The sequence below is a fragment of the Fodinibius salsisoli genome (genome assembly GCF_026229185.1).
GTDB lineage: Bacteria > Bacteroidota > Rhodothermia > Balneolales > Balneolaceae > Fodinibius > Fodinibius salsisoli.
This window is the reverse complement of record NZ_JAGGJA010000003.1, coordinates 55625-113295: the sequence shown is the minus strand read 5'-3', so window position 1 is coordinate 113295 and position 57671 is coordinate 55625. Positions and strand designations below refer to the sequence as shown.

Annotated in this window: 54 protein-coding genes (2 of these 54 running past the window's edge); 21 read left to right on the top strand and 33 right to left on the bottom strand. The window is 46.8% G+C overall.

Annotation, left to right across the window (positions count from 1 at the left end):
* Positions 1–458: the start of an alpha/beta fold hydrolase gene (locus J6I44_RS05405; RefSeq protein ID WP_265764983.1), read on the bottom strand. It extends 469 nt beyond the left edge of the window; only the first 458 of its 927 coding nucleotides appear in the window; it begins with the start codon at positions 456–458; the stop codon falls past the left edge of the window.
* A gap of 430 nt (positions 459–888) precedes the next feature.
* Here J6I44_RS05405 and J6I44_RS05400 point away from each other — a divergent pair, with 430 nt between their 5' ends.
* From J6I44_RS05400 to J6I44_RS05385, 4 genes are all read left to right on the top strand, one after another.
* Positions 889–1452 carry a recombinase family protein gene (locus J6I44_RS05400; protein WP_265764982.1) on the top strand — a complete coding sequence of 188 codons (564 nt, stop codon included), beginning with the start codon at positions 889–891 and terminating at the stop codon, positions 1450–1452.
* A 21-nt stretch (positions 1453–1473) separates the two neighbouring features.
* Entirely contained in the window at positions 1474–7710 is a 6237-nt protein-coding gene (locus J6I44_RS05395; protein WP_265764981.1) for a hypothetical protein, read from the top strand.
* Positions 7703–8314 carry a hypothetical protein gene (locus tag J6I44_RS05390; RefSeq protein ID WP_265764980.1) on the top strand — a complete coding sequence of 204 codons (612 nt, stop codon included), beginning with the start codon at positions 7703–7705 and terminating at the stop codon, positions 8312–8314. Before J6I44_RS05395 ends, J6I44_RS05390 begins: the two co-directional genes overlap by 8 nt.
* Positions 8315–9185: 871 nt before the next feature.
* Positions 9186–9836: a DUF2442 domain-containing protein gene (locus tag J6I44_RS05385; protein WP_265764979.1), complete on the top strand. Its 651-nt coding sequence runs from the start codon at positions 9186–9188 to the stop codon at positions 9834–9836.
* Positions 9837–9865: 29 nt separating this feature from the next.
* Here J6I44_RS05385 and J6I44_RS05380 read toward each other — a convergent pair whose 3' ends face one another.
* The gene (locus J6I44_RS05380) at positions 9866–10291 is read right to left on the bottom strand and encodes a hypothetical protein (RefSeq protein ID WP_265764978.1); all 426 of its coding nucleotides are present in this window, start codon (positions 10289–10291) and stop codon (positions 9866–9868) included.
* Positions 10292–10789: 498 nt separating this feature from the next.
* Between J6I44_RS05380 and J6I44_RS05375 the strand changes: the two genes are divergently transcribed.
* From J6I44_RS05375 to J6I44_RS05315, 13 genes are all read left to right on the top strand, one after another.
* Positions 10790–12955, top strand: coding sequence for a Mu transposase C-terminal domain-containing protein (locus tag J6I44_RS05375; RefSeq protein WP_265764977.1), 2166 nt, complete (start codon positions 10790–10792; stop codon positions 12953–12955).
* Positions 12956–13034: 79 nt separating this feature from the next.
* Complete coding sequence (locus J6I44_RS05370; RefSeq protein ID WP_265764976.1) at positions 13035–13721, top strand: AAA family ATPase; 687 nt, start codon at positions 13035–13037, stop codon at positions 13719–13721.
* A 1100-nt stretch (positions 13722–14821) separates the two neighbouring features.
* A complete protein-coding gene (locus J6I44_RS05365; RefSeq protein WP_265764975.1) occupies positions 14822–15103 on the top strand; it encodes a hypothetical protein in 282 nt (93 codons plus the stop codon).
* Positions 15104–15222: 119 nt separating this feature from the next.
* Positions 15223–16593 carry a TolC family protein gene (locus J6I44_RS05360; RefSeq protein WP_265764974.1) on the top strand — a complete coding sequence of 457 codons (1371 nt, stop codon included), beginning with the start codon at positions 15223–15225 and terminating at the stop codon, positions 16591–16593.
* A 21-nt stretch (positions 16594–16614) separates the two neighbouring features.
* Entirely contained in the window at positions 16615–17922 is a 1308-nt protein-coding gene (locus J6I44_RS05355; RefSeq protein WP_265764973.1) for an efflux RND transporter periplasmic adaptor subunit, read from the top strand.
* Between the two features lie 65 nt (positions 17923–17987).
* A complete protein-coding gene (locus J6I44_RS05350; protein WP_265764972.1) occupies positions 17988–21092 on the top strand; it encodes an efflux RND transporter permease subunit in 3105 nt (1034 codons plus the stop codon).
* Between the two features lie 53 nt (positions 21093–21145).
* Positions 21146–21463 (top strand): P-II family nitrogen regulator, encoded by a 318-nt coding sequence (locus J6I44_RS05345; RefSeq protein WP_142715505.1) that lies wholly within the window; start codon positions 21146–21148, stop codon positions 21461–21463.
* 194 nt (positions 21464–21657) lie between these two features.
* The gene (locus J6I44_RS05340) at positions 21658–21903 is read left to right on the top strand and encodes a hypothetical protein (protein ID WP_265764971.1); all 246 of its coding nucleotides are present in this window, start codon (positions 21658–21660) and stop codon (positions 21901–21903) included.
* Positions 21904–21947: 44 nt separating this feature from the next.
* Positions 21948–22505: a plastocyanin/azurin family copper-binding protein gene (locus J6I44_RS05335; RefSeq protein ID WP_265764970.1), complete on the top strand. Its 558-nt coding sequence runs from the start codon at positions 21948–21950 to the stop codon at positions 22503–22505.
* A gap of 117 nt (positions 22506–22622) precedes the next feature.
* Positions 22623–23159: a helix-turn-helix domain-containing protein gene (locus J6I44_RS05330; protein WP_265764969.1), complete on the top strand. Its 537-nt coding sequence runs from the start codon at positions 22623–22625 to the stop codon at positions 23157–23159.
* A gap of 244 nt (positions 23160–23403) precedes the next feature.
* Positions 23404–24759, top strand: coding sequence for a Na+/H+ antiporter NhaA (nhaA, locus tag J6I44_RS05325; protein ID WP_265764968.1), 1356 nt, complete (start codon positions 23404–23406; stop codon positions 24757–24759).
* 57 nt (positions 24760–24816) lie between these two features.
* Positions 24817–25251 carry a hypothetical protein gene (locus J6I44_RS05320; RefSeq protein ID WP_265764967.1) on the top strand — a complete coding sequence of 145 codons (435 nt, stop codon included), beginning with the start codon at positions 24817–24819 and terminating at the stop codon, positions 25249–25251.
* Between the two features lie 24 nt (positions 25252–25275).
* Positions 25276–25638, top strand: coding sequence for a hypothetical protein (locus J6I44_RS05315; protein ID WP_265764966.1), 363 nt, complete (start codon positions 25276–25278; stop codon positions 25636–25638).
* A gap of 25 nt (positions 25639–25663) precedes the next feature.
* Here J6I44_RS05315 and J6I44_RS05310 read toward each other — a convergent pair whose 3' ends face one another.
* Positions 25664–26296 (bottom strand): rhomboid family intramembrane serine protease, encoded by a 633-nt coding sequence (locus J6I44_RS05310; RefSeq protein WP_265764965.1) that lies wholly within the window; start codon positions 26294–26296, stop codon positions 25664–25666.
* A 240-nt stretch (positions 26297–26536) separates the two neighbouring features.
* Here J6I44_RS05310 and J6I44_RS05305 point away from each other — a divergent pair, with 240 nt between their 5' ends.
* From J6I44_RS05305 to J6I44_RS05295, 3 genes are all read left to right on the top strand, one after another.
* The gene (locus tag J6I44_RS05305) at positions 26537–26917 is read left to right on the top strand and encodes a SpoIIAA family protein (protein ID WP_265764964.1); all 381 of its coding nucleotides are present in this window, start codon (positions 26537–26539) and stop codon (positions 26915–26917) included.
* Positions 26910–29603: a heavy metal translocating P-type ATPase gene (locus J6I44_RS05300; protein ID WP_265764963.1), complete on the top strand. Its 2694-nt coding sequence runs from the start codon at positions 26910–26912 to the stop codon at positions 29601–29603. The genes J6I44_RS05305 and J6I44_RS05300 overlap by 8 nt, the downstream gene beginning before the upstream one ends.
* 201 nt (positions 29604–29804) lie before the next feature.
* Positions 29805–31700 (top strand): FTR1 family protein, encoded by a 1896-nt coding sequence (locus J6I44_RS05295; protein ID WP_265764962.1) that lies wholly within the window; start codon positions 29805–29807, stop codon positions 31698–31700.
* Positions 31701–32024: 324 nt separating this feature from the next.
* On the opposite strand, the gene J6I44_RS05290 is transcribed toward J6I44_RS05295, so the two are convergent.
* Together J6I44_RS05290 and J6I44_RS05285 are read right to left on the bottom strand one after the other, a co-directional pair.
* Positions 32025–32462 (bottom strand): DUF6789 family protein, encoded by a 438-nt coding sequence (locus J6I44_RS05290; protein WP_265764961.1) that lies wholly within the window; start codon positions 32460–32462, stop codon positions 32025–32027.
* A 94-nt stretch (positions 32463–32556) separates the two neighbouring features.
* Positions 32557–32889, bottom strand: a complete 333-nt coding sequence (locus tag J6I44_RS05285; RefSeq protein WP_265765249.1) for a YnfA family protein — start codon at positions 32887–32889, stop codon at positions 32557–32559.
* 63 nt (positions 32890–32952) lie between these two features.
* On the opposite strand from J6I44_RS05285, the gene J6I44_RS05280 reads away from it, so the two are divergent.
* Positions 32953–33309 (top strand): ArsR/SmtB family transcription factor, encoded by a 357-nt coding sequence (locus J6I44_RS05280; protein ID WP_265764960.1) that lies wholly within the window; start codon positions 32953–32955, stop codon positions 33307–33309.
* Here the strand turns inward: J6I44_RS05280 and J6I44_RS05275 are convergent.
* From J6I44_RS05275 to J6I44_RS05145, 28 genes are all read right to left on the bottom strand, one after another.
* Positions 33306–34655: a dihydrolipoyl dehydrogenase family protein gene (locus J6I44_RS05275; protein ID WP_265764959.1), complete on the bottom strand. Its 1350-nt coding sequence runs from the start codon at positions 34653–34655 to the stop codon at positions 33306–33308. The genes J6I44_RS05280 and J6I44_RS05275 overlap by 4 nt on opposite strands.
* A 1-nt stretch (position 34656) precedes the next feature.
* Positions 34657–34866: a GDCCVxC domain-containing (seleno)protein gene (locus J6I44_RS20610; protein ID WP_286670475.1), complete on the bottom strand. Its 210-nt coding sequence runs from the start codon at positions 34864–34866 to the stop codon at positions 34657–34659.
* 3 nt (positions 34867–34869) lie between these two features.
* Positions 34870–35487, bottom strand: a complete 618-nt coding sequence (merTP, locus tag J6I44_RS05270) for a mercuric transport protein MerTP (protein WP_265764958.1) — start codon at positions 35485–35487, stop codon at positions 34870–34872.
* Entirely contained in the window at positions 35484–35864 is a 381-nt protein-coding gene (locus J6I44_RS05265; protein WP_265764957.1) for an ArsR/SmtB family transcription factor, read from the bottom strand. The genes merTP and J6I44_RS05265 overlap by 4 nt, the downstream gene beginning before the upstream one ends.
* Positions 35865–35979: 115 nt before the next feature.
* Complete coding sequence (locus J6I44_RS05260; RefSeq protein ID WP_265764955.1) at positions 35980–36441, bottom strand: MerR family transcriptional regulator; 462 nt, start codon at positions 36439–36441, stop codon at positions 35980–35982.
* Positions 36442–36468: 27 nt separating this feature from the next.
* Positions 36469–36966, bottom strand: coding sequence for a heavy-metal-associated domain-containing protein (locus J6I44_RS05255; protein WP_265764953.1), 498 nt, complete (start codon positions 36964–36966; stop codon positions 36469–36471).
* Between the two features lie 23 nt (positions 36967–36989).
* A complete protein-coding gene (locus J6I44_RS05250; protein WP_265764952.1) occupies positions 36990–37859 on the bottom strand; it encodes a hypothetical protein in 870 nt (289 codons plus the stop codon).
* Positions 37860–37884: 25 nt separating this feature from the next.
* On the bottom strand, positions 37885–38301 hold the full coding sequence (locus J6I44_RS05245; protein WP_265764950.1) for a hypothetical protein: 417 nt from the start codon (positions 38299–38301) through the stop codon (positions 37885–37887).
* Between the two features lie 70 nt (positions 38302–38371).
* Entirely contained in the window at positions 38372–38941 is a 570-nt protein-coding gene (locus J6I44_RS05240) for a DUF7482 domain-containing protein (protein ID WP_265764949.1), read from the bottom strand.
* 57 nt (positions 38942–38998) lie between these two features.
* On the bottom strand, positions 38999–41419 hold the full coding sequence (locus tag J6I44_RS05235) for a heavy metal translocating P-type ATPase (RefSeq protein WP_265764948.1): 2421 nt from the start codon (positions 41417–41419) through the stop codon (positions 38999–39001).
* 3 nt (positions 41420–41422) lie between these two features.
* A complete protein-coding gene (locus J6I44_RS05230; RefSeq protein WP_265764947.1) occupies positions 41423–41632 on the bottom strand; it encodes a heavy-metal-associated domain-containing protein in 210 nt (69 codons plus the stop codon).
* A gap of 34 nt (positions 41633–41666) precedes the next feature.
* The gene (locus J6I44_RS05225) at positions 41667–41990 is read right to left on the bottom strand and encodes a hypothetical protein (protein WP_265764946.1); all 324 of its coding nucleotides are present in this window, start codon (positions 41988–41990) and stop codon (positions 41667–41669) included.
* Positions 41987–42349 carry a heavy-metal-associated domain-containing protein gene (locus J6I44_RS05220; RefSeq protein ID WP_265764945.1) on the bottom strand — a complete coding sequence of 121 codons (363 nt, stop codon included), beginning with the start codon at positions 42347–42349 and terminating at the stop codon, positions 41987–41989. Before J6I44_RS05220 ends, J6I44_RS05225 begins: the two co-directional genes overlap by 4 nt.
* 410 nt (positions 42350–42759) lie before the next feature.
* Entirely contained in the window at positions 42760–44580 is a 1821-nt protein-coding gene (locus J6I44_RS05215) for an HAD-IIIC family phosphatase (RefSeq protein ID WP_265764944.1), read from the bottom strand.
* A gap of 274 nt (positions 44581–44854) precedes the next feature.
* Positions 44855–45037, bottom strand: coding sequence for a hypothetical protein (locus J6I44_RS05210; protein WP_265764943.1), 183 nt, complete (start codon positions 45035–45037; stop codon positions 44855–44857).
* A 92-nt stretch (positions 45038–45129) separates the two neighbouring features.
* Positions 45130–45921, bottom strand: coding sequence for a DUF7282 domain-containing protein (locus J6I44_RS05205; protein WP_265764942.1), 792 nt, complete (start codon positions 45919–45921; stop codon positions 45130–45132).
* A gap of 74 nt (positions 45922–45995) precedes the next feature.
* Positions 45996–47132 carry a DUF2231 domain-containing protein gene (locus J6I44_RS05200; protein WP_265764941.1) on the bottom strand — a complete coding sequence of 379 codons (1137 nt, stop codon included), beginning with the start codon at positions 47130–47132 and terminating at the stop codon, positions 45996–45998.
* A 163-nt stretch (positions 47133–47295) separates the two neighbouring features.
* The gene (locus J6I44_RS05195) at positions 47296–47691 is read right to left on the bottom strand and encodes a hypothetical protein (protein WP_265764940.1); all 396 of its coding nucleotides are present in this window, start codon (positions 47689–47691) and stop codon (positions 47296–47298) included.
* 73 nt (positions 47692–47764) lie between these two features.
* The gene (locus tag J6I44_RS05190) at positions 47765–48775 is read right to left on the bottom strand and encodes an ion channel (RefSeq protein WP_265764939.1); all 1011 of its coding nucleotides are present in this window, start codon (positions 48773–48775) and stop codon (positions 47765–47767) included.
* A 57-nt stretch (positions 48776–48832) separates the two neighbouring features.
* Positions 48833–49372 carry a DUF305 domain-containing protein gene (locus tag J6I44_RS05185; RefSeq protein ID WP_265764938.1) on the bottom strand — a complete coding sequence of 180 codons (540 nt, stop codon included), beginning with the start codon at positions 49370–49372 and terminating at the stop codon, positions 48833–48835.
* Positions 49373–49441: 69 nt separating this feature from the next.
* Positions 49442–50803: an NADH-quinone oxidoreductase subunit N gene (locus J6I44_RS05180; protein ID WP_265764937.1), complete on the bottom strand. Its 1362-nt coding sequence runs from the start codon at positions 50801–50803 to the stop codon at positions 49442–49444.
* A gap of 3 nt (positions 50804–50806) precedes the next feature.
* On the bottom strand, positions 50807–52285 hold the full coding sequence (locus J6I44_RS05175) for a complex I subunit 4 family protein (protein WP_265764936.1): 1479 nt from the start codon (positions 52283–52285) through the stop codon (positions 50807–50809).
* Positions 52286–52288: 3 nt separating this feature from the next.
* Positions 52289–54175 (bottom strand): NADH-quinone oxidoreductase subunit 5 family protein, encoded by a 1887-nt coding sequence (locus tag J6I44_RS05170; protein WP_265764935.1) that lies wholly within the window; start codon positions 54173–54175, stop codon positions 52289–52291.
* Position 54176: 1 nt separating this feature from the next.
* A complete protein-coding gene (gene nuoK, locus J6I44_RS05165; protein ID WP_265764934.1) occupies positions 54177–54482 on the bottom strand; it encodes an NADH-quinone oxidoreductase subunit NuoK in 306 nt (101 codons plus the stop codon).
* Between the two features lies 1 nt (position 54483).
* On the bottom strand, positions 54484–55008 hold the full coding sequence (locus tag J6I44_RS05160) for an NADH-quinone oxidoreductase subunit J family protein (protein ID WP_265764933.1): 525 nt from the start codon (positions 55006–55008) through the stop codon (positions 54484–54486).
* Complete coding sequence (locus tag J6I44_RS05155; protein WP_265764932.1) at positions 55005–55907, bottom strand: complex I subunit 1/NuoH family protein; 903 nt, start codon at positions 55905–55907, stop codon at positions 55005–55007. Before J6I44_RS05155 ends, J6I44_RS05160 begins: the two co-directional genes overlap by 4 nt.
* Complete coding sequence (locus J6I44_RS05150) at positions 55904–57586, bottom strand: NADH-quinone oxidoreductase subunit D-related protein (RefSeq protein WP_265764931.1); 1683 nt, start codon at positions 57584–57586, stop codon at positions 55904–55906. Before J6I44_RS05150 ends, J6I44_RS05155 begins: the two co-directional genes overlap by 4 nt.
* 3 nt (positions 57587–57589) lie before the next feature.
* Positions 57590–57671: the end of an NADH-quinone oxidoreductase subunit A gene (locus tag J6I44_RS05145; protein ID WP_265764930.1), read on the bottom strand. It continues 281 nt past the right edge of the window; 82 of the gene's 363 nt are visible here — the last part of the coding sequence; its start codon lies off the right edge, out of view; the stop codon is at positions 57590–57592.

Below are 57671 nucleotides of genomic sequence, written 5' to 3'. Positions count from 1 at the left end.
ATGATTTGTTTGCCAACCCGCTCCGGATGGTAAACAGCCATTGCGATAGCCGCGGTGGCGCCCATGGAATAGCCGAGCACATCAGCGGTCTCCACGTCTAACGCCTCCAGCACCCCGGTCGCATCGTCAGCTAGTTTTTTATAGGTAAGCGATCCCGGAGCAGCCCCGGTACGGCCGTGGCCGCGTTGCGTGATGGCAATCACCGGACGGGAGGTGGCGAAACGTTCGGTCAGCGGTGCCATGGCTTCCGCCGACATAAAAGAGCCATGCAGGATCAGCAGCGGTGTCTCCTCCGAATCGAGGTCACCGTGGACTTCATAATAAATTTTGAGTCCGTTCACGGAAGCATAGCCTGTTTTTTTATCGACCTGTGCAAAAGTGGCATTGGGAACTGCCATCAAGATTGCAGCGACGGTGATAAAAACAAGTGACAAGCCCCAAATTTTTTTGACTTCCATAATAACTTCCCTTTTTTATTTATGATTTATTGCTCTAAAGATAGTTTAAAATCTTAACAGCTATGTTGCACGGTGAAAATGCGACATTATCACAGGGCAATTATGACAATGCAATAATTATGAAGTATACATGCTAAGCCTACTCATTTGATACTGATGGCACGCTTCAAATGTAGAATATTTAAGAAGAGCATATCCGGAGGATAGCAGCAAAAACAATTTCATTATTTATATTCAACAGATCTTTCTGATGCAGATAATAGTGTATTTAAATTAGGATATACCCTAAATCGGTACGGTTTTCTCGACCCGAAATAGCTGTCTGTGGATAGCTATTGCAGGTTTGAATACAATACCCTGATTTCGGTACAGCTATGACTAACCAATACCGATCAAATGATGAAAGCTACCTACGTCCGCGTGTCCACATTTGAGCAAAATATTCCCCCAACTCGAGGGCAAAGAAGGGGAGGTGTACTGGGATAAAGTCTCCGGCATGGTCGCCTTTGAAGATCGCGAGGATGCGGCCCGGCTGCTGGCCGATGCCGAGAAAGGAAAAATTGATGAAGTTGAAGTTCATTCCATAGATCGACTTGGACGGGACGCCATTAATGCTCTGCAAACGATTAAGCGGTTTACGGAATTAGGGGTAAATGTGAAATCAAAAAAAGAAGGCCTTAATACCTTACTTGATAATGGAGATCAGAATCCGGTGGCCAAATTATTGGTATCGGTATTAAGTACCTTAGCCGAGATAGATTACAATAACAGGAGGGAGGCACAACGAGAAGGTATTGCCCGCGCTAAAGCAGAAGGTAAATACAGGGGTAGGGCAAATGGGTCAAGGTTATCGGATATTGATTTAATTGAAAAACATTCGGATATAGTAGAAGAATTAAATAGGGGAGAATCGATTCGAAGAACAGGCAGGCTTACTGAGAAAAGTAAAAGTACAGTGCAGCGAGTTAAAAAGGCACTGGAAAGATTAGTTTAAAACAAATCATTAAATATTTAGATGGATCAAAATCTTGTAAGATATTCGAGAGCAGGAGACGTTTTTCACTATCGTTGGGCTGCACGTCGTTGTTTAAAAATGATACACCCTAAGTCACCCATCGAGTGTGTCTATATTGAGGGGTCTGAGGAAAATGATAGAAAAGGAGAATATGTAATCGATGTTGCTGAGTATTATAAAAAAAGTGACCAGGGAAGAGCTGTTGGATACTTTCAGCTGAAACACTCAACAAAGAGAGTAGATAAAGTATTTCAGCTAAGTGAATTGAAGAAAACAGTCGAAGGATTTGCTCAGCGATTTAAATCTCTGAAAAATGATGAAGATATCGAATCTGTCGAGTTTTCAATTATTACTAATCGACCAATTAATGAACGTTTTAAAAAAGCTGTCGAAGATATAATCAACAGAAATTCTCCCCATCAGACTTTTGTGAAGACTCTCAAAAGGTATACTGATTTTGATAATGGGGAACTAAGAGATTTTTGCAAGCACTTACACTTAGTTGATGGTGAGGGAGACTACAATATCCAAAAACATGAGTTAAGCTTTGAAGTTGGAAAATTTATAGTAGGAGTTGTAGATAGCACAATTATTAATAGTATTGAAGCACTTGTCCAAGAGAAAGTTTTACCTGATAACGAGGGAAAAATTGTTAGAGTGGATGTGTTAAAAAGATTTGGGGTTTCTTCAGAGAAAGAACTTTTCCCAGCTCCCAGTATGCTTGATGTACCGGAACATCTAATAGTAAGGGAACAACACGATCAATTAAAGAAATTTATACTTAAAAATTTATCCCCCAAAATAATTCATGCTAGTGGTGGCGTTGGTAAGTCAGTTATATCTGTACAACTTGCGGAATCACTTCCATCAGGTTCTTTAGGTATTATCTACGATTGTTTTGGTGCTGGAAAGTACAGAAATCGGAGTCATTCAAGACATCGTCATCTTGACGGCTTGATTCAGATTGCAAATGAGATAGCAGCTGAGGGATTATGCGAACCACTAATACCACAACCAAATTCTTCGGATGATGTAAGTTTAATTCGGACTTTTTTACGAAGGTTAGATAAAGCATCTACAGAACTCCGTAAAATTAATGATGATGCAATATTGAGTATATTTATTGATGCTGCTGACAATGCAGAAATGGCAGCAAAAGAATTTGCTGAATCATGTTTTGTAAACCAGTTGTTGAGAGAGGATGTGCCAGAGGGTTGTCGCATTATTGCTTTATGTCGTACTGAAAGAAAACACCTATTGAACCCATCTAGCATTGTCGAAGAATGCCAACTTAAACCATTCAATGAAAATGAGACCTCTGTTCATCTTTCACAATATTATCCAGAAGCGACTGCTGATGAGGCTAGAGAATTTCACCGTTTGACTGGTGGAAATCCAAGAGTACAAGCTAATGCTCTTGATTTTGAATTGGATAGTGTAACAGAACTTTTAGAAAGTATTGGTCCTTCTACAAGCACAGTTGAAGACCAAATATCAGCACAACTTGATTCAGCAGTTGAAAGGTTAAGAGATAATTTAACCGGTGATTATCAAGAGCAAATTGATTCAATTTGTATAGGTCTCGCGAATCTTCCTCCATTAATACCTTTAGAGATACTTGCGGCTGCTACAGATGTTCAAGAGTCAGAAGTAAAAAGTTTTGTAGCTGATTTAGGTAGGCCTTTATGGATTTCAGATAACTCTGTTCAATTTAGAGATGAAAATACTGAGACTTGGTTTCGGGAGAAATACTCGGCTACTGCAGATCAAATTGAATCCTTTGTTGAAAACATTAAACCATTGGCAAGAGATTACACCTATGTTGCTGAGGCATTGCCATCCTTATTGTTAAAAGCTGAAAAGTATCAAAAACTTATTGATTTAGCACTTTCAGAAGAGCTTTTGCCTGAAAATAATCCCATAGATGAGCGTAATGTTCGTTTATATAGGCTACAATTTGCTTTCAAAGCAGCATTACAGAAAAACAAAATTGCAGATGCAGCCCAAATAGCATTTCGAGCTGGTGAAGAGGTTGCAAGTGATGATAGACAATTTAATATTCTTCAGGGGAATACAGATCTAATGGCGGCCTTACAATCGAAGCAAAAGGTGCAAGAGGTGGCTTATAAACGAGATTTAAAAGGGCAATGGGATGGTTCAGAGAATTTATATTCTGCAACTCTATTATCGTATTCCGAGGATTTTAAGGGGGAAGCCAGGGCATTTATAAGAGCCGCTCATCGTTGGCTTGAATTATACTTTGAAGAAAGAGAAGAAGCCGAGGAGCATGAAAATGATAAACTAAGTAAGATAGATATACTAGAATTTATCATTTCATATTACAACCTCTTCGGACCCGAAGAGACGGTTAGTTTCATTCACAGCTGGAAGCCTCCTCAGACAATATTCAATATTACCAGTCTCTTTGTAAGGCGGTTAATTGATCATGGTAAGATAGAGACTGTTTTTAAACTAGCTCCTCTAGGTAATCGTTTAGGCAATCGAAGTCCTTATTTTATCATTGCGATTGTGCATGAACTTTTAAAAATAGGGAGATTCCTACAGGCGGAAGTTATTGAAGACTGTTTGACCTGGATGATCCATCGTAGGACTCGACCATCTAGAGATTTTCGGAGTTGGGGGACAGAGCCACTACGGGATGCGATTATATCATTTGCAGAGGCGTGTGCGAATCAGGGACTTGAAGAAAAAAAAATACTTCGAATTTTAAAATATTTTGTCCCTAATAGAGCTTCAAACTCAATTTCTAGTAATCATCAAACTGGAGGACGTAGTTTTTTCTTAAGAGGTCACTCTCTTAAGTGTGTACTCTCAAATAATTTAAATCCAGATTTGGAGCAGTACATGCCCAAGTCATTAATAGATGATGAAAGAAATCGCCACACAAATAGGGATAGAAGAAATTTTGATGAAGTAATTGGGGGATTATTCCCTTGGTATCTGTTACGAGCTAGGAATATAACTGAAAATTTAGAAGATTTTGAAGAAGAATATTCGAAAACAGCCAAAGCCTCTAGTAATGCCACCTCTAATAGATGGAGGCAAAATGATAATCTACCTTATGAAATAACACGAATACAGTTTGAATTACTTAAATTTTACCAAGAATCGGACTCGTTTTTAATCAATTCATTTAAGGAAAAATTATCACAAGAAGAAGCAAGCTATTGGCTTAAGGATAAGTTGAAGGCATTACGAACTGCTTATAGGTTAGAACATTTAAAAGACCTAAGACATCAGCTTGAACAATCTTGCTACCAGGAAATTGAAACCGTTTCTGATGCCGATACTGAAACAGTAGCAGAATGGTATGTTGAATTATCCCGTGCCGTTTTAAATGTAAGTCCAGCTGACTCAGCTGAATATTTTAACCTTGCCATCGAAGCAGTATCTAAATTTGGATATGAAATTATAGATAGATGGGAGGCATTGGTTGCTGTCGCCAATCGGAGAGCTCAGGAGAATGATCAAATTCCAAAAACCGCATATCGATTCATAAGAGTAGCTGAATTGGTCGGTAACAACGTAGCTCGAGAAAAGCACTTTCACCGAAATGGTGCTATTAGGACATGTGCCAAACTAAGTCCTTGTTCTGCTTTATCTGCTCTAAGTAGATGGAGGGACAGGCGCGTTGGGTGGTTTGACCGGCAAGTAAGGCCATTAGCTGATGAGCTGGTACGATCAGATGTTATTAATCCTACCGTTGGTTGGAGTTTGTCAGCTTTTAGTTTTGAATACGGCTATCTAGATTTCGCTGCTTTATGTCTACAAAAAGGAAATGATGAAAGACAGCAACAATATATTTTCGATACTGCTTATAGAGATTTAAGATTGGGTGGTTCCAACTTTGGTGCATACCAAAAGTTAAAAGAAGCAATACAAGATTTACAGATTAAAGAAAGAGATTTGGATCAAGTCTTAGAGTTGACCAAAGAAGAAGACCAGGTTACTGGTTCATCGAATAGGAGTTATAACAAATCAGAAAGCAGTGAAATAGATTGGGATAATGTATTTCGAGGATTAGATATAGTTACCAAATCTGGAATATTGAAGGCCAAAGAACAGTTTGACTCCATATCCCAAAATCAGTTTTTGTCCGTTGAATATTTTTGGGATGAATTAATACAACGTATACCAGATACTAAAGCTAAGAAAGCACTAGAACTGATTGTTAACATCGACGAGTTAAGTATTTATGAAATCAAGGATATACTTAGTCAAATACCCATCAGATGGAGACAAAAAATTAGTGTTAAAAAAGCATGGCCTAATATTATTGAATCGATTGGTCGGCGCTTTTCTCATCAATTAACAACTCAAGGCGGTAGAAATTACTTTTTGAATCAAGTTTCTCTGGATATTGACGATATTTCCTCTTTGTATGAGGGGATAATAAAAGGCTTATCCGGGTCTTCAGCTTTTTTAGGTTCGGATGGTTTTTTTGGATTTGCTGAGATTGCCTCTTCATTTATTTCTACTGAAGAGGCATCCGATATATTGGATTTTTCGCTCTCCAGATTCGAACTACACATTGAAGAGGTTTTCGGAGATGGTTCATGGGCTGATTCGTTAAAGCCTCCAACAGATGTTACCGATGCGTTTACAGGATTTGTATGGGCTGCTCTTGGAGAACCTAGATCCAGTAAGCGTTGGGAAGCAGTACACTGTGTGCGCAGATTGGCAGAGTCGAATTGTAAGAGCGAAATTAATTCCTTATTAAAATGGCTTGAAAAAGGTACTGTAGATTCTTTTGGGTCAGAGAAATTTCCTTTTTATGATCTTCATGCAAAACAGTATTTATTAATTGCTTTATCCCGTATTGCAATTGATAATCCTGAGATATTAAAAGATGAGAGCGATTTATTAGTTAATTTAGCGTTAAATACTCAGCATATATTGATTCAAAAGTATGCTGCAGAGATAGCATTATCTTTAGCAGCTGCTTTTCCAGATATTTATGATGCCGGACTAATTGACCAATTAAAAAAAGTAGGAAAAAGCCAACTTTCTGTTAGGGATCTTGAAGGTCTTGACGATAGGGTCGATAGTCCATGGCATGAAGAGGAGTCGATTGATGAAAGTTTAGAGTTTTATTTTCCTCATGATTTTAAAAGGTCTTGGTTGGATGCTTTAGGTAGGGCGTTTGGTATTAACATGGAACAAGTTGCAGATTTAGCCAAGGAGATAGTTTTTAATGAATGGGATCTTGAAATAGAAGATAAATCCATAAAAGATCCTCGACATAACCTTTGGAATTCTCACCACTCGGGGAGAGAAACTACGCACTTCAAATCATCGTATCCTGAAACAGATAATTACCGTTTCTATATCTCATACCATGCAATGTTAGTTGTTGCATCAAAATTATTAGAAGAAATGCCAACAGCTAATCGTCGGAACTGGGAGGAGGAAACCTGGGAGAACTGGTTAGAAAGACATACTCTAACTCGGAAAGATGGAAAATGGTTGTCTGATCGGCGTGACCCATTTCCAATTAAACGACGGTCATGGGTTAATTGCAAAGAAAAAAGAAATGAGTGGGTTAACGGAATTGGACCCAATGACTTTCTTAATACTCTATTTTTTGATGATATAAAAAAATCTTGGCTAAATGTATATGGAAGTTGGAATGAGTATAATAATTACAAAAATGAAAGAATTCGTATCTCAAGTGCTTTTGTATCTATAGAAGGAGCGGAATCGTTACTTATTGCATTGAATAATTGTGAAAATGCATCTGATTTTAAAATTCCATCGTATGATGAAGCGGGTTTTGAGTTTGATGATTATCCTTTTGAGTTATTTGGTTGGATTTATGATGAACATAAGTCATTAGGAATAGACAAGTTTGATCCTTCTTATAATATTGGCAAATCTTATGTAAATAGATTTAATTTGTCTCATGATTCGGCAAAAAGAGAATGGTTCCAGACTAAATCTAGCAAATCAGCCCTAGACTGTCGTATTTGGAGTTTAAAGAAACAGCATGGTAGAGATGAACTTAATATCGGCGGCTTGAAAATGAGTTGTTCATTTCAATTCATTAAACAGATGTGTGAAGCTTTAAACAAAAAACTTATCATCGAAGTGCAAATAAATAGGAGTCTAAATGAGCCAGGAAGACAATCGGGAACATATACAAGAGAAAGTAAAGTTTATATCCTCTCAGAAGAAGGTGAGCTCAGAGATACAGAAACGAGCTATCAACTTGGGTAAGGAACTTGTTCAAGAATTAGAGTTACAATCCGGGGTTGATACTCTTTCTAAATGGATGGCACATTACATATCTGAACAAATTGTAATCGCCGAAAATGCAACAGGGGAAGAAGAAATCAAAGCGAAAGAAAAATGTTTTGATACTATTCTGAAATTATGGGAAAGGAGGGGGCACTTACCAAACGGTAGTCGCCCATTCGAAGACTTTGAACAAATATTTCATGTATTAAAAAAGATTGATCCCAAAGGAGATCCAAGACCTTTTCATCAACTGAAGGATTTTGACAAAGTTAAAGAAGAGGAATTGGATTCTGAAGTTAAATACTGGATTAACAAGGTTGAATTGATTAATAGTTATACCAGAAAACTACTCAGGTTTTGTTTAGCTAAGGCGTATGAAAAATCAAAGAATGGCAGTGTTAATGTATGGCTTGAAAATAGTATTGATTCGGTACCAGGATATGATATTAAATCACTTGATCGCTTAAAGAACTTTTATGAAGAAGAAGATGATAGTAAGACTATATTAGATGAGTTTGATAAATTTTTAGAAGGTGTAGAAGACATCCGTAACAAAATAAAAATCCAGGATACTGAGTCTTGATAACCTTTAAACCTGAAGGAGATATTAAAAAGATTACCTACCCAAGCAAAATATTCTTAATGTCGCTCCTTAACTCATTTTCTAAATCTCGTAGGTAACATTAGTGCAGGGAGGATCTTTTTAGCTCCAACAAAGCATCAATGCAAAAAATTTATGTTCCTATTAGAATTTCTGCAATAGGAACATAATAAGGAACAAAGGTGATTTAGTTAACTAACTGTATACCAGAAGGTTATACCTATAATTGGATATTTGCCAATAGGAACAAAAATGAAGTAAATAGCACATTAATGACCGAAATGACCGATTAAAATGGATATAAATGCCGTTTAAAGGACATAGGCGATGATTTCTATGGACTCTATTTCCAGAGAGGGAACCCCAGAATTATTTTATTTTGGTTGTCCATTTATTTTAATCTGCCTGTCCATCGATACCATCGATACCATCGATAATAAATTCCGCTTAGAGCATGTTATCACTGGACAAGTAAAATAAAATAATGTGAATTGAGGGTTCTGCCCCATAATATACGTTTAAGCGACGAGAGAGGCATTTTGGATTATTTTGTTTTCGGGAGCTAAAAAGGCCCAAAATTCTAAATTAGTCAAATATGGACAAGCAGATTAAAATAAATTGAACACCTACATTTTAAGCCAGTAGTTGGTAGCTGTGACTGGCAAAATTGAATAAGCTTAAATTGTTTTGCATTTCATCTCTTTTGATATCTATTGACAGCAAGCAGTAAGGGTATTCTTGGACCAACAGGTGTTTTCTGAAAATTATTTTATTATACCAATTTTTTTCATAGTACTATTTCAATACTTTAGTAGCTGAAAATAGCAAGGGGAACAAAAAACTTATTAATAGAATGAAGAAACAAGAGTTGCTCAATATTATTTTCGACCTGCCCAATGCTTTGCGTGAGCAATTAGCAGATGAAATTTACCAGAGTATAGATTCTTCAGAATCAGGCCTAAATGCGGATTGGATTGTTGAGGCTAATCACCTTATGAGAAAGTTTGAAAATATTCCTCCGCCATTACCCGATGACATGTCCCCAGCTGAAGAAACTGAAAATTCACCGGATGATGATGGAGATAGTCGAATGAAAACCCTTTTCGATCTAATAGAGAAAATCCATCTTCATTGTACCCTTCGGGCCAGAACTAAATCATTTAAAGAAGGAGATGGAATACCAGTTAATCAAGTTAAACGGGAAATCAAAGAACGGAGAAAACAACGAGAAAAATTGTTAGGAGGCTTGAAAACCTCTTCAGGTCCGGTCCCAGATGTGTCAGCCGTATCTCCCTTGGATAATTTTAAGCTTGAATTAACTTTCGAGAGTGGAGAGCAACGTATTTTTGACCTAAAGCCACTCCGTAAAGGAATCTTTTCTGAGCTACAAGATCCAGATTACTTCAGTTGGGCAGGGACACATCGGGGTGGCATACGCTGGCCATATGGTGAGACTTTATATTCCAATATTCTCTATACAAATAGCATCCCGAAAGATAAATAAATAGTAATAATAAGGATATTCAGGGTGCATTATCTTTCCTCTAATGGTACTCGAGTGATTTCTTCCTGAAAGTTTTTAAGGTTATCATCAGCTATACGCATGAGAGAAGCAACCATTCTTAGCTTAAATTTGCTGGAAAAAGGTCCTTCTTCAATGTCCTGGACAAGTTTGTCAAGGTATTGTTCAATTTCGCTTAAATTACCTTTTTCAATATCTTTTTGGTTAATCCCGTCCAGTAAATCAACAGGTTTATTTATCTTTTTATCTTTGAAAACATATACTAAATCATAAACGTCCAGATTTTGAACAATTTGTTCGTAAGGTATAGCTTCCCTCGCTTTTCTTCCTCTTAAAGTACTGGCATTCAGACCGAGCTTCTTAGCAACTTCATCAAGATTGTCCGCATTGAGCACTTCAGATAGCCTACTCCAAATATCTGTTGAATTTTTCACCATTTATGATGAGATTGTCTAAAAATTAAACATACAGTATATGTGAGAGTTGGATTGCTCACTAAAAACATGTGTTACACATATGATAAATATAAGAAGAGAAATCTTTAATTCTATTTCCCAATCCAAATTTCTACTGCTGTATAGCAAAATATTCTCGGATACATTAGGGATTCTATCCATCAATATCCTAAAGTTTAAAAAAGGTATTACAAATTTAAATACTAAAAATGATGTTCAAACATGTATTACAATATCGTAATACAATATTGTAATACATGAGGTGACATTTGTCAACTTAATTACACAAATGTATTCGTTTTCTCTAGCAAGAGATAGCCGGAATTCCTTTAATTGATTGAAAGAGGTAAGTTTAGAGACATTGATAGTAGTAGAGTTAATTTAAAGTAACCAACGATCATTTTACCTACTTCATTTTTAAATACCTCGAGGAAGTTAAATAACTAATGGATGGAATACCTGTAAATAACCTTAAGCATTATGTTCAAACTCGATAATCAGCAAGAGGTGCCAAATTATATATCTGTTACTGATTTATCACAAATTATTAGTATAGGGAAGAGGGGCATTCGAAAACTTATCGAACGGGAAAGGATTAGCGATCATTATTTAAAAAAAGAACACTCTACAGGGCGGAATGGTTATCGGCATCTAATTAATCCTGAAGGCCTGCCGGAACCTTATAGGTTGGAATACATCCAACATGTACAAAAGAACAGTCAACTTTCTTTTGAATCCAACCACAAGGGGTTACCAGGGTGGGCGATAGAAAAAGCCAAAGCCCGACTTGATCTCATCCATCTGTTGGAACGTGCCCTAAATCGAGCTAAGGCTCAGGACAAGAATATTACACCGGTTTATCACGAGGTGGCTGAAATCTATAATAGCGGCCATGTCCTTGAAGAAACCTTTAAGACCATAGGGGAGGTGAGTGGATATATGCTCCAACAGCGGTGGTGGCCCAATTACAAAAAAGCTTGCCAACAGGGGGAGGATGTGATTAAAGCGCTTGCCCCCAAATACCAGCGAAATAAAGGCCACTATTCAATACCAACGTGGTATAAAAAGCGACTACTAGCATTATTGCTACAGCCCAGTCAAATTGCTCCTACCACGGCGGCTAAAATTCTGCATGCAAACCTGCGATTGAAGGGCCGAGAGCCTCCTTGCAGCACGAAGACTGCCTGCCGGTGGATAAAGGACTATAAGAACGAACACTTTGATACCTGGACGTTATATCGGGAGGGAGAAAAAGCCCTCAATGATAAGGTACTGCCTTATATTGACCGCGATTGGAATACCTTAACAGTAGGTGAAATCCTGATAGCAGATGGGCACGTACTTAATTTTGATGTAAAGCATCCTTACACGGGCAAAGCTCATCGTCCGACGCTCATCTGTTTCTACGATGGACGCTCCCGAATGCCCGTTGGCCTTTCGATCATGCCCACGGAGAATACCGATAATATTTCCGAAGCGTTAGCCGATGCCGTGAAAACCCTCGGAAAGTTTCCGGAGGCGGTGATTTTAGACAACGGGCGAGCCTTTAAAGCCAAACATTTTACGAAGAGCCCAGAGTTCTATGATACCAGGCTGGCCGGGATCTATCAGCGGTATGGCATTATTACCCACTTCACCAAACCCTATCACCCGCAAAGCAAACCGATAGAGCAGTTTTTCAATCAGCTTAATGAACGGTTTTCGAAGCTATTGCCGACCTATCGGGGAAATTCCATTGACGAGCAAGTCCCCCGGCTTAAACGCAATGAACAGATGCATGCGCGGGCCTACAAAAAACACGTAGGAGATTGGCTGCCGACCATCCCTGAAGTTCTCAAGACCCTGAAACACTGGACCTTCCAGGCCTATGGGAAAGAAGATCATGGCGGCCTGCGAAAAGGGGAAACGCCGTTACAAGTGCTTGAAGATGGTAAAGGGCCAGGCGTACCCTATAAGGATATGATAGACCTGCTTCTTCGCGCTGAAAAAAAACGTCCCCGCCGGGCTCGATTTACGATTGAAGGCATAGAGTATCAAAATCGGGACGTACTCACAGGCTGGAATAAACCGGTGGTCGTCCGGTATACCCGTCGGGTACCGGAGAAAGTGTGGGTCTATGACCACAGTGAGGGACACAGAGTCCCCTTATGTGAGGCCTATGCCTGCAAGGCGAAGCATCCGTTTGAGCAATTGGTCAATGAGGAAGGGGAGATTGATCCAACGATTCGTGAGCAGATGAAGCAACGAAGACGCTTGAGAAAACGCGCAAAACGGGCGAACGAAGCACTTTATAATTTGAATGATGATACGACCATGCCTGCCTGGAAGCTCATTCCTAAAGATGATGAAGAAGAAAAGGAGGATATTACCCCCATATCAGCATATGATCTGGACTCAAAGACGAAGACAGAAGACGGTGGTGCAAATCAAATAGACTACCCGGTAGACATAGATGAGGTAAATGAAGCAGTAGAACGTCCGCTGTTTGAATACCCCTACGAGCGATTTGAACACATAGCCGGAAAGGAAAAAAAAGAAATCACTGATGAAGACATCACTTTCCTTAAAAACTTTATCCAAAGTGAAAGTTATACTGGCCTGTATAAAACAAAATATAGCGGATGGGTTAATGAACTGTTCAAGTAGGAATAAACTAATGCATTTAAACAGCAATAACATTCAGAAGACTGACCCTAACAAAAAGTAAGTAATTGGAGGACTCCAAATGAAAAATCAATTTGTTATTACTAAAAATGTACGACGGTTATATAAATTAGCCGATACGCTACTGACAACAGATAACGGTACCCCCGGCTTGGGGTTGTTCTATGGTTCTCCCGGATTAGGTAAATCAGAGGCAGCTATTCATATGCATGTGCAGAAAGACTATGTGTATCTACGGGCTAAAACCGCGTGGTCGATCCGATGGTTCCTCAATGATCTGTTACATGAACTTAATGAAAAACAAGAGGGACGGATCAAAAATGCCTATAACCGAGCGGTCGAGGTGTTAAGTATAAATCCGAAACTGGTTATCATTGATGAAGTTGATCATATGCTTCATGATAGCAAAATTCTAGAAACTATGAGGGATATTCACGATGAGAGTGGTAATTGTTTTCTCCTGATTGGTATGCATAATGCAGAACGAAAACTGAAAGGTTTTCCGCACTTATACAGTCGTTTTGCCGATGTTATCCGTGCTCGGCCTATTGATCAGGACGAGATATTGGAGATTAGCGAGAAACTTGCAGAGGTTCCAATGCATGAAGAAACGGCCGAACGATTATATGAGATTACAAACGGAGAGTTTCGAAAAATTATGACATGGTTGCACTACTTGGAGGAAAAAGCAAAAACAAATTCAATGGAATCTATTTCCCCGGAATTAATCGATAAAACCCCTCAGTAACTTATGTCTATCGGCAAAGCCCTTATCGTAAAACCACGTCCCTGTCCATTTTGTGGAGGAGTACCTCTGGAATTACGGTGTATAACATTTAGACATTGGAATATTAATTGTCTGAATACGGACTGTCTCTGTAAAGGTCCAGATGGTAAGAACCCGGATCAAGCGGTTGTTAAATGGAATTCATTAACCGAAGGGTGTATTAAACAGCGGCAGTATGAGAAACAACTAGCCAAAGACTTTCAAGATCCAGCGATCCCTAAAAAAATATGGAAGGCGGCCCGCTCATTAAAAACCTTTACTATGAAAGAAATTACGCGTATTTCAAAATGTCATCAAGAAACAGTAAATAAGTACTTATCTTTATTGGACAAGAACGAATTTCTAAGAATTGAATCACAGAATAGCTCTAATTCTAAACAGAAATCGACATACCGTTGTATTAAGCCGCGAACAGTCAAAGCACCTTCATGGATCGGGCTACAACTCAGCACTCGAGAATACCAAGAATATAGGGAAGAGAAGAAATCAATGAAGTGGACCAAGATACAAGCTGTTACTAAGTGAACAATATGACTACTTCATTTTATCATAATCGGGATCTACTACAAACTCTTCAGCGGTATGTTAGACTGATGTTTCTTTTAAAGAAAGAGTGATTTTACGCGGTGAAATTTACTCACTTGTCGTATAAGCCTCGGTTATGTAAAGTGGTTATACATGGGCCGCAATAATAATATTACACGAGTCACATAAAAGATCATTGGCTGACCGAACGACTCGGCTGAACGTGGAAATGTTGATCACGGCCCAACACATGAAGCAAACGGCAAAGATGAACCTCGTTCAAATAACACTCTTTTAATTTCGTGATTTATTCTCTATAATAGGGTCTAATAAAATCGATTGTACCTATCAAAACCATTAGATCTACATATCGAACCGGTACGAAGGGCATAGCTGCAGCGCTTATTTTCTTATTTAGTCTGCATTTCCTGAGTATCCACGGCATCGCAGATGCTCTGGTTCTGTGTTTTGAGGAAAATGGCGATGTCAATATCGAGTCGGTCGCCGGTTCTTTTCTTTCGATCCCCTCAGAGGATATGATGCATACCGGGACCCATCACGATAGCAGCTCCTCTACCTACCATACCGGTCAAAGCCATCACAGCGATATTGCTTTTTCAGCGACCTGTTCCAAAGAACAACGAACGACGCGGTTCGATCAGGAGCGCACGCTCAAGGTTCTTGACGGTATTCTGTATAGCAAGGTTGAAGACCTCCCGCAATCACGAGTATTTCACCTTGTTTCCTACGACCCTCCCTTAATCGAGGATGCAATAACAGCCTCGCTAACAACCGTTGTTCGCATTCTCTACAACTAAGTAGTTCCAGCCCTTTTTATATCACTTCTTCATTGCAAGTAAGGTAATCCGGTAAGGAATAACTATATCCTGCCGGTACTGCTTGCCCCTTTATAACAGCAAAAAATTGGTTGGAATATATGAAACTATTTTTAAAAACTGTGTTGGTCCTCGGCATGCTTGTACTTGCTGCCGGATGCGCCAGCGAACAGACCCTTATTGAACCACCCTCGGAAAGTACCTTGGGAGACAAAAACTACGGACAATCTCCCGCCCTGAACAAAAACGTGGAGCCGCAGGATACGGCAGCAACCATACAGATATCAGATACGCTGACCTTTCCGGATGCGCTCTCCAAAGCCGTGCTCGAAAATCCCCGGCTGCAAAGCTACGGTTGGCAGGTGCGCGCGAGGGAAGCCGAGCGCTTGCAGGCGTCACTGCTACCCAATCCCCGTTTGGAAGCGGAAATGGAGAACTTTGGTGGCTCCGGACAGTTTGAAGGATTGGATAACCGCGAAATCACCATTCGGCTGGGCCAAAAGATCTTGCTGGGCGCCGATCGGCTTAAACGAAAACGCCTGGCGGGCTACAACCAACAATTGGCGGGCTGGGATTATGAGACTCAGCGCCTGGACGTGCTCACCGGCGTTACCCAAGCGTATATTTCGGCGTTAGAAGCCCAGCAACAGTGGCATCAGCAACAGGAATTAGTAGAGGTAGCTCAAAAGCTATTTGATTCTATTTCATCTCAGGTCGAAGTCGGCAAGGTTTCACCCATTGCAAAGACAAGAGCAGAAGTGGAACTCTCGCGGGCCCGCATTGACCTTGAAAATGCATTAAACCGTTTTAAGGCCGCCCGCAGTAACCTATCCTCCTTTTGGGGGAGCAAGCAGCCTGTATTCAAGGAACTGGCCGGTACGCTGGCCCAAACCGATTCTTTACCGGCCTACCCCTCGCTGGTGCAGTACATACAGCGCAACCCGGACGTTGCGCGCTGGGCTACCGAGATGCAGCAACGCGAGTCGAAGCTTTCCCTGGAACGGGCCCAAGGCATTCCCGATCCTACCATTAGCGGCGGTTATAAGCATTTTGAAGATGTAGGCGCCGAAGCTGCAGTGGTGGGAATTTCCATACCGCTTCCCCTTTTCGATCGCAACCAAGGCGATATTAAAGCGGCCAAATATCAAATCAATCGCGGCCGATCACAGCGGCAGGCGGCGGTTACGGAAGTAACCAGGGCCTTACAAGAGGCTTATAACCGGCTGCAAGCTTCTTACCACGAAGTGAAACAATTACAGAACCAAGTATTACCGGGCGCACAATCCGCTTTTGAGGGCATACAGGCCGGTTATAAGCAAGGGAAATTTGATTATCTGGAGGTGCTGGATGCCCAGCGCACGCTTTTTACCAGCCGTACTCGATATATTCAAGCATTGGCTGAATATAATCGGGCTATAGCCGAGGTCGAGCGCCTGATCGGTACCCCTCTTTCTGACATACCATCCAATTAATGATTTAACGCATTACCCATCATGAAGAAATCAGTTATATATATAGCCATTGCAGGAATTTTTATAGCCGGAGGAATCATAACCGGTTGTGGTTTAAATAGTAATGAAAATGGAAATTCTAATACGCAATCCGCCCAGCAGCAAAAACAACATAGTAGTGAAGAAGGCGGGCAACATGCCGGGGAATCCGGCGACCATTCTACAGAGCAGCAGCATAGCCCTGAATCCGGTGATCAGTACCAGGAGGGAGGAGGTTATACCGGCGAAGTGCACTTAACCGAGCAGCAACGCCAAAACCTCGGGATCAATGTAGAAACCCTGGACTCCGGAAGCGCGGCCTCGACTATTGCACGCCCCGCCAATATTAGCTACGATCTGGATAACATAGCCAAAGTAGGTCCTCGTCTTGAGGCCAAGGTTGTCAAGGTGCTTAAAGATCTGGGTGAGCAGGTAACCCGCGAGGAACCGGTTGCATTAATGAGCAGCGTAGAGCTCGGCAAGACCAAGGCCGAATATCTCCGCCTGAAAGCACGGCTTAAGTCCGAGCAGGCCCGTTATGAGCGCGAACAATCCCTGTATGAGCAGCAGATTTCCAGCCAGGCGGAACTGCTGGAAGCAGAAGCGTCGTTTCAGGAAGCACAGGCGGAATTAAATGCCACGGCCGAAGCACTTCGACTGTACGGACTCACTGCGACCGATATCCAACAGATTGAAGCCGGAAGTGACCAACCGCTCTCTCAATTTTATATCACCAGCCCTATCGATGGCGTCATCCAGGAGCGTAACCTTTCGCCGGGCCAGACGGTGAGCTCCAGTGAAACGCCGGTTCATGTTGCGAACCTGTCCCAAATGTGGGTCATGATTGATGCCTATGAACAAGACATCCGGTATATCGAGCCCGGACAAACCGTGAACATTGCTGTTCGGAGCATCCCCAATGAAATATTTGAGGGAACGGTAGACTGGATTTCCTACGCCCTCGAAGAAGACACCCGGACCATGCCCGTTCGGGCCAACTTAAAAAATACGGACCGGCAACTTCGGGCCGGTATGTTCGGAACGGCTCGCATCCAGACCGGCCGGGAGCGCAGCCTTGCCATGATACCGGTGGACGCCGTACAAACCATTGAGGGCGAATCCAGGGTGTTTGTGCCCGGCAGAGAAGCGGGCAGTTTCCGGCCGGTAGCGGTACGACTGGGAGCAGAAAATGAGGGCCTGGTGGAAATTATTGCCGGGCTCCAACCGGGAGATAAGGCCGTAACGGCCGGGGCTTTTGACTTAAAATCAGCGCTTACTGCCCAAACCCGCAGCGCCTCGCACGGGCATTAGAAGCAATGCCTGATTACCAGCTGCTTACGTTGCAATTGTTAATGAATTTTAAAAGTTGTTGAATTATGCTTGAACAGATTATCGATCGTGTACTAAAAAACAGGTTAACCATCTTTTTGATGGTTGCTGCCGTAGGGGTCTATGGCTATTTTTCCTTTCAGGATGTCCCCATTGATTCTTTCCCGGATGTATCGCCTCCTTTAGTCCAGGTATATACCTCCAGCCCCGGACTTTCCCCCGTGGATGTGGAGACCCAAATTAGCTATCCCATTGAGATTTCGATGTATGGGCTTCCGAAACTGGATCGCGTGCAAAGTACGTCCATTTTTGGGCTCTCGCGCGTCAACGTTTATTTCGAGGAGGACACCGATATCTACTTCGCCCGCCGCCTGGTCATGGAGCGGCTTGCCAAGGCCCGAAATGAGATCCCGAAAGGCCTTGGCAACCCTCAGCTTGGCCCTATCACCACCGGGCTCGGCACAGTGATGATGTATGAAATGAAAAATAAAAAAGGTGCCGAAAACTCCCTGATGGAACGTCGGACGGCCCAAGACTGGATCGTAAAGCCGCAACTACGGACCGTGCCCGGGGTCACCGGCGTGCTTTCGCTGGGCGGTGATGTCCGGCAGTTCCAGGTCAATGCCGATATGAATGCCTTGGTCTCTCGCGGTCTGACGCTCAAAGATCTGGAGCAAGCTATCAATACCAACAACCGGAATGTTGGGGCTTCCTTTATAGAACGAGGCGGAGAAGAATATTTGGTACGCGGCTATGGCTGGATTAACCAACATGAGCAAGGCATCGAGGATATTCGCAATATTGTGGTCGCCAACCAAGAGGGTACTCCCGTGTACGTGAAAGATCTGGCTGATGTTGCTTTCGGATCGGAAATTAAACGAGGGTCGCTGATCGCCAATGGCGAAGAATCAGTCGGGGCCTTCGTATTAAAACTGATTGGAACGAATACCCAAGATCTATTGGGCCAGGTGGATCAAAAGATCGATGCCATTAATAAGGCCCTGCCGGAAGGCATGATCATGAAGCCTTTTTACTCGCAGGGAGAACTGGTGGACAAAGCCGTGGGAACGGTCACCAATGCACTGTATATCGGGGCTATCTTAGTATTGGTGGTGCTGTTCTTTTTTATGGGCGATGTGCGATCCACGCTCATTATCATCTCAACCGTGCCCATTGCCTTTCTCATTGCCTTTATTGGAATGAATCTGATGGGAATTTCGGCGAACTTAATGAGTCTGGGAGGCCTTGCCATCAGCATTGGTATGATCGGGGATAGTGCCACGGTGATCGTGGAAAACACCTACCGGCTGCTGGAAGAGCGCAAAGGGGAGAATGTTTCCCTAATGCGTATCGTAGGGGAGGCGGCCCGTGAGGTCATTCGACCGGTTGTATTTGCCACCAGTATTATCATCATCGTGTTCCTGCCGCTCTTTTCCCTGGAGGGCGTGGAAGGCAAAATGTTTAAGCCCCTGGCCTATACCATCACCTTTGCATTGGCCGGAGCGATCTTTCTGGCCCTGACCTATATTCCTATTATCTCCAGCTATATTTTGCCGGAGAAAGGGATGGACAAAGAGCCATGGCTGGTGCGCAAGGTGAAGGGAGCAAGCCGTCCGCTGATTGAAAAAAGCACCAAATATCCTAAAATGGTGTTTGGGGCGGCGCTGGTGTTGTTTGCCGCAAGCATGGCTATGTTTCCGTTTTTGGGCACCGAATTTCAGCCGACCTTGCGGGAAGGGACCTTTGCGGTGCGGTCGGTGCTGCCGCCGGGTGCCAACCTGCCGACGACCCAAGAGTATGCCAAACGCCTGCAGGAATCCATGCAGACCTTTCCGGAAGTGGAAGGCGTCTACTCGCGGGTTGGTCGCGCGGAAGTCGGGGGGGATCCCGAACCGGTGAACGTGATCTTTAATGTGGTCGATCTTAAGCCGCTGGATCAGTGGGACGCAGGCCGCGACTACGAAGAATTGCAGTCGGCTATGGCCCAAAAGTTAACTGAGGATCTGCCGGGGGTGGCTTCCAACTTTTCCCAGCCCATTCAGCTCCGCACCGATGAGCTTCTCAGCGGCGTTCGGGCCCAGGTGGTGGCCAGCCTGTACGGGGACGATCTGGATACGCTGGCCCGGAAAGCACAGGAAATTGCGGCTGTCGCCGAAAACGTGGAAGGGGCGGTAGACGTTCGCGCCCAACAGCAGGGCGGGAAGCCCCAAATTTTGGTTCGCCCCGACCGCGAGCAGCTGGCACGGCTGGGCATCAGCATCGATGAATTCTTAAACACTGTTGAGACAGGTATCGGGGGTTCGGTAGCCGGGCAGGTGTTCGAAGGCATTCGCCGCTTTGACATCTTTGTGCGCCTGCACGAGGGCCAGCGCAGCCAGATCAATCAGCTTCGCGAGCTTCCCATACGGACAGCCGAAGGCGCACTGGTCCCGCTTTCCCAAATTGCTGATGTCGAAGTCTTTACGGGCCCCAAGCAGATCTCCCGGAACAAAGCCAGCCGCCGAACCTACGTGCAGCTAAACGTCCGGGGCCGCGACATGGGCAGCGTGGTTAGTGAGATCCGCCGGAAAGTAGAAGCGCAGGTGGACCTGCCGGCGGGCTATTTCACCGAATACGGCGGGCAGTTTGAAAACCAGCAGCGGGCCATGAGCCGGCTGATGGTCGTCGTGCCTATTACCCTGGGCCTTATTTTCTTCATGCTGTTCTCGACCTTTGGCAGCTGGCGCTATGCGGTGCTTATTTTCCTGAATATTCCCTTTGCGACCATCGGGGGGATCTTTGCCCTTTGGGTTTCCGGGCTATATCTCTCTGTCCCCGCGGCTGTAGGATTTATTGCCATTTTCGGGATTGCCGTGCTCAATGGACTGGTGCTCGTCAGCTACATTAATCAACTCCGAGAGGAGGGCATGGAGATGGGGAAATCGGTGGTGCAGGCGTCCCTGCTCAGGCTGCGCCCGGTACTTATGACCGCCCTAACCACCGGGCTCGGCCTGCTCCCGTTGCTGCTGGCTAACGATATTGGCTCTAATGTGCAACGCCCGTTGGCCGCAGTTGTGGTCGGTGGATTATTTACGTCCACGCTGCTTACGCTGGTAGTGCTGCCAACCATCTACAAGTGGTTTGCCGAGCCGGTCACCCACGCAGAACTGTAATCCTAAATTCCCTCGGGCTGCCAAACGGTCTGAGGGATTAACCATATATTATTATGAAAGAAATTAAAGCGTTTATCCGAACCAACATGATTGACTATGTTATCGATGCGATTGAAAACCTTCCGGATGCACCCGGTATAACCCTAAGCGACGTACGCGGCTGGGGACACCCTAAAGAAGGCCCGGCCCAGCTGGTCCAGCGCATTAAGCTGGAGACCGTAGTACCTGCCCGCCGCGTGGATGAAATAATCACCGTTATTACTGAAAAGGGACGAACCGGAAACCATGGTGATGGAAAAATCTTTGTCTCAAATGTCGAACAAGGCGTCCGCATTCGAACAGGGGAAACGGATGAGGAGATCATCCGTTAGGTAGTCCAGCCAACCCCGGGTTGTCGCCACCTGACGGTGGCGGCAGTCTTTTTTTACTCAAACCCAGGATCGGTGATGATGCTGCAACTATTCCTGCGTAACCTCCATCACTATCCTGCGGGCTGCCCCTGCCTGACCACAGCGGTAGCTTTATCAGTACGCTATGAAATAATATCAGATTAGAAGAAACTGCTATGGCTTCCAAAAACAAACTTAAATATGTAGTTGTCGTTGTAATGCTGATTCTGGCGGGGGTTGCCATGGCCGATGCGCTGGGCGCCTTTAACCCCAAGCCTTACACCAAAGTATCCAAAGGATCGCATGCCCATTATGTGCCGGCGGATCGGGATCCGGATGTTTCGATTACCCGATTTCCTAAGCGCCCGCCGGGGCCCGGGGAAACCATTACCCCGCAAGGACAGATAGTACGAAAGAACTAACACATTACCTTAATCTTCAATACTAACCTCAAATCATCGTCATTATGCATTTATTGACCTACATGCTGCCCCTACTAGCTTTTCTGGCTGGGTGCGGCGGCGGAGAGCAACAACCTCAATCACAGGAGACACAAGCACAAACCCAGGAGATAAGAACCATTGATATTATTGGTGTGGACCAGATGAAATATGTGGTGAAGGAAGAAGGGAAGCTGCTGGGAACGGCTGAAACCATCAAAACCTCCGGCGGCGATTCCTATCTGCTGCTTCAGACTATTGAGGCCACGCCCGGGGAGAAGCTGCGTATTCGCCTCACGACCGTGAGCGACCTTCCCGCCACGGCCATGGGTCATAACTGGGTGCTGCTGAAGCTGGGGATTGATCCGGCCAGCTTCACAAAAGAAGCAATGAAAGCAAAAAGTAATGAGTACATTCCCGAAGGCCGAACCGATGATGTCATTGCCCATACCGGGCTTGCCGGCGGGGGAGAGACGGTTGAGGTCACGGTTACCGTCCCGGAGAAAACCGGCGACTATAATTACCTGTGTACGTTTCCCGGCCACTTTGCAGCAGGTATGAAAGGGAAACTCGTTGTTCAGTAATCCGGTAGTACAGCATCATAACCCGACCATTTTGAGGTGGCTCTGGACAACGCCTGCCTCATTATACTATATCCTAAGCTGACAATGATGAATGATAGCTATTTTCACATAAAAAATATGGTGTGCAAACATTGCGGGGAAGTGCTCGAGGCGAAGTTGGTGGACGCTGGGTTTCCAATCAAACATATTGAACTGGGGCGGATAGAATTCGCCCGGCCGATTGATGAGGAGGAGCTCACTGAATTATGGGAGGTTGTCCACCAAAATGGCTTTGAAATTGTGAGCGATCGAAGCAGCCAGCTAGTCGAACAAATCAAACATCTAATTATAGGCCTCATACACCATGGTAAGCGATTGGATACCACGTTATCACAGTATCTATCTGATCGACTTCATAAAGAGTACCAGCACCTCAGCCGGTTGTTTTCCGATGTAGAGGGAAAATCTATTGAACGATTTTACATCCTTCAAAAGATTGAACGGGCCAAGGAGCTCATTGTCTATGGGGAGCAAACCATGGCAGAAATTGCTTATCGGTTAGACTACAGCAGCCAGCAGCATTTTTCCCGGCAGTTTAAAAAAGAAACCGGGCTAACCCCATCGCATTTCAGAGACATCAAAGAAAATAAGCGTATCTCCATCGACCGGATATAACAAAATAATGCACAAGAAGATCATAAAAATGCAAGAGTTACCATCACATAATCAACAACTTACCAGCAGAGGCTATCGCACCATAGCCTTATACCCAATACGCTTTGATGAAATGGTGCACTCATACGATTACTCCCAAACATTTCATCATAATCCCTAAGCGTACACCCTGGTGAGCACCGCTGTATGACCGCGGCGGTGCTTTTTAATGATTCAAAATGGCCATTAATAATAATTAGGAACCGTGCAAAGTTCAAAACGTTATACCTCTGTTCTTCATTTTTTTAAAAAAGATTCCGCGGCCGGCCTGATGCTCCTGCTGGCCACGGTAGCAGCCCTTGTCATTGCCAATAGCCCACTTAATAAATGGTATGAGCACCTGTTGGAGTTAGAGTTTACCATCGGCTTTTCTTCGCTGGTGATTGAACACTCCATCCATGAATGGATTAATGACGGGTTAATGGCCATCTTTTTCCTGCTGGTTGGGCTGGAAATTAAACGGGAGCTCAAATATGGAGAGCTCTCGACCTTTCAATCGGCCTTGCTACCGGTTGTAGCGGCTTTTAGCGGGGCAGCACTACCGGCTCTTATTTTTTGGGGATTCAACGGCGGAACGGACCTTATGAACGGCTGGGCTATTCCCATGGCTACCGATATTGCCTTTGTTATCGGCGTATTGGCAGTGCTGGGATCCCGGGTGCCGGTGTGGGCTAAAGTGTTTGTCACGGCAGTTGCGGTTGTGGATGACCTGATTGCCGTGCTGGTGATCGCCTTCTTTTACACCGAACAGATAAGCATGGCGGCGCTGGTCGTTGCCAGTCTATGCCTGCTGGTTTTATTGCTATTTAACTATAAAAGCGTCAATAACCTGGCGCCCTATCTTTTGGTAGGGGGGATCATGTGGGTTGCGGTGCTTAAATCCGGGGTCCACTCCACGGTAGCCGGGGTCCTGCTGGGATTCGCCCTACCGGCCACTCGGGGCTGGAGCCTGGACCAGTTAAAAGAATATGCCCAAGAAGGCTTTGATCTTTTTAAACAAGCAGCCGATGAGGACCTGCCGGCGACCAGGGAACAGGCCCTGCACCATATGGATGAGACCGTACAGCATGCGCAATCGCCGTTGCACCGGCTGGAGCATAAACTGCATACCGCCGTCTATTTTGTGATTATGCCGCTGTTTGCTTTTGCCAATGCCGGGGTGATTTTTGACCCTAACGTAATGAGCCAGGCCTTAATATCACCTCTCACCTGGGGCATAGCGATTGGATTATTCATTGGAAAACAGGTTGGTATTTTCGGAGCTACTTGGCTGCTTACCACGCTGGGCTTCTCCGGATTGCCTGCTAACAAGGAAACCTGGAAGGTAGTGTACGGGGTGGCCCTGCTGGCCGGAATCGGATTTACCATGGCGCTGTTTATTGCCGGCTTGTCTTTTACTGATCCTATCTTACTGGAGTTTGCAAAAATCGGCATTCTTATCGGTTCACTGGTCAGCGGCCTGTTGGGTTACCTTGTACTCAGCCGTCGCCCAGATTTCGAAGCCGAAGGACAGGAACCGTTTGATTTATCGGAGCAGAAGCAGGTGCAAACGGAAGCATAACCTGGGTAACAGTTCATTTTTAAACTGGCTTCAAACATTGTAAAACCATCAAATTATATGAATACATTAGTGCTTGACATCAGCGATGTACTGCATCAGGTGGCCAATGCCGAGGATCAGTGCATTGATCGTTTAAAGGGCAGTCTCGAAAAAAGAAATGGAATTAAGCAGGTGCGACTGGATACAGAAGAACCGGGTCCAGAACTTTGTATTTACTTTGATGAAGACATCATTTCGGCAAGCCAAATAAAACATATCGCAACCCAGACGGCTGGTAAACTGGATGATACCTTTGGCCATCTGTGGATTAAAATGCGGGCAGTGCGAGACCGGAACCACCGGCAGGCCGTAACGACTCTTCTCAATAATTTTAAGGGCGTTATGAATGTGTTCGTGATTCCCACCGGATGGATCTTTTTAGAGTTTAATAAATATATTACGCAAGAAGCGACCTTAATAGAGCTGATTGACCAGATGGATTTTGTTATCTAAATATTTTTAATATCCCATAGTTCTATGAAACCATGCATGCTATCTGCGGAAGAAATCAAAGCCATATACAACCGGTGGGCTGCGGTATATGACGCTTCGCTCTGGGGGTTTTCCCTGTTGGGATTTCGGGTGAGGGCCTATCGGAAAGCAGCGATGGAAAATCTTAACCTGACGCCGGGGAAACGTATGTCCATTTTTGAATTGAAAAAGCCCGGGCAGTGGCCAGAGTGGCTGGTGCGTGGAATGATTGCCCTTTTAAAACCCTATGGCGTCAGGCCTGACCATACCAAGCGATCGCCCTGGTGTTCTGTTGAAAACCATTTTCCTCGATCCGAAATGAAGGAATACTATTTTGGTGCAACCTATGTGGCGACGGGGATAGCCTGAGAAACCCGAAATGTCTTCAGTTTTCTCAGATTGAATGATGATTCTCTCCCTTCAGTCCCCATATCTTAATTAAGATATAACCAAACACCATCCCGCCGAGGTGGGCAAAGTTGGCCACGTTCGAATAAGTGCGCGTAAGGCCGCTTACCAGTTCAATTACCCCGAAAATAGCGACAAAGTATTTCGCTTTAATCGGAATGGGTAGAATGAGCAGTATAATATAGCGGTCTGGGAACATCATGCCAAAGGCCAGCAGGATCCCATAAACCGCCCCCGAAGCGCCCACCGTGGGGGTGCCGGAAGAGACGACCAAGAGCTGAATAAGGGCCGCTCCGATGCCCGTTGCAAAATAATAAATAGTAAACCGGTTGGTCCCCCAATAGTTTTCGATGGCCTGGCCAAACATCCACAGCGCAAACAGGTTAAAAAAGATATGACCTAACCCAGCGTGCAGAAACATGTAGCTAACGGGTTGCCAGATCTCAAACTGTCCGGAGCCAACGGGCCATAATGCTCCGTAGGCAAACAGCAGCTCGCCGATAACCGGCGTGTTCAGGGCTAAAAAGAAGACCCCGTTTATAATCAGAAGATGCTTGACGGCCGGCGGGAAAACAGCAAATTGCGTGCCGGGACTATATCGATTATTTGAATCGGTCAAAAGTTAAAAAATTAGGTTTAATGGACATCCTTTTCACACAAAAAAACAGCTCATAGGGGATCAGCCTGAGCCAGTTTGGATTACGTAAGGTACGGATTACGAGTAACACATGGGTGCAAACCAGGGGTTTATCCCCATTTCCTCATAATTCTGCACGATTTTTACATAACCCTGCAAGTCTTCTGGTTCTCAAAGGTATATACTAATAGTGAAGTAATTGTAATGAATGGTATAATACCTATGCTTATAGTTAATAATGAGTTGCAAAACGGTGTTTTGGCATTGCGGGTAACCGATAAACTAACGGAAGGCGATTTGAATGATCTTGTGCCTGTGTTAAAAAACCAAGTTGATAGGACGGAGGATCCCCATTTAATTATGATCATGGAGGACTTTAAGGGCTGGGATGATGCGGCCACCTTCTGGAAAGATCTTCGGCTGGATGCCGAATATATCGGTTCGTTTGACCGGATTGCCATCGTAGGGGAGGAAAAGTGGCAACAATGGAGCACGCAGCTGTTGAATCCCTTGTTCAACGAAGAATTACAATTCTTTTCCCTCGATCATGCGGGAAGCGCATGGAATTGGATTCGTAAATCACATGAGGGAACGGATGAATAAATTAACGATTAACCTGCCCGTGCTACTACCGGAGATTCCAGATGTGGAAGACAAGTGTGTCTCCCGTCTCATCACAACACTTGAGGGCCGGGAAGGAATACACCGGGTACATATAAAAAGGGAGGAAGAAGATTCACTGGTATGCATCCACTTTAATCCCGAGATAATTTCTCTTCGGCATATAAAAAATATAGCCCGCCAGGCGGGCGCTCAGCTTCAGGATACTTTTGGGCACCTGCTGCTGGAAGTCCGGGGTATCCGTCATCCCCGTCATGCCCGCGCGATCACACGGCGGCTGCAAAAGTTAGAGGGGACCGTCAGTGCCTATGCCGGGGCTACCGGCTGGATACGATTGGAATACAATAGGCAGATGGTAAATGACCATAGCCTGTTGGAATCGATCGAAGGAATGGGGTTGACAATCAAACAGCTTTCCAACAGCTCCTCAGATGGGCATCCGTATCCCCCGGGCCCCCAAAATGAGCTTGATTCGACCATCGATGATGAATCAGCCGGCCTGAAAATAGCCCCGGACCAGCGCCATACCGATAACCAATCCCTGCTTGAAGAACAAAAACAAGAACATCCTGAAAGTCCTGATGTCCCTCAACACACCGATGCCCAACAGCATGAAAAAGATAAATCCGGCGATACGGATGAAGGCGATCACGAGCATAGTCACGAAGATGATGGCCACGGCAATGATCACGCTCATGACGATGAGGAAGAACACGCCCATGCCCACGACCACGGCGGTATCATCGGGGACAAAACGGAGCTGATCTTTTCGCTGATCTGCGGGGGGCTGCTCGCGGTCGGCTTTGGGCTCTCCTTTGCCGGCGGGGTCCCCGGCTGGGTATCTTTGGTCCTGTATGTAGGGTCCTACTTTTTTGGCAGTTACTACCTGGTCCAAGAGGCCTACACCGAAGTGAAGGCCGGGAATTTTGAGATTGACTTCCTGATGCTGATAGCGGCCATCGGAGCAGCCATCCTCGGCGAATGGACGGAAGGGGCCCTGCTGCTTTTCTTATTCAGCCTCGGCCACTCCCTGGAACACTATGCCATGGGGCGGGCCCGCGAGGCCATCAAGGGACTGGCGGAATTAGCACCGAAAACCGCCCTTCGAAAAACAGACGGAACCACCGAAGAAGTACCGGTAGAAGACCTGCAGGTCGGAGAGGTGATTGTGATTAAACCGAACAGCAAAATTTCGGCCGATGGGGTGGTCATTAACGGCCAAAGCAGCGTGAACCAAGCGCCCATCACCGGAGAAAGTGTGCCCGTAGATAAGATGGAGTATGAGGATCCCGAGGCGGTGGACCAAGACGCTGACTCTATTGATGATAAATACCGCGTGTTTGCCGGCACTATTAACGGCAACGGCAGCTTGGAGGTGAAGGTGACCAAACTGTCCAAAGACTCTACGCTCTCGCGGCTCATCAAGCTGGTGAACGAAGCCGAAGCCCAGAAGTCACCCACCCAGCAGTTTACCGATAAATTTGAAACCTATTTTGTCCCGGCCGTACTCATGCTGGTGGTCGTATTGAACTTTGCCTTTCTGGTAGTCAATGAACCGTTCTCGGCCAGTTTTTACCGCGCGATGGCGGTGCTGGTTGCAGCCAGTCCCTGTGCGCTGGCGATTTCTACTCCCAGCGCGGTACTCAGTGGCGTAGGTCGTGCGGCACGCAGCGGAGTACTCATCAAGGGGGGGCGACCGCTGGAGAACCTCGGCATCCTTAAGGCGCTGGCCTTTGACAAGACGGGAACGCTCACCGAGGGCGAACCAAGACTTACCGATGTGATCACTTTTGATGGCATTGACGAAAATGAACTGGTAAAAACTGCCGTGGCTGTCGAAAATCTCAGCGATCACCCGCTGGCCGGGGCGGTGGTCCGTGACGGTAAAGAGAAACTACATGGCGCTGGGCTGCCGGAGGCCGAGGATCTGGAATCCATTACCGGCCGGGGCGTCAAGGCCAAAATGAACGGCTCGCTGGTCCACATTGGCAATTTGGAATTATTTGAAGAAGCCGAGGGCATAAAATTGTCTGATAACCTCAAACAACAGGTAGAAGAGCTGGAGGGGGCAGGCAAAACCACCATGGTGGTGCGAACCGGTGACCGCTACCTGGGTATTTTGGGGCTGATGGATACCCCGAGGGAGGATGCTAAGGAGGTCATTCAAAAACTGCGCAGTATGGGGCTGACTCACCTGATTATGCTTACCGGCGACAACCAGCGGGTAGCCGATGCTGTAGCCAAGGAAATCGGTATCGACGATCCCAAGGGTAATCTGCTGCCGGAAGACAAAGTGGAGGCGGTCAAACAACTGCGGGAAGGAGAAGGCCATGTGGCGATGGTCGGGGACGGGGTCAACGACGCTCCGGCGATGGCCAACAGTACGGTAGGTATTGCCATGGGGGCCGCGGGCTCTGATGTGGCATTGGAAACGGCCGATGTGGCCCTGATGGCCGACAAGATTTCTGTGCTGCCGTTCGCTATCGGACTGAGCCGCAAAACCAAATCGATCATCAAACAGAACCTATGGATCAGTCTGGGTATGGTGGCGCTGCTTGTACCAGCTACGATTCTCGGGCTAAGCATGGGATGGGCGGTTATTGGCCATGAAGGATCAACGGTGGTAGTGGTCTTCAATGCGCTGCGACTGCTGGGGTACAAAGGATAGAATTGGGTAATTCTATGTTGTTGATGAAGAAGGAAAAGATAAAGTACAGGAAATTATTTGCCCGGCCCTGCAGGGTATGACCATAGGCTTCTATTTTTGCTGTCAATTACCTATGTTTAGACTCATTATAAATAACAGTGTATGCCCCCCATGAAGACGTCACTATCTCTGCTGTGCATTTTGTTTGTTTTACGTGTAACAGTGAGTTTTTCCCATCCGAATGCAGATGTGCCCAAACAGAAAGTTCGCACCTTTATTAATCTGCTCGATTATATCGGGAAAGATTACCCGCGTGCGGTGCAGGACGGGGAGATCATCAGTGAGTTTGAATATAATGAGATGGTGAATTTCAGCAGGCAAGTGGCCGATCTCCACACCGATCTCGGGAAAGAAATTGACCAACCGTCGTTTACTACTCTGGGTAATAATATTGCTAAGCTGCAGAAAGTAATTACCGAAAAAGCCCCTGCGGAGAAAGTTAGGCACTTAACAAGCGGCATTCGCGAGGCCATACTCAAACTCGGGTTGGTGAAGGTCACCCCCAAACAGTGGCCCGATTGGGGGAACGGCAAACAAATTTTTGAAAAACGCTGTCAAAGCTGCCATGGTGCCGCAGGGTTGGGCGACGGGCCGCTGGCGGCCGGGTTAAATCCTCCGCCAACCAATTTTCAGGAGTCAGCCAACGCCGATAATATGTCCCCGTTGCAGGCGTATAACACGATTCGACTGGGGCTGGACGGAACAGCCATGCGGGCATTCTCGGAGCTCAGCGACCAGCAGGTATGGGATGTCGCCTTTTATATCAACGCATTGAACTATAAAAGAGAGGTGCCCGATTCGATTCAAACCACCATCATGCAAACTCTGGCCGACACCGCCACCCTACGCTCGGTTTCTCTCTATACGAACCAGCAGTGGAAAGAACTGTTCAGATCAAAAAATATTGATGCCGAACAAGGCATGCCAGTGGTCCGAGGCTTGACAGGAGATCCATCATCATCCAGCAGTACCTTGGCCAAAGCCCTGGCTCTGCTGGAAAATTCGCAGCAAGCGTATCTGAACAGGAACTATTCACAAGCCCGCCGGTACGCGCTTGACGCTTATTTGGATGGGGTGGAACCGGAGGAAAGCCAGATTCACGCGGCCAATCCGGAGCTGGTGAAACAAGTAGAAACTAAAATGCTGGCGGTGCGCTCCGCCATTCAGAATCGTGTGGACGAGCAGGAGGTGGCAACGAAAATCCAGTCGGCCACCCTGGCCATCCAAGAGGCTCAGAACCTGTTGGATAATCAAGAATATTCGTTCTGGGTGAACTTTTTGCTGGCCGCGTCCATTCTGTTGCGCGAGGGGCTGGAAGCCTTTCTGATTATCATGGTGATACTGGGCGTGTTGCGGTCCGTCGGGGCTGGTCGAACGGCCAAATACGTGCACGGCGGGTGGATTGTTGCCCTTTTAGTTGGAATGGGCGGCTGGTTCGTTGTCCAGTCGCTTATTGGATTCAGTTCCCTCCAGCGGGAGCTGATGGAAGCGATCGGTGCGGGGGTAGCCGTGGCGATGCTGATTTATATTGGTTTCTGGATGCATAGCAAAACCCACGCGACACAGTGGACGCGCTTTATCAAAGAGCGGGTGCAGGGCCTGGCAAGCAGAGAGAGCATGTGGGGGCTGGCGCTACTTTCGTTTATTGTGGTCTTCCGAGAAGCGTTTGAATCAATTATTTTCTTGTCTTCGATCAGTCTTAAATCAGCCGGGGGCAATGCAGGTATATATCTGGCACTCATTGCGGTAGCGATGCTTATCACCGGCATCGGGTATGTCTTTAACCGGGTGACCCGAAATATCCCCGTCCGCCAGCTGTTCCGATATTCATCGCTCATGCTGGCCGTACTGGCGGTTATCCTGATTGGCAAGGGCGTGCGAAGTCTGCAGGAGGCCGGATACATCGAAATTGGGAGCCTGCCGGTTAACTGGAATATTCCCGCGCTGGGGCTGTATACCACCTGGCCGACGATACTGGCACAGGTTGCGGTACTAACTATTATCGGGGGACTGTGGTACTACAGCAATCATCTGGCACGACAGCTACAAAGTGCATAACGGATGGGACAAAATCTTGTCGTAAGATATAATGTATCCTATCTGTTCTCTTGAATGAGGGGGCAGGGGACGGTGCCTTTGGAGCATTAAAACCCCTTGGCAAACAGGCTCGATTGGTCACATAGGGAGCGGTTATATAAAGTTGATCTATACCATGGGTTGTGCTAAGGGGGGGGGCGTAATAGCAACATCATGCGAGTCACAAAAGAGGTGATTTATTCCCCCGCGGCTGGGATCAACGAGAGGAGCACGGCTCAACGCGTAAAACCATTAGAACGAATTACAGATTCTTGGACTTCCTTTTTAGCATATAAACAGACGAATTTATTTCTGTAATCCCCATCCAAGGGTACCCCCGTAGATCAGATGCAGCACCAGGGTGGCTACCGCTATTTTTGAGGTGATGGCCGAGCCAAAGGCGCCCCAACCAAGCAGCGGTAATACAACCAGTTCCATGATGAGCCAAAGCATCACGCCCCATCCGATACCGTACCACATATTTCCCTGGGTCTTCATCCAGTTGAACAGAACCGCTCCCCAGAATGCTCCGTATCCAAAGTGGGTAATGATAGCAAAACCCATAATCACAGGTTGAGGCACGTTGCCCAGCAGTCCCTTGGCGATGGCCGCGGGAATGGGCTCGGGAATCGGGCTTATGCCGGACCCCATTCCAATGAGCATGATGATCGACATAAAAAGCGTTCCGAGCAGGCCATACCATAATCCTTTCTTGGTATATGTGTTCGTAAGCAAAGAAGACATAGCAGAATTAATTGTTTATATATTTTAAAACAATTAAACATATAGATTATCTGTTGTCTATTCAACTCTTTTCCTAACGTCAAAAGGAACACGGCTAACCGCTTCGCGGCCAGTACATCATAACAGCTACCCCGATCAAAGCAAGCATGGCGCCAATGAGATCATATTTGTCTGGTTGGATCCCGTCCACTTTCCAGCCCCACAACAGGGACAGCACAATAAAAACGCCCCCATAAGCGGCATATACCCGGCCAAAATGGGCCGGTTGCAGCGTAGGAATAAAACCGTATAAGGCCAGCACGACCATACCGGAAAGCCCGTACACCCAGCTTTTGCTGTCTCTGAGCCAGATCCAAACCAGATAGCCACCCCCAATTTCAAGCAACCCTGCGAGAATAAAGTAGAAGATAGATTTCAGATAGACCATGTCAGATTGGTTAAGTAATTTAAAACTGTTAAACTCTTGGGGAAGGTTAATGAATTTACTGCTATGAGCCAATCTCTCGATGTAACGTTTAAAGCGTTAGGACATCCCAAACGACTTGCGATTCTCAAGCGGCTAATTCGCCGCGTTCATACGTGCTGTACGGTAAATGCGGAGGAAGAATGCTGCCTGGAAGAGCCGACCTGTGATTTTGGCGAACTAAAAGAAGATCTCGGTATCTCCAAATCCTCACTCTCTCTTCATCTAAAAGAACTGCGACATGCCGGATTGGTAGAAAAGATTAAAACCGGACGGAAAGTTGCGCTGCAGGTGAACCCGGATCGTTTGGAAGAGCTCAAAGATTTTTTTGAGATTTCTATTGACCGGCAGACCCGGCAGTGGATGGTCGATAACGTAGGTTAAACCATATACGGGATGTCGGAGGCATGGGACGGATACCCATAGACCATCTTTTTCAATGCTGTTGCTCTCAGGTTCTGGTTTATGGCCATGGCAAACAGGTTGATGATTTCCTCGGATTTGCTGCCCAGCACGTGCGCCCCTAACATTTGGCCGTTTTCGTTGTTGATGATGGTTTTAAAAGCAGCGGGCGATTCATTCGTTCGCTGGTAGGAATACCATTCGTCTGTTTTCTTGAAGGTAACCTCTATGTCATATCCCTCATCCCTGGCTTGACGTTCAGTCAACCCAACCATTGCCAGGGACGGGACGGTAAAGACCACCGTGGGCTGGGCCGGATATTCTGCTTTTTTGTTATTTCCTTCCAGCAGATTGGAAGCCACAATATGAGATTCAAAACCGGCCACAGGAGTTAGGGGCAGCCCATCAGTGTCGGCGGCATCTCCGGCCGCATACACGTTGGGATTGCTGGGACTTTGCAGGTACTCGTTAACTGTGATTCCCCGCTTGCCTCGTTCCACATTTCCTTTCTCCAGATCCATATCGTCAATATCGGGTACGCGTCCCGCACCATGGATCACGAGATCCCCGGAAATGGACCGGGTCTTCCCATTTTGGGAAGCTTTAACGGTAAAATCCTGTCCATCCTTTTGTACAGATTGTACTTCGGCTCCGAGATGCGCCGAAATACCCAGTTTTTCTGTTTTTTCTAACAAAATATCCACCAAGTCGCCGTCAAAGCCCTCCAGCGGACGCTCTCCGCGATGCACAATATGGACCTTGCTTCCGGCTCGCGTTGCAATATGGGCAAATTCAAACGAGATGAACCCACCACCAACGAATACGATGGTCCCCGGAAGCTCCTCCAGCTCCAGAAACTCGGTGCTGGTCGTAAGATGTTCAAACCCGTCAATAGGCAGCGGCGCAGGTTTAGCCCCGGCAGCAATTAAAAAGTTATTGGCTTTCAGTATTTCGCCATTTACTTCGATGGTTCCTTCGTCAACAAATGATGCCCGTCCGTGGATAGGAGTAATACCAACCTTATGCATGCCCTTTTCCCGGTGTTCGGGTACCGGCTGGGTAAAAGACTCTTTGAACTGCATTAACTGCTGCCAATCTATGTGAGTATCCGTGGGGACGCCGGTACGGTTCATGCGTCGGTTCCAGTCAATTAGTTCGGCGGCCCCGACCAGCACTTTCTTGGGGTCGCAGCCGCGCAGGGCACAGGTGCCGCCAAAGGGCCGGGAGTCAATCTGTGCCACCTCCCAGCCTGCTTTAGCGCATTTTCCGGCAGCCGTCGATCCGCCTGATCCGGTTCCGATGACGATAAGATCAAATTGTTTAGCCATATCAGCAACAGGAGTTATTTTCTTGAATAGGTGGACATGGGGTATCTCCGTATGAACAGAACACACAGCAGTCACCTTTTTGAGCTTTTAAAACTTCTCCACAGGACGGACACTCCCAAAAAAACTGGCAGGAATCGGTTGGCATTTCCTCTTCCGACCGATGTCCGCACTTGGGACACGTGATCGTAGATGGTTTAGAAATTGTCGACATACCTTAATTGGTTGGTTCTACATGATTAATGACGGTAAATCCGGTTTTATTGATAGCAGCTGTAATGGCTTCCCGGGTGGTCTTGCTCTGGTCAAACTTGATGGTTGCCTTACCGGTATCATAGGACGCATCCGCTTCAAGGACGCCATGTACACCACGCGCTGCATTTTTAACAGTAGCTTCACATCCCGCGCAGGTCATCCCTTTAATATCCCAGGTGATGGTTTGCACTTGGCTTTCCTGCACGTACACGACCTGTTTCTGCTGCTTCGGGAAAAAGGCATCCGAGTAGTAAGGGAAGGACAGTAGCAGGGCGGCCAGCACGGTTACGATGCCCAGAAACCCCTTAGTATTCCAGAACGAGGGGTCTTCCTCACAGGCGCACTCCGGATCCCATTGCGGCTTGAGTTTTTGGTGCCAGGCAAAACCCAGCAGCAGCGCCGTTAGCCCCACCAGGTAGGGGCGGAAGGGCTCTATCCAGGAGAAGGTGGAAGCCACGCCACCGATACCTGCCACAAATGCAATAACCGGGGTAATACAGCACAGGGAGGCGGTAAAAGCAGCGATCATACCGGCCCCCATCCATTTGGTGTCAGCGTTGTTATGTTGCTGCTTGTTCATGCGGCCAGCACCTCCAGGAGATTGTTGTCGTTAATGTGATCAAAATTTGGTGAGAGAATCTCATTAAATAGCGGATTGAGGGAATAAAAGATCGTTTGGCCGTCCCTTTCTGTTTCCACGAGTCCTCCGTCTTTGAGTTTGCGCAGGTGTTGGGAGACAGCCGGTACACTCATATCCAGAATATCACTCAGATCGCAGGGGCAAAGCTCATCCTCCTTGCTGAGCAGGTAAAGGATGTTCAGGCGGACGTCATTGGCCGCCAGCTTCAAAATATCTACCAGTCGGTCAACAGACCCTTCTACTTCGTTCAAGGACTCAATACATCGGTTGATCTGATTGAGATCGGCAACCTCACGAATACATTCTTTTTTGCGCATATCACTTAGGTTCTTTGTTATCTAATGTGTGGGTACAACGAAAATATAATAATTATATTATTTAATTAAATGCTTAAATTTAAACGACTCTACCTCTATCCACGCCTAACGTTGGTTACCTTAATTCTTTCCCGGCTTCTGTATCGCCTTCCAGGGCACCGAGAATAGGACAGTCTCCCTTGGAACCTTCTCCAGCACAGGAATCGATCAGATCAAGGAGCGTATCCCTGATTCGTTGCAAGTCCTTAATCTTTCCTACGACATCCTGGTATTTTCTCCGGGCTTCGCTTTTTACTTCCGAGCAAGTCGTGTCCTTCCCCAAACGCAACTCCAGCAGTTCCTGGATTTCACTAAGGGTAAAACCAAGCTCCTGGGCCCGTTTGATGAACTTAATTTGATCAATATGCCGCTGGGTGAAGATTCGGTAGCCGGAACGGCGGCGGTCTGGGGCGGGGATGAGGCCCCGCTTTTCGTAGTAGCGCACGGTCTCTTTGTTAACCCGGGCCCGAGTGGCTACCTGGCCAATCTTAAACGTGACGATACCTTCATATTTTTTGTCCATATCTTCTCTCATCATACCAAAATCTGTTGGGATGAAAGAGAATTAAGCTTTTGGGTTATTAATGCTCGCTACCCACAGCTTAGTCCCGGCCCCGTCACTTGTTTCCGCTTTACCGGTGATGGTCAGAGAGCCTTTGGTATTTGAAATATCCTCAAGTTTGCGTTCATTTTCAGCTTCCAATATGAACCGTTCTCCTGCTCCTGTTTCCAAAACAAGGCTGCCTGATTCATTCTTAGTCACCGTTCCGGTTACCGTGATGTTCGCTTCCTTGGCTTTAAACCCACTTTCTTCCACGGCTTTGCGAATACGCTGGAGCGTTAGCTGATTCTCTTTGCTCAGGGTTGCCGTCAACAGCCCTTCATTAAGGCTTACGGATGCCGATTGAACACCGGCAATCTGGTTGATGCGTTTTTCCAGCCCATAAGCACAGGGGGCACAGTCCATGCCAAAGACCGTTTGGTTGACTTCCAGCAGTTGGGCCTGACCCTGCAGCGGAATCAAGAAAAGACCGATTAAAAATAATACGATGTAATTCTTCATAATAAAACCTCACGTTTTTATAGTTAAAACCAATATGACAGTACAAAGTTCAGTCGATACGATTCGGAGTCTTGCCCAGATTGAAAACTTGAATAGACCGGGAATAACATGCCTCCGGACAGTCCCCACTTCCCGTATAATCCCAATACGCTGGGACCGAGCAACGATTTTGTGCCACCTGTATTAGCCTGTTCAGCACCATTCCGTGTGCTATTTCCTACCCATTCGGTGACGCTTTCCACAAAGATGCGCCAGTCGGGCTTGGGGTAATCGTGTTGAAATAGGGGCGGCCGGTAACCAATCACGCCGGTGACATACGCAATATCGCCCAGCCGGTCGTTGTGCTGCTCGGTGTAATACTGAAAACCGCCCCCGGCCCATCCGTAGAAGGTCCGCGAAGCGTAGCCGGTTACGAGTCCGCCGTGCAGACTTGGGCCTACATGAAGACCGCCTCGCTTGTCTTCGGTTGGAACTGATCCACTCAGCAACAGGGTCGATTCAAACCGTTGTCCGACTCCCGGATAGGTTTTAAATAAGCGAAACAGCCCAGAGACCTCCAGGTCCCCGTAGCTTCCCATCATGGTTCCAAGTCGGCCCTGGGGAGGATTGGCAATTCTCTGCAGAGGGGTGGGGACCGACACGTTGAGTTGTATATCTTCGGTCAGCCCGTAATGCCAGTTCTGGCGAAGCATCCATGCCGAGTTGCCTTGACGGGTGGACATCGCCATCACATCAAAACTGAGTTCACCCTGTCCGAGGGTGGGGGTAGCCAGCGTAAATACCGGACCGTGCCCCCCTTGGGCATAGGAATTACTGACAACTACTTGTGATAGTCCGACACTAATGATAAGTAATAGTAATCTGATAGCGATCTTTGGATAACGAGTACTCATAGTGTTTGGCTGACTAAATAGATGGTTATATTCCCAGCAACCTCATAATTGGAACCAGTGCGTAAGCAAAAAAAGCTCCGGTGCTATAAATGATGACCGAAGACCAAAACATAACTTTGGTAAATCGGCCAGCCACCTCGCATCCTTTACCTCCGGTGATGCTGCAGGCCACTTTACCTTTTGGGCGGTACACCAGAATGCCACTTATAAGCAGCATAATCCCGGATCCCAGAAAAATCCATCCTTTATTCGCCGATAACGGAACCATCCACGGGAAGGTGGAAATCATGGAGGTCACGGCGGCACCTCCGGCAAAAGCAGCAACGGCCGCGGGCAGGGCACAGCATATTAATGTGCCGGTAGAGGTAAACAGGGCAAAGAAGCTCGAGGCTTTCTGCTTCCAGCTTTGATTGTTGGGTTTAGTGGTTTCTGTGGATTCCATATTGAATTACTGTTTTCTGTTCTTTCAGGTAATATAAGGCCTGTACCATACCCCAGAGTCAAGCGGTAATTTACCGGTGTCCGCCGGGCCAGACCAGTACCGGCATATTCACGACAATACCGGCTTCCTCAATGGCCAGTTTCCCATCACTTTCGGCCTGTTTTACGATAGCAACCGTTTTAAGTTCGTGCGGGTCGGCCTCCTCGTTCCACCTAACCAGATGGATCGAGCGCAGCGGGCTGTAGCCTGGATCTCCAGGTACAGAGCCAAAGATATCGGGCTGATAGCCGAACGGCCCGTGGCCCTCGATGCCGTTTTTAAAAACATAGATATCAGCCAGCAGGGAGTCAGGGATCTTTGCCAGTTTGGGCATATAGACGACCTTTGGTCCCATCATCTCGGTCAGCATATTGGCTACCGAAGAGTCGGATGCCTCTGTATGGATAAAATAGAGATCGCCCCCGTTATAGTAGCCTTTCACCAGGGGCGCCAGGCTCATATTTTGGAGGGAATCGGGTACTACGCCCATGGCCGCGGTCATATCCTGCGGCTGGCCGTCCCAGTCCTTGACAAATTCCTGCTCGCAAGCTGTAAAAGCTGACAATAAAATTATCGAAAATATTACTGAGAAAAATTTCATGCTATTGTAGTGATTTTTTCCTTTATCAAGACCTGACAGATCTTAAACGAATAATTGCTATTTTTCCGGTTTAAAACCGATTTCCACCAGCGCCTCGCGCAGGCTGGAATCATTTACGTTGCCATTGGTAAATGCAACGGTCACCTCATGCTGTTCCAAATCTGTTTGTATCTTAATATTCTCAAAACGCTGGGTGAGTGTTTTGTTAATGGTCTCCACGCAATGCTCGCAGTGCATATTGGGGACGCGGTAGGTAATCGTTTGTTGCTGCTCTTTTTGCTCTTCTCTGTATTTCGATGCTTTGGAAATCAAGCGCCCCCAGAATGAGTTAGCCAGCACCGCCGTTACGCTGGCCACCATGGCAATCATGGCCCAGACCGGATAGAGCAATCCGGTCGTAGCCAGAGGCACCCCGATGCCGTTGAAGCTGAAGGCCAGGAGCAGATTCTGTTTGGTTTTCCGGAAAGAGTTTCCCCCGATTTCAAAGGCTTCGACCAGGGCGTACAACCTTTCTCCCATCAGGATCACATCTGCTGATTCGATAGCAATGTCGGTGCCCGTGCCAATAGCCATACCTACATCGGCCTGGGTGAGCGCCGGGGCGTCGTTGATGCCGTCGCCGACCATCGCCACGCGCTTGTCCTGCTCTTGAATATCGCGGATGCGTTCGGCTTTTTGGTCGGGTTGTACTCTGGCTTCGATCTGCTCGATTCCCACCTGCTCGGCAATGGCGCGGGCGGTGCGTTCATTGTCGCCGGTGAGCAAAACAAGGTTCCTGTCCTGATCTTTCAGGCGGCCGACGGTCTCGTTGGCATCCGCTTTAAGCGTATCGGCCAGGGCAAAGAGGCCGGACAGGCGGCCACCGGTAGCCATGGCGATGACCGTGTGCCCCTGATCCTCATGATCAGAGATCCACGAGGTATCAGCTGGAATCTCCACACTCTGCTGTTCCAAATATTCCAGGCTTCCCAAAATCACGGTTTGTCCTTCAATATCGGCCCGTATTCCTTTACCGGTTGTTGAGTCAAACTCCTCGGCTTCAGGTAATGATTCACCTTCATTCTTGGCATAGTTCACTACGGCCTGGGCCAGCGGGTGTTCGGAATGCTGCTCGGCAGCTCCGGCTAGCCTGAGAAAGTCATTTTGACGGGTCTGTTCGGTAGTAAGTACGTCTACGACCTTGGGTTCCCCAATGGTAAGGGTACCCGTTTTGTCCAGCACTACCGTGTCGATGTCTTTCATGATTTGGAAGGCTTCCCCCGAGCGCATCAGGATGCCCCGGTCGGCGGCCATGCCTCCGCCGCGAATCATCGCCAGCGGCGTAGCCATGCCGAGGGCACAGGGATAGCCCAGCACAAAGACATCCAGCATGGCAAAGATGCCGCGGGGCAGGTTGGTTTGGCCAGTTATCAGCCAGAGGCCCAGCGTCCACATAAGTATGGAAACAATCGCAAAACCGACAACCCCCGGCACGTAGTACTTGAGCACGCGGTCCACCAGCTGGATGATGCCCGGTTTCATGGCGCGGGCCTCTTCAATATGACGAGCAATCTGGTTAAGAAAAGAATCATCACCCAGAGCCGTCACTTGTACCAGTAAGGTCCCGGTCTGGTTGATGGATCCGCCTACAATGGTATCGCCTCCGCCTTTTTCCATCGGAATCGATTCGCCCGTTACGATGCTTTCGTCCACCCCGGAGCGGCCTTCAAGAATCTCCCCATCGACAGGAATATTTTCGCCGGGGCGGATACGTACTTGGTCGCCGATGTCTAACTGATCGATCTCCACCTCCCGCTCATTGCCGTCTTCATCGACCCGGCGGGCCGTATCCGGCTGCAAGTCCAGCAGTTTGCGTACCGACTCCGAAGCACGGGCACGGACTTTATTGGCCGACCAACCGGACAGGATATGATAGGTAGTGATAAACACCGATACGCCGAAAAACTCGGTAGCCGGAAAGGCGGGGTTATACAGACCGGCAATGCCGCCGATCAGACCGGAAAAAGCCCCGAATTCCAACAGGTTGTGCTGGTTGAGGATCCCCCGGCGCAGCGACTGCCAGGCCTTCTTCTTAATATACCAGCCCGGACCGAACATGGTAGCCAAGGCCAAAACAAATGTTGCCCAAGGGTGCCACCAGGCCATAACCCCCGACCACATCATGATCATGATAACAAGTGCGGCCAGGGTGAGCCCGAAGGCGACAAGCAGGCGGTTCCGGTGGGTTTTCAGCTCCTGCTGTTGTTCCTGGAAGGCTTTGACCTTGTCCGGGTCGCGGATGGTGTAGCCTAAGTCAAGCAGGATCTGCTTCAGGTTCGGTTCTTTGATATCGCCCGAATCATACTCAATCAGTACTTGCTCGTGAGCCAGGCTTACATTCACTTTTTTAACACCTTCCCGCTGCCCGATGGCTTTGTCGATACTCTGGGCACAAAACGAACAAGCCATGCCGCCAATATGGAGTTGAAGTGTTTGCATAGGTTATTTTTCGGCTGTGTAATTTGCTTTCTCCAGGGCCTGTTTCATCTCATCGAAGGAAGTTTTATCTGAATCAAACTCTACCTTGGCAGATTTATCTTCAAACGTTACCTTTGCTTCTTGAACGCCATCCAATCGCTCCAAAATATTGGTAGAACGTTCAGCGCACCCTTCGCAGTGCAGGTCAGGTATGGTAAATGTCAGTTTTTCCATGATCGTATTGTTAGTTTTGAATTACATGGTTGATTTATAAAAAGATAAATTGTGCCGCTAAATAAGTCAGTGCCACCAACAGCGGCAGTTGAAGCACCGGAGTCAAGGCCACATCCCCCAGGCTTTTTGGGAAGTGAGGCACCTTTCGATTAAAATGCCACCAGCCGAGCCGCTGGGCTACGAGTTCAGTCAGGTAGGCTCCGAGGAAACTTACCAGCAAGACAAATCCATAGTGCCGTATTCCTGCCTTGCTCAGCCACAGGTAATCCGAAAGCCACCAGCCAATGAAGTAGTATAGTCCCAGGGTATACAGCAGGAGGCTAACCACTACGACAAAGATGATCAGCTGAATAGTCATGGTCCGTCTTCATCAGAATGATTGGCATCTTTACGCACCACTTTTTTCAGCTTGTAGCCTGCATTTTCTACAGCCTCTTTGAGCTTCTTATCGCTGACGGGTTTTGTGCCGGTGTGGATCAGTCGCGCGATGCCTTCCGAGGCTGAAATGGACTCAACGTCCACGCCGTCCAGCTTCTCAAGAGATTTTTTACAGTTTTGTTCGCACATGCTGCAAGCCATACCTTCAATTTCCAGCGCTAGTTGCTGCCCGGCGGCCTCCGTTTTTTCTTGTTTCGGGGTATCCTGGGCGGAAGACAATGTTGCAAGCCCCATGGCGAGGATTCCCCACGTTATAATAGATATGAATGATTTCATCATAGCTGTAACAGTTAGTTATCATTGATAACACAATTCTGTTACCTAATATAAGCCCTGTACCATGGTCCAGAGTCAAGAAAAAATCAATTATTTCTGTTTTCGTGCTACAGATGTTCTGCCTCGCTCTTTTTTATTTGGAATGATGATTATGCAGAGGATTCACTGTCAGTCCGAGTTTATTTCTTCACTGCAAAGATAGGGTTATAGTATAGTGGTTAATTTTATATAAGGGCCCCTATGTGACAAATCGGATCTTCTGGACAAGCCCCTCTCCTAAGGGAAAGAGGCCAACGGCTATTAGAATTGATGTGCTCTCCTTATCCTCGGAATAGTTGTCGATTATTTTCATACTTATGTATTATTCTATTTGGGATATAAAAATTTACTGAACCTATAAAATAGGTCCGTATTTAAGACCTATTACTCCTTTTTCGCTTAGCTTTCTTTAGTCTGTTCCTCATACTGTTTTTTAAGCGCCGCCAAAAATAATACACGTTATTGGTTACCTGTTCCTCGGTATCACAGACCTCATTAACCTGGCGGGTGAGTTCTTCTGATATTTTTTTGTACACCGGCCGGGTGTAGTGGAGTTCACTATCTCTCAAATCCTTCTGGCCCGATAGAAATTCATTAACATCTATCAACCTGGTTTTATGGCTCTCATTGACAAATTCACGCAATACAGTATTCATTTTTTTATGATGCAAAAATCTATTCTTCGGGGTGTTACCCTCAAATTCCACTTCACTGCCATTAAGAAAAATGAGATAGGTTTCTGGATGTAGCTTGCCTCTCAACCATCGTAAGTTTTCATAAAATTCATTCTCAGAAAGACATCCAAGAAAATCAAAATGTTGGGTAAAATAATTTCGAAATTCTTTGGCTTCAACCCGGTCATTATATTTAAAGCCGATATTGCCAGAAGTAATCGGTCCCTCAAAGTCACCATAGGTGACCTTAAGGTCCTTATTTTCTTTATGCACATATACCCCCTGCGTATAATCCATCAGCACGCTATAAATAACGATATCAAGGTTGCTAGAGAACATTTCGGTATCAAATACTTTTCCATCATAAAAGGGGAGCTTATCAATTAAATACGCTTTCTCTTCCCGGCTAAGGTTATCTATCGACTTCAGTATTTCTGTATGCTCATTGTGAATGATACCCCCTTGTTCCGACGGATAGTTGAATTCGGTCCTGACATCAATATTGTTATAGGTTAAATAATGAACAATCTGCTTTAAATCACATCCGCCTTTTAGTAAAATGTTGGCTTTATCTACGCCTTCATTTTGTGCTTCTTGTGGGCTGTTATTTTCCCAATGTGATTTGTTTTTGATCTCAATCCAGTCGGGAGTCTCAAACAAGGTTAACTCCTCCGACACGCTTGGCTTCACATTCACTTCGGGTTCATCCAACCACTTATAAACCGCCTGTACTACGCCCAAATTTAAAATCCGGCAGGAAAATACAAAATGTTCTAATTTATTCTTTCTGAGGGCATAAAACCCTACGATTCCATAATGCCCAAATTTATCCTCCACACGAATGCAGCCGCAGTTGTAACGACCGTCGTGAATAATCTCTTGAAGCCGGCTTTTAGTGATTCTCTTTTTGGTATAATTGAGCTGATTGGTTCGTTGTATTAATTCGTGGATTCGATCTGCATGCGGATTGCAACTCGAAATGATAGTCGCCTGTATATCACATTCTTTTAAAAAATCCAGGTTGTCCGAATACTCGCTTCTCGACTGGTGTTTGTCTTCCAGTATCTTATAATGATTTAACCTGGAATGATCAGGGTCGTCTTTCCCCTGCAACTTTGGGTGGCTGAGGATCTCGTCAATAAACGAGGGTTTTTTAATATTTAATTCCTTGTTATAAAATTTGGCTTCCTCCAGGTTCAAATGGTTATCATCAATAAAAAGTACATTTTGTGGCCTGAATTGACACAGGTTTATAATTTCCCTGATCATTTTCCCTTTGGGCTGCCAGCTGATCCGGGGAAAGATAAAATAGTTCCAGATACCCTTATTTTGTAAATATGCTTTGGTTTCATTGAAATCATTCTTTGAGCAGATGGAGTTCATGATCCCCCTGTCTGCCAAAGTCGTTATTATTTGTTTCTTTTCAGGTCTGAATGAAACGGAGTCTTCGCTTAGTACGCCCTCCCATAATGTTTCATCCAGATCCCATATTACCAGCTTTATTTTTTCCTGAATCATCATATGTATACTCTTATACCTAACTTAACTTAAACTGAAGCCCTTGTATTTTGGGAAGCTATTGTTTCCCTGCTCAAGGGAAAACTATAAATTGTTACGTACTGATAAGCCTGCTGCTCCACCTTCCAATACCTTAGCAATCACATAGTGAAGGAAACTAAAGGCCGAATGCGGGTGCATATCTTTCATCATTTATGCTTATTTGGTCCAAAGAGCATGCTGTTAACATCCTTCTTTTCCCTTCGATTCTGCTATGTAATCCAATGACCTTTGACAGCTAACTTTTCTTCAATTGTTCTATAAGCGTAGGGAGGGATGGAGATCCTGGGGCTTCCATTCTGTCCAATCGCTTTTTTAGTTTTAGCCAGTCTTCCTCGCGGTAGCTGACATCTGCTGCTGTTATAGTATCGGGTTGTAGGTTGTCGTTATGTTGTTGTCGTTGGCTTTTTTTCGCAGTCATATGTCTTGTCTGTTCATTAAATATTACCGCATCCTTACCACTCCTGTAAGCTATAAGGGCGCATAACTTGCCTGGACTCCAAGTCAATTAGATTAATTAGCCTCAATCGTAAAGGGTTTAACCACCACGTTTCCATCAAATACCACGGGCAAATCCAGCCCATTTTGCCCGTCAAACTCGTATTCCCCTTTGGTTCCGGTATCGTAATGTAGCATCGCAAATAACGTTTCACCGGTGCTAACGGATTCTCCCTCGTTCAGAGCAATAGATACGTCGCTGTTTGTGCCGGCACTAACCATTGCACTTCCAACAACCCGCCCGGGACCGTTGCCGGAACTGTTAGCTTGGTGCAGTACCAGCCAGCCATCTTCAGCGGCATTCACGTCCACTTCAAAGGCACCGTCATTGGGTTGGTCAGGAACGCTCGTCAGTTCGGGATTGGTCTGCGTAATCGTAAAGGACTTAGCAGCTATTTCGCCTTCTACGGTGAAGGGTTGGTCAGGGGTGTTTGAACCGTTAAATTCATATTCGCCCGCTACACCGGTATCCTTGTGCAGCATTGCAAAAAGCTGCTCGTCATTAGCTACACTCTCCTCAAGTTGGATTCGTACGTCGGTACTGGTTCCCGTTTCGATTTTCGTCTTTCCAATAATAGGGGGTACCATCGGTCCGGTTCCGGCGGCATTAGAGCGGTGAATAACCACCCATCCGGATTGAGTGATGGCTAGTTCAGGGATCACTACTTGATTTCCTTCGAAGGTTCCCTGCGATTCAACAGTCAATGAAGGTTGATTGCCGGCCGGGCCCGTTGCATCATCATTGCACGCTGCCAATGGCAATATAAGCATCAGTAAAAGCGATAATTTAGGAGATAAGGAAGTCATAACGATTTAATTGAGTTAGAATTCAGTTTTTGTTTATTTCATGTAAATAATGTAAAGTACAAAGGAAGTGAGGGTCATAGTTGTGTGACACTCATTTTCTGTAGCAACAAAGTCCCACTACCATTCATTTTTAGACCTATGCGGCCGGGCTTGGGCGCATCGCCGTGGCCGTGCACCACCATTTCTTCATTGATGTAGCCCCGAAAGTGGGTTCCGTTGCCCACCACCCGCACGAAGAGCAGCTGGGACACATCCACACTCCCTTCTTCAAATATTTGTGGTTCACCATTGATCATGCGACCCTGTTTTACCGTGCCACCGGAAGCAATGGAGACAAAGTCGTAGTTGTTTTGATCCTGCACATGGCTGACGAACCAGGCAGTGCCGTCAAACGAAGCCATATCTACATAATAATCGATCTGCTCGGTTTCATAGGATTGATCACCGGAAAAAAATGCGCTGAGATTATCTCCCGAGAACGAGAGTGCATGACTGTCTTCTACTTCCACCGCTTCGGCGTTTACGGATTCGGCACTACCGGAAAGCCACTCGAAGTTTTGCTGCAGAGCGGTAACCGCATTTTGCTCAATATTCCAGATCCAGTTGCCGTTTTCATTTGTGCTAAATGAGGTTGCCCCGGAAGTGTCTGTCTCCTCACCAGGGCTTTGGCCTTCCTCACTTTCTGAATGGTCATCTTTACTTTCACCGTGTTCGGAGTGATCATGCTGCACGGGGTTTTCCACGTCAACGGCCTGCACACCTACGCCGTGCTTAAACACCATTTGGGCCCCGTGATCACCGGTCTGGTACAAAAAGTACATGCCCATCAAGGACAACAGAAAAAAGCCGACATGAAGTTTCAGGCGGTGGATGGGGCTGGCCCACCAGGTAGCGACAATCCGCAATACCGCATAGACCCCATAAAACCAGAGGGTCAACCAGGCCCAATCGGCGTGTTCGGTGAGTACCGGTTGGGCTTCGGCCGGCAGCGTTACGCTGTCCGCGGCGAGCGTTCCGGTGTAATAAACAATAATAGCTGCAACAGCTCCTACACCGTACAGAAAAGCGGTCGCTTCTTCGGTCCACCATTTTTTCTTTCTTGGAAGAAAAAACGAAACGAAGTCAAAAAATATCGCAATAGTTAAAATGGCAATGGGGAAATGCACCACCATCGGGTGAAGATTGGGTGCCCATTCGGGTATGAGTTCCATAACATATCTCTTTCTTTTAATTTAAATTGTAATAGAATAACTGGATCCATACAGTGTCATTAGCTATAACGTAATAACACCCAAAAGACAGCTTGTCTTAAGAAATTAAACTGTAAACAGTAGGATATAGTTAACCCGCGAGGAACGGGCAGAAAGAGAACGGCTAATTCAAGAAAACGCTATTTAAAAGATGGATTGGCGGACCAATCTTATTGAAAAATATCAATCGAAACAAGCTATTTCCCGGTCGCCCGGCCGAGCCGCTTATCAATGGCTTGCTAAAAGGTGGGATATACGACCTGACAGGCAGGTTGTGGCTCGCAACAAGCTTATCGGCGGTAACTAATTCTTTGAATTTGTGGGAACCACATTCTTCTTTATTAGATGCATCATCTGTATTCTTGCTGTGATCGTGCGAATGGCTATGGGCCGCTTTTTTAGCGGGATGCTCATGGCCAACAAGCGTTGACCAATCCTGATGGCAGCATATCTGCAACGTCATGTTGGTCGCAAATATGGCCACCAATACAAGGAGCGTTGATGTTGAATTCTTACCCATAATATCGATCCATATTCTACTTAAATGTAATCAAATATTATTTAAAATCAATAGATGCTCTGACCTGGGAATTTTATTGGACATCTTCCCTCGCGTAAATATGTTCCCAGCTCCAGCCCGTACTTTGGAACAGTCCGGTCAGCTGCGACCGGCGCTTTTTGATGGGTAATTCGTCTGATAATTCTACGTTCAGGGGAATACCCTTTTCCTGAAGATAACTGATATCAAGGGCATAGGTTTCCTCAATTTTGAAGCTCCGGATGAAATGATGCTCCATGGTATCTAAAAATTTATCAATCGCGTCGCGCAGAGGAATCAAATCCTGAATCGGTGCCTTTCCTTTTTCGATTCGGTGCTCCAAGATAGTGAGAGCCTCGTCCAGATTTGCAAGATTAAGGGAAAGCGATTCAGCCCGCGTAACACTGTAAAAGTAGTGTACGCCCGGATGGGCATAGTGATTTTGGCTGTGTTCATTGATCATTTGTTGTAAGTCGGGGGTCACCCTGGTTAATCGTTCAAATCCATCACCGGTATAACTGTTAACAAGAATCTCTTCGGGAGTTTCACCCAAATTAGAAATGAAAAGGCTCAGCTTGCGCTTGTGAATGACTGCCGACGTCAGGTTCATCAGGTAGGTCATTGCGGTGGTGATAAAAATAAAGCCGGCAAAGGAGAAGGCCGCTACAGTAACTTGCCATCCGCCGCCGTTGGGAATATACTGCCCGTTGCCAAGTGTGGATAATACATACCCACTGAAATAGAACTTATTGATGGCGCTGGCAGTTGTCCCGGTCGGAGCGTGAAGAACAGAATCAGGACTCCCCATAAATATCAAGAAAAGTCCGAACCACAATAGGCTAATCCATAATGCAACCTGCGCGAGGATGTGTATCATCCCAGAGAATTTTAACATGTACCGACTGCTGGTTTTTTTGTTCGTCCATAGAAATAGTGTGGCAATTCCATTTGATACTGATCGGGCTAAGACACCGGCTCCGTTAAAAGATACCGTCGTGTAAAAAAAGTCGCAGGCTGTGACAAAAACGATGAAGATGCCGGCGATAAGATATAGTTCATGTATCATAATATGATAATCGAATATCTGGGTATAGAAACCGTATGTTTCGCCTGTCAACTTTAGTTACTCTGGTGTTGGGGCGAATTTCGGTACCGCTCGTGCTTTGGCCTCCTCTTCCGTTTCTGCAATTCCGTTTTCCCTGATATCATTAATCAGCCATTCCATCTCTTTAATTTCTTTACGTTGCGCATCCATAATAGCCTTTGCCAGTTTCTTTACGCGAGGGTCTTCAATACCGGCACGCTCGCTGGTCAGAATTGCTATCGAATGGTGTGGAATCATGCCCTCCATATAGTCAACGTCATCGATCGTTGCCTGACTGCGTGACAGCCAGATCGAGCCTATCAGCAATAAAGCACCGCCAATGAAAATAGCAATATTCATCCTGCTGCTTTTATACATTTGAAGCATAAACGCCAGCATGATAATCATCATGGAACCACCCATGACCAAAGTCATAAACAACCGCTCTTCGCTGAACCATGCGTGATCTAAAATTTGATAGGAATTAGTGTACATGAGAAAGAACATCGCAACCATCGCGGTAACTATCATTGCGAAGAATTTTAAGTAGTTTGCTGAGCTATTGCTGTTATTTTCCATAATAAATGACCATTAATTGATTAGGATGAAAGTAAAGAGACTGCATGATCAGATTAAAGTTTAAATGAACTATACGAGGAACCACTGAAGTCCGAGCCCGACCGCAATCGTCAACACAAAAGTACTAATCCACACCAGACGTATACCGGGCTTGGTTGATTGTATGGGTTCCGGTTTCGGTTCATTAAAGTAGGTCGGTACAATGATGCGCAGGTATACCGCCAGTGAAATTACGCTGTTGATAATAGCCGCCACTGCCAGCCAGGTGTATCCTCCGTCGAGCGCTGCCCCGAACAGTAGAAATTTTCCGGCAAATCCGGCCAGCGGCGGAACTCCCACCAACGACAAAAGGAAAATCGTCATGCCAACTGCCTGCCAGGGCTTCTGTTTGGCCCACCCGTTAAAGTCTTTTAATTGGGTACCACAGCTCTGTACGATGGCAAAGGCCCCAACATTCATTACCGCATAGGCAATCCCGAATACAACCAGGGCGTTGACAGCCAGTTGATTCTGTTGAATGGCTACCACACCCAGTAAAAAATAGCCGGCCTGCGCAATAGTGGAATATGCCAGCAAGCGCACTATATTATCCTGCCAGAGAGCGACTACGTTCCCAAAGGTCATCGAGAGCACGGCGATCACTCCCAAAAGCAGCGGCCAATTGAGCATCTCCACCGGCAACTCCCTTGCCACCTGTGCAAGCGCAAAGATGGCCCCGACCTTGGGCACCACCGACAGATAAGCCGCAATAGAAACGGGTGAAGCCTCAAAGGCATCGGGGGTCCAAAAATGAAACGGTACCAGCGATCCCGCGTAGCCAATGCCAATCAGTAGAGTTATGAAGCCAAAAATAACGGCCAGCGAACTCAACTCCGGATTATTCAGTGCCGAAAGATAGGTGCTTCCGATAATGCCCACCCAAAAGGTCAGTCCAAAGAGCATGACTGCCCCCGTCACCGAACCGTAAATATAGTATTTGAAAGCACCCTCTGTGGCGGGGTCGGTTTTGTTGTAGGCGATTAAGGCTGTGCCCGCAAGGGTACTGATGAGAATGCCTAACACCACAAACATGATGTCGCCAGCCCCGGTCATGATTAATGCACCGAGCAACGAAAAGACCAGCAGGCTATAAACGGTACCTTCCCGGTACGTATTTTTCAGCTCACTGCGGGCCAGTACGGCAATGAATATGTTTGTGATACTAAGAATAATAACAGCCCACAAGCTCAGGTAATCAACCCGAAAGGTATTCGAAAAAGCGGTGGTTATAGTTCCAATTTTTGAGATAGCTACCCCAGTAGCGGCAAGCATGCCAATAATAAGCGTCCACAGACTTCCACGGGGCTTGCCCATCATTTCGGCTATGAGCGAGCCTATAGCCGTAAGCAATACTGCAATTTGAGGCATTATGAGCAGCAGGTCTTTAGTCATAGGTCAAAACCCTATCAATTCGGTCGTTGCGTGAATAATTGAAAGCAGTAAGTCGGGGTAGATACCGATGATAAAAATGGCCGCAATCAGTGGTACCGTAGCCCACAGCTCACGGGCGTCAAGGTCACCTTTACTGTCAATTTCTTTCTCCGGATTACCCATGAATACGCTCTGAATGGCCCGGAGGTACAGCCCGGTGGTAATAAGGAGACCCAGGATAATAAATCCCGTGGCAACCGGATATGCACTAAAACCACCCAGAAAAATCTGAAATTCGGCGGGAAAGTGGGCCAGCCCGGGTAGACCCAGCGAGGCAAAAGCTGCTACAATGAACAGCCCGCTTAATACCGGGTATGTTTTCAAAAGACCACTTATCTCTGTCATTTCCCGTGTCTGCGTGCGATCTTGCAGTGCACCTACCAGCAGGAACAGGAGCCCGGTTACCACTCCGTGACTGATCATCTGCAGCGTGGCACCGTCCAGCGCAGAGGTTTCAGCACCTTTTCCCAGGGCAGCCGCGGCGGCAACGCCAAATACCATATAGCCCATATGGTTGACACTGGTGTAGGCGACCATCCGCTTGATATCGGTCTGTGCCAGTGCTACGAGTGCCCCGTAGAGGGCGGTAATGACGGAGATTACTATTACATATGGAGCAAACTGTTGGAAGGCGTCCGGGGTCATCTGAAGCGAAAAACGAATGAATCCGTATGCTCCCAGTTTTAACAGAACACCCGCCAGGATAGCACTGCCAGCGGCCGGTGCCTCGGTATGAGCGGCGGGCAGCCAGGTATGGACCGGCACGAGCGGGGTTTTAATAGCAAAGGCTACAAACAATCCCCAGAACGTCAGTGCAGCGGCCAACCCCGTCAGCGGCGGGTTGGCGATGAGCGCTCGCATGTCAAAGGTAAGCGGATCCGAATGAAGGTAGAGCGACAGAAATGCCAACAGCAGAAACAGGCTGCCCAGCAGCGTATAAAGGAAAAAAGTCAGGGCGGCTTGCTTGCTATTTTCATGTCCCCACTCGGCGATAATGAAATACATGCCGACCAGGGTTACTTCAAAAAAAACATAGAATAAAAACAGGTCCAGTGCCATAAAGACTCCCAGGCATGCTGTTTCGAGCAACAGAAACAGCATTACATAACTGTTGGCTCTTTTTTCAATCTTTGCTGAATAGATTAACGCTGTCAGGAAGAGCACTGTTGTGAGCAAAACAAGAGGAAAGCTAATACCATCAATGCCCATCCGGTAGGCGATACCAAGTGATGGGATCCATTCAAGCTGCTCAATCTGGTTAAAACTGCTGCCCACGCCCCGCAGCCAAATACCGAGGGAAGTAACTACGGCCAGGGTCGATGCCCCGATGCCAATACGGTAAGTGGTACGCGGCTTATCGGGTTTTACCAGTAATATGACCAGCGTGCCTAATAACGGCAGAAAAGTGGTAATCGATAATAGTGGCAAGGTGATACTCTCCATAACTTACATTAGCGTTAATATCATTAGCATTAAAAAGGCTACCATTCCCCAGACCGACCACATGAGTTCACGGTGTACCAACCCGGACTGTGTTTGTTGTCCCTGTCGCCCCATTTTTTTGACGCTCTCCACAATCTTGAAAATTAAGCCGTTGATGCCTTGCTCATCAGACCGCTCCGACCAATCTCCCAAAGTTAAACCTATACGTCCAACCCCATGCACGCTCTCATGAACACGCTCATCGGTCGTGTCAACAACCGATGATAGTTTCAGGACACTTTGTCCAATTTTGAGCACGAATTGATGAAGGCGTTCATCCAACCTTCGGCAAAGGGCTGCCAGCTTGATAACAGGTGTGACGACCAGCGCATGATAGCCGCCTCCGATGGGGTAGTTGTTTCGCAGGTAAGCAGTGATGGGGTGTCCAATCTTTTGAAAAGAGGCCAGCCATCCCACAGTGAGACCCGCCAGGGCTGCGACTAGTCCGCTGATTTGTGCAATTTTAGCTTTTGGCAGATGAAAACCGGCGGTCTCAATCATGCTGTGTAAAAATAATCCGCCGCCGACTACTAAAAGAACCATTAGAATCAACCCGGATTGCATCCATCGCAGACCTCTGGGTTTTTCGATACCATCTGTTACATCACCTTTCCAGAGAATCCCTAACGTTCGGCTCATATATATAGCTGTTAGTAAAGATCCCAGCAAGGCAACAACGAAATACCATTCAGGCAGAGAAGATTCCAGTCCGGCCGCCAGAATCCCGTCTTTTGAAAAATAGCCTATGAAGGGAGGAATACCTGCCAAAGCTACCGCTGAAATAGCAAAACCGGTGAAGGTGATTTTTAGTTTTCTGCCTGCTCCTGCCAGTTTCTCAAAACGGGTTGATCCGGCCCCGTGCTGCCAGATTCCCGCACCCAGGAACAAGCTGCTTTTCATGAAGGCATGTGCCAGAAGGTGCGCCAATGCGGCCCCGGTCGAACCAGCTCCGATGGCCAGTATCATGAACCCAAGCTGGCTTGAGGTTGAGGCAGCCAGCATCTTTTTGATGTCATTGGAGAAAATAGCCGTCAGCCCTGTCATCAGAACGGTAATGCCGCCGATCGCACCGACCCAGAACGGCATATCAGGGGAAAACAGTGGAAAGGCTTTGATGAGTAGTACAATACCGGCGGCGACCATCGTTGCTGAGTGGAGCAGTGCCGACACCGGGGTAGGGCCTTTCATTGCTGCGGTGAGCCAGCTTTGGAACGGTACCTGGGCCGACTTGCCCATGACTCCAAACAGGAGGCTTAGTGCCCCGAACTGAGAAATCGTTGCAGGAGCCGATTCTACAATGGCGCTGGAACCGCTGGAAAGAATAATTACAAACACGCCGATGTAGAGACCAAGGTCGGCAAACCTGTTAAGGATAAACGCCTTGTTGGCGGCTTCCCCGGCTTCGGTTTGCCAGTACTTGGTGCTGATCAGCAGGTACGAGCAGAAGCCCAATATTTCCCAGGCGATGACAAAAAGAATCCAGTCACCGGCAAACAACAGTAGCTGCATGGAGGCCAGGAAGAGGGATATACTGCTCCAGAATCGCGCCTTGCCTTTTTCTTCTGCCATATAGCCGACCGCGTACAACAATATCAATCCACCGACTATCGCCACTACCAGTGAAAGTGAAGTGTTTAGATAAGTGATATCAAGCCGAAAGGGAAGCCCCGGAAGTCCGCTAAATTCCCATGCAGCTGAATAACCGTTGGAGACTTTGAAAAACAGGAGGGAGGAGGCCAGCAGGGAAAGCGTGCCTCCGAATAAAGAAACGTATCCCGCTTTTTTGGAACTATACAGTGCCCAGAGGCTTGCGACGGCCGGCGATAATAATATAAGAAGCAGGTATACCATATTATCCTTTTAAGTCAGCGGCTTCTTCAGATTCGACCGAACCTTTGGAGCGGAAGCGTTGAGTGCCGATGGCAAACCCCACAGCGGCTTCGAGCGCCATCACTGTCATTACAACCAACACAAACATCTGTATAGAATAAACTTCCGGATGCAAGTAGCGCCAGAAGGCGACGAGATTCAACATCGATGCACCCAGCATGAGTTCAACACCCATCATGATCATTACCAGGTTGGTCTGGCTAAGGGCACCATAGAGCCCGATGCCAAACAGGATCGTACCTATAATTAATGCTACCGTTAATACCATGCTAGTTCTTTTCTATTTGATTATTGTGGATGATAAGAGCGGTAGCCAGGGCAGCTACCATGGCCGTTAAAATTGAGAAGCCGGCGGATTCAAAAATCATCATTGAGCGTTTCATCACTTCAATCCCCAGATCATGATTTTGTTGGGCGGGCGTCGGAGCCTCTGCAATAATATCGCCCCATTTTGTAAGCAGGATGACGGCCAGCGAGATACCTCCAAAAATGACTGCAACTATTATAGAAGGCTTCTCCTGGTGGGTCATATCCATTTCGCCCAAGCCACCGGGATCCATCATATACATCATCATGAAGATAGCCATGATGCTCATTTCGGTGCCCATCATCATGATCTGAAGCACACCCAGGAATTCGGCTTCCATCACTAAGAACATTGCACCTACTGCCACCATTGATGCCAGCAGAGAAAAGGCCGAACGCACCATCGAATCAGTACGAAACACACGCCAACCAAACCAGATGGCTATAAGCCCGATGACAATTAATAATATGATTCGCAGTTCCATCATAACAGTAATACTATCCCAACTTGCAGGATGTTAAAAAGCGCGGCCGGTACAGCATACTTCCAGCCCCACTCCAGCAGGTGATCGTGGCGGATGCGGGGAAAATATCGCCCGACCCAGAAGAAAGAGGCGGCGACCAGTGTAGTTTTAATGAACGTCCATACAAAACCGGGCAGCCAGGGGCCGAGCCAGCCCCCCAGAAAGAAAATTGTAACCGCCAGGGAAAGTGTGAGTATAAGCAGCAGTCGGCCTAAGCGAAACAGGGTTTTGCGGGCACCGGTAAATTCTGCCCAGGCTCCGCCCGCCAGCTCTCCTTCGGCGGTGGGCAGATCAAAAGGGGGAAGAAATGCTATTGCCATTACGGCTCCGTAAAAGAGCAAAAAACCTACCGGCTGATAAAAAATATTCCAAAGCGAAGCCTGTGATTGTATAATGGGGGTCATTGCCATCGACTCGGCGCGCATTACAGCTGCCGTTATGGCCATCACTACCGCCATGGAGTAGGCGATAAGCTGAGCCATAGCTCTCCAACCGCCGATCATTCCGTACACGCCGTTGGCCGACCAACCTGCCATGATGAGACTAACCATGATATAAACCAGCGCAGCATTGATGAAGAGCGCGGCGGTGCCCAGATCGAGAATAACTGTTTCCCGGGCAAAAGGCAGAATGGCAACGGCCAGCAGTACCACAGCGATGAAGATCACCGGTGTAGCCTCGTAAAACACAGTATCGTAGCGGCGGGTACGAATTTCTTCCTGGCCGAAAGATCGAAGAAAGGCGTTAAACGGAGCCGCCCAGTCAAAATATCCTTGCAATGACCATTGTTCCAGCAGTGCTACAAAATAGACGCCGGCAGCAAATAATAGTCCAATTGCAATCCAGGTCAATATGGTACTCATTCTCCCCCCGCTCCTTTAAGTTCAATTTCCCAAGGCGAAATATCCAGCGAGGCTATCTGTACCAGCGCGTCTGACAGTTCCTCTTCTTCCGTTAGTGTAGGGACCAAGGCGGCCAGCGGCTTCGAGGGGGTTTCTATTTGTACTCGGGTCACCTTTCCATTCTCTACAGTTATATGAAGGCTCAAGGTGCCCCGCGGGCTTTCCAGCTTCGCCGTCCGTTCACCTGAGCCTGAGAAACTTAAGTCATTTGTTTTAGATTCCTGCCTTCTGGCCTTGTTAATCAATTCAAGACTCTGCTCTATCTCCTCCAGACGCATCAGCAACCGTCCCCACGCATTATTTTCGGTATTGGTGATCGGTGCCCAATCCAAGGACAGATACTGCTCGTTACTTGATCTTGCATCCTCCAGTTTTCCAGTCGCTTTGGCTGCTGGGCCCGACAGATGATGCAGCAGCTTATCAGGAATGAGCCCTCCAACGCTCAGTTTCGTTTTTAAATACGGCATAGTCCGAATTTGCTCCAGAAACGCAAGCAGTTTTTCAGGTGCCATATCTTCGCTGCGGTGCGCCGCATGCCATCGGGCGGACTCTTGATGCAGCCACTCGTTGCCAAGGGTTTTAGCAAAGGTTGCCAGCCAGTTCAAATGACTGCCGATGCGTTCACTTTCCAACTGAATGAGTTCAGCAGAAGAAAAGGTAGTCGTTGATTTGTCGTCTGAGGCATTTAGAAGTGCTTTTCGTGCCAGGAGCCGGTACGACTCCGGCATCAGCGGGTTGAATCGAGCCAGAGTGTCGGGTAACTGTTTGGCCTCCAGCAGCATCAGGTCATCAAGCGATCGGGCAGTTAAGTCATTTTCAATATTTGCCTCAATGACGGTATCGCCGTCCAGCTCCATAAATACCGACAGTCCACCGGGCAGACCGGGGTGAAAGGGTCCAAAGTGTACATCGCTGCGATTCATTGGCAGCCCGTCTTTGGGCCGCGGGAGGTCCTTGGTCATTGCTACCATCGACATGAAATCCATATCGCCGTGATCGTGGCCGCCACCCTCATGGTCTCCCTCATGATTGTGTTCATGGTCATGATTATGCCCGGTTTCACTGTTATGATCTTCATGACCCTCATGATTATGTTCACTATGGTTATGTCCATTATGATTGTGTGGATCATCCTTCTGGCCTCCATTGTCATGGTCATGATTATGATGGTCATGTCCTCCGTTTCCAGAATCTTCAAGCATTTCGGACAGAAAGTCTGGCACCCATGGTTCAGCGTTTTCGCTCCAGGCCTGATTCTTTAATCGTTGGCGGATTTGTGGCAAGGCTTCATCAATAAAACCATTACTCAGAGAGATCTGAACATCCGGTTCAGGCAGGTAGGGCAATTGAACCGGACCTGCAAACACCAACACGCGGGGACGTGGGATCTGCTGATAGGCTACACCAGCGTTCAGGGCCAGGGCTTCGGTCATTTCACCCATGACCAGAAGCACATTGGCTTCGCGCGGGTTGGCTGCGATCGTACAGTTTAGCTGCATATTTTTTTGATAGTATCGCAGTATATCTGCACCAGGCACGGGAAAAATGCAAATATTTTTTGCAGATGCCCTGGCGATCCAGCGTCTTAACCAACTCATCCGGCCCTTGCGAGCGCCGTATTTCATTACTGATTCCGTCATAGCTTATTGACGTTTGAGTCCGCTTTGCGTCCAGGTATAAATCAACCCAAGAAATAGTATAGCCAAAAATACGCCCATATCTAGC

Coding starts and splice junctions, on each gene's coding strand:
- J6I44_RS05395 (WP_265764981.1), top strand. CDS start 1,474: ATGGATCAAAATCTTGTAAGATATTCGAGAGCAGGAGACGTTTTTCAC.
- J6I44_RS05350 (WP_265764972.1), top strand. CDS start 17,988: ATGCTTGAACAGATTATCGATCGTGTACTAAAAAACAGGTTAACCATC.
- J6I44_RS05260 (WP_265764955.1), bottom strand. CDS start 36,441: ATGATGAGAGAAGATATGGACAAAAAATATGAAGGTATCGTCACGTTT.
- J6I44_RS05220 (WP_265764945.1), bottom strand. CDS start 42,349: ATGATGAAATCATTCATATCTATTATAACGTGGGGAATCCTCGCCATG.
- J6I44_RS05180 (WP_265764937.1), bottom strand. CDS start 50,803: ATGACTAAAGACCTGCTGCTCATAATGCCTCAAATTGCAGTATTGCTT.
- J6I44_RS05290 (WP_265764961.1), bottom strand. CDS start 32,462: ATGTCTTCTTTGCTTACGAACACATATACCAAGAAAGGATTATGGTAT.
- J6I44_RS05305 (WP_265764964.1), top strand. CDS start 26,537: ATGCTTATAGTTAATAATGAGTTGCAAAACGGTGTTTTGGCATTGCGG.
- J6I44_RS05170 (WP_265764935.1), bottom strand. CDS start 54,175: ATGGTATACCTGCTTCTTATATTATTATCGCCGGCCGTCGCAAGCCTC.
- J6I44_RS05330 (WP_265764969.1), top strand. CDS start 22,623: ATGGTGTGCAAACATTGCGGGGAAGTGCTCGAGGCGAAGTTGGTGGAC.
- nuoK (WP_265764934.1), bottom strand. CDS start 54,482: ATGGTATTAACGGTAGCATTAATTATAGGTACGATCCTGTTTGGCATC.
- J6I44_RS05250 (WP_265764952.1), bottom strand. CDS start 37,859: ATGAGTACTCGTTATCCAAAGATCGCTATCAGATTACTATTACTTATC.
- J6I44_RS05195 (WP_265764940.1), bottom strand. CDS start 47,691: ATGGGTAAGAATTCAACATCAACGCTCCTTGTATTGGTGGCCATATTT.
- J6I44_RS20610 (WP_286670475.1), bottom strand. CDS start 34,866: ATGTCGACAATTTCTAAACCATCTACGATCACGTGTCCCAAGTGCGGA.
- J6I44_RS05355 (WP_265764973.1), top strand. CDS start 16,615: ATGAAGAAATCAGTTATATATATAGCCATTGCAGGAATTTTTATAGCC.
- J6I44_RS05285 (WP_265765249.1), bottom strand. CDS start 32,889: ATGGTCTATCTGAAATCTATCTTCTACTTTATTCTCGCAGGGTTGCTT.
- J6I44_RS05320 (WP_265764967.1), top strand. CDS start 24,817: ATGAATACATTAGTGCTTGACATCAGCGATGTACTGCATCAGGTGGCC.
- J6I44_RS05345 (WP_142715505.1), top strand. CDS start 21,146: ATGAAAGAAATTAAAGCGTTTATCCGAACCAACATGATTGACTATGTT.
- J6I44_RS05255 (WP_265764953.1), bottom strand. CDS start 36,966: ATGAAGAATTACATCGTATTATTTTTAATCGGTCTTTTCTTGATTCCG.
- J6I44_RS05200 (WP_265764941.1), bottom strand. CDS start 47,132: ATGGAACTCATACCCGAATGGGCACCCAATCTTCACCCGATGGTGGTG.
- J6I44_RS05215 (WP_265764944.1), bottom strand. CDS start 44,580: ATGATGATTCAGGAAAAAATAAAGCTGGTAATATGGGATCTGGATGAA.
- J6I44_RS05240 (WP_265764949.1), bottom strand. CDS start 38,941: ATGAAATTTTTCTCAGTAATATTTTCGATAATTTTATTGTCAGCTTTT.
- J6I44_RS05275 (WP_265764959.1), bottom strand. CDS start 34,655: ATGGCTAAACAATTTGATCTTATCGTCATCGGAACCGGATCAGGCGGA.
- J6I44_RS05230 (WP_265764947.1), bottom strand. CDS start 41,632: ATGGAAAAACTGACATTTACCATACCTGACCTGCACTGCGAAGGGTGC.
- J6I44_RS05315 (WP_265764966.1), top strand. CDS start 25,276: ATGAAACCATGCATGCTATCTGCGGAAGAAATCAAAGCCATATACAAC.
- J6I44_RS05245 (WP_265764950.1), bottom strand. CDS start 38,301: ATGGAATCCACAGAAACCACTAAACCCAACAATCAAAGCTGGAAGCAG.
- merTP (WP_265764958.1), bottom strand. CDS start 35,487: ATGAACAAGCAGCAACATAACAACGCTGACACCAAATGGATGGGGGCC.
- J6I44_RS05265 (WP_265764957.1), bottom strand. CDS start 35,864: ATGCGCAAAAAAGAATGTATTCGTGAGGTTGCCGATCTCAATCAGATC.
- J6I44_RS05210 (WP_265764943.1), bottom strand. CDS start 45,037: ATGACTGCGAAAAAAAGCCAACGACAACAACATAACGACAACCTACAA.
- J6I44_RS05185 (WP_265764938.1), bottom strand. CDS start 49,372: ATGGAAAATAACAGCAATAGCTCAGCAAACTACTTAAAATTCTTCGCA.
- J6I44_RS05150 (WP_265764931.1), bottom strand. CDS start 57,586: ATGACGGAATCAGTAATGAAATACGGCGCTCGCAAGGGCCGGATGAGT.
- J6I44_RS05335 (WP_265764970.1), top strand. CDS start 21,948: ATGCATTTATTGACCTACATGCTGCCCCTACTAGCTTTTCTGGCTGGG.
- J6I44_RS05280 (WP_265764960.1), top strand. CDS start 32,953: ATGAGCCAATCTCTCGATGTAACGTTTAAAGCGTTAGGACATCCCAAA.
- J6I44_RS05380 (WP_265764978.1), bottom strand. CDS start 10,291: ATGGTGAAAAATTCAACAGATATTTGGAGTAGGCTATCTGAAGTGCTC.
- J6I44_RS05340 (WP_265764971.1), top strand. CDS start 21,658: ATGGCTTCCAAAAACAAACTTAAATATGTAGTTGTCGTTGTAATGCTG.
- J6I44_RS05205 (WP_265764942.1), bottom strand. CDS start 45,921: ATGACTTCCTTATCTCCTAAATTATCGCTTTTACTGATGCTTATATTG.
- J6I44_RS05225 (WP_265764946.1), bottom strand. CDS start 41,990: ATGACTATTCAGCTGATCATCTTTGTCGTAGTGGTTAGCCTCCTGCTG.
- J6I44_RS05235 (WP_265764948.1), bottom strand. CDS start 41,419: ATGCAAACACTTCAACTCCATATTGGCGGCATGGCTTGTTCGTTTTGT.
- J6I44_RS05385 (WP_265764979.1), top strand. CDS start 9,186: ATGAAGAAACAAGAGTTGCTCAATATTATTTTCGACCTGCCCAATGCT.
- J6I44_RS05190 (WP_265764939.1), bottom strand. CDS start 48,775: ATGATACATGAACTATATCTTATCGCCGGCATCTTCATCGTTTTTGTC.
- J6I44_RS05370 (WP_265764976.1), top strand. CDS start 13,035: ATGAAAAATCAATTTGTTATTACTAAAAATGTACGACGGTTATATAAA.
- J6I44_RS05365 (WP_265764975.1), top strand. CDS start 14,822: ATGATGCATACCGGGACCCATCACGATAGCAGCTCCTCTACCTACCAT.
- J6I44_RS05300 (WP_265764963.1), top strand. CDS start 26,910: ATGAATAAATTAACGATTAACCTGCCCGTGCTACTACCGGAGATTCCA.
- J6I44_RS05360 (WP_265764974.1), top strand. CDS start 15,223: ATGAAACTATTTTTAAAAACTGTGTTGGTCCTCGGCATGCTTGTACTT.
- J6I44_RS05175 (WP_265764936.1), bottom strand. CDS start 52,285: ATGGAGAGTATCACCTTGCCACTATTATCGATTACCACTTTTCTGCCG.
- J6I44_RS05160 (WP_265764933.1), bottom strand. CDS start 55,008: ATGATGGAACTGCGAATCATATTATTAATTGTCATCGGGCTTATAGCC.
- J6I44_RS05155 (WP_265764932.1), bottom strand. CDS start 55,907: ATGAGTACCATATTGACCTGGATTGCAATTGGACTATTATTTGCTGCC.
- J6I44_RS05375 (WP_265764977.1), top strand. CDS start 10,790: ATGTTCAAACTCGATAATCAGCAAGAGGTGCCAAATTATATATCTGTT.